We start from the raw sequence: 53,806 nt of genomic DNA, 5'->3' as shown, positions 1-53,806 counted from the left end.
CGTCAGCTCGCTCGACGGCACCGCCAGCCACAATATCGTCGTCGCCATCACCGGCGCCAACGATGCGGCTGCGATCGTCGTCGATGCGACGGTGACCGACGACCGGGCGACGGTCGAGGCGGGGGCAGCCGGCAGCGGCGATCCGAGTGCCTCCGGCAAGCTGACGGTCAGCGATGTCGACGACGGCGAGGCGGTGTTTGCCGCCCCGGCCTCACTCAACGGCATCTATGGCAGCTTCAGCTTCAATGCCGCCACCGGCAGCTGGACCTATACGCTCGACAATAACCGGGCGGCGACGCAGGCGCTCAACCAGGGCGACGCGGTCAGCGATACGCTGAGCGTCAGCTCGCTCGACGGCACCGCCAGCCACAATATCGTCGTCGCCATCACCGGCGCAGATGATGGACCAGTTCGGCAGGCCCCGACCGACATTAAGCTGACGCCTGTCGTTCCGGCGGACAGCGTCAACTTCAATAATTTTGAGTTCAGTGGTCTGCTGTCGGCGACTGATCCCGACGCGGGTGGATTCAGCTTCAACATTGCTTCGCAGTCGAATCCGGGCTTGTTTTCGATAACCGGCAATACGCTTCATTCGGGTGCGCTATCGACGAACGGTACATTTTCAGTGACGGTAACGGCAACGCAGACCGGTGATCCTATAGGGCCGGCCTTCGAAAAGACCGAGACATTCACGATTATCACCGGTGGCAATGGCAATTCAGTGGACAATCCGACCGGTGGAACGGGCGATGATGTGCTCTACGGCGGTGGCGGTAACGATATGATCTTCGGGCTGGGAGGTGACGACACTCTTTTCGGCCAAGACGGCAATGACACCCTAAATGGTGGTGCTGGCAACAACACCCTGACCGGGGGCGTGGGAAATGACACCTTCTTTTTCCAAAAGTTTGCGACGACCACGAACCATATGACTGACTTCAATGCTGGGACGAGTAGCACGGTCGTGGACAGCTTCCAGTTGGACGTTGGAGGCGGCGCGTTCGAGTTCGCCGTCGGCAATAACAATACAAGCGTGGACAATGTGAAGGTAGGAAATAACGGCACGATCAATGTTGCCGGAACGGAGATTGGCATCAAAACGGACGTGAGCGTCACGAACGCAACCGTCCAGAGCACCATTAATGGTTACAGCAACATAACCACAGGGGCATTGTTCGTGTTCCACAATACGGATCTCGGCCATGTGGCGGTCTACTACGATCAGAACCCAAGTTCAGCCGGCGGCGCGGTGCTGGTCGCTGAATTCGACAACATCACGACCCTCGGCGGGCTTGCCAATTTCAACTCGGGCGACTTCTTGTTTGGCTGAGGCGGTCTGTTCTCACGACCTACCCGCCCTTCATTCCGCAAATTTTCGGTGGAACGGGGGCGGAGAGGCGGAAGTTGCAGGGGCTGGGGCGTGGTCGGCCGCGGTCGCTAAGCGTAATCCGCGCTTTGCCTGATCGAGCCGATCGTCTCGCGTGCGGGAAGCAGCGAAGACAGCCAGAGGGAATAGGTCAGGGATATGCCAGTCGACCACAGGACTATCGGCAGTGTCATCACCTCGGAGATCAGTTTAGCGAGTTCCGGCGGATCGAGCTCCCAGGAGAACAACACGGCCGCCGGCTCCGGCTGGCGAGTCTCCAGGCTTGCTTTCTGCATATCTTCGAGCACGGACGCAGTGGCGGCTTGTTCGGTTGCTGACGGGTTCTGAACTGGAAGGATAGCGGTTTTACCATTATTTTCGGCTTCGCCGGACATTTGGAGCTCCTTGTTTGGCTTCGTTGTAGAAAGCCGATCCGGGACAAGAAGTTTCATGACATGTCGATGAAATGATCGGCTCTAAATCCTGATCCCGTGCTTGGCCAGCGCTTGGCGCGCCGCCGTCGCTCCCCAATCCTCGTCAGGGTCGCGGCCTTCGATCTCAGCTTCGGCGACCGGTGTCGCGCGGATCAGCGGCACGGAGCCGAAGGGCAAGCCGTCGATGCGGCTGGGGTCGCAGCTCAGGATGATGCGGGTTAGCGGCGCGTAATCCTCCGTCAGCCGGCAGAAGAGGATGGCGCCGTGCTTTTCAACGTCGCGGGCAACGCGGTGGCCGTCAGCGACGAGATCGCCGAGATTGATCAGGAGATTTGCCCAGTTTGCCGTTCCCGTCGAATCCAGCGTCGCAGGATCGAATTCCATGAAGAGCTCGCATTCGACGCCATTTTCGGGCTCGGAAATGCCCGCCCAGGGAGTGGAGAGGCCGTCGGTAGCGAGGATGAGCTTTTCCGGCGCATCGACGGCAAGGACACGGCGGTGCGGGCCGAACCATTTCGTCTGGTTATGGACGTTGGCCGTTTCGCGCTCGGCAGCGAAGCCCTCCCGCACGCCGCCGCGGGTCTGCCAGAAGGCGCGCCGCGCGGCCGCGGCCGCCTCATAGACCGGGTCCTCGGGCCCGCGTGGAACGATCGATTGATCATAGGTGGTGTCGATGGTGATCTCGCCGCGCATGAAGGGAAGCTTCGCCTTCTTCCAGCGGATCACCACCTTGTTGAAGCGGTGCGATGCGGCCGCATCGAGCTTCTCGATCACCTCCTCGACAATATCAAGCGGCCTGGTCGATTCTTCGCTGACAAGGTTTCCTCCGGCATCCCGATAGCCGCCCGTGCGTGAGGAATGCCCGGCCTGCATGGTGGTGGCGATCCACTCGGCACTGACGGCGCCCGCCGGCGCCGTCTTGCCGAGAACCGGAGTGAGCTCCCGGATCGCTTCGTCAATCGAATAGGATGCCACGTCGCCCCTCCGCTTTAGTCCCGCTATGGTCGGCTAGCCGTCCGCGAAAGTTAGGGCAGGGGCGTTTCCGTTCAAGGTAGCCCGGCAAGGTGCTCTCCGACCCTTCGGGCTGGGCGTCTCCTCATGGTCGTTACGATACGCTGTTGCTTTTGGCGAAGATTAAACAGGGACGGAGGAAGGGGCGAGCCGCGGAGGTGCCCCACAGCGCGCCCTTTCGCAATATCCCATCACCGCAAACGCGATAGGAAAGGCGTCCCGCCTCAATTACGCCCATCGTTTGGCCTTGCCTTGGCGCTGTCGTTGGTGGTGTCAGACGCTGTTTTTCCGTCTGGTTGCTGGCCGAAATAGGTGCCGCCGAGGTGGCCGCCGGCGCTGGTGTTCCTGACCTGCTGTTCGGCGCGTTTTTGAAGTTCACGAACGTTGGTCTTGCTCATATTCGGCTCCTTTTTTAAGGTTCACGACCTTTCACCAACCGATGGGAGCCGACACGGTTCCATATTTTTCGGGAACCCTTCGTCCGGCTGTCGATTCCTCGGACATGAGATTCCTTGCCGTCATCATCACGGGCTGAGCGGTCTTGGCGCCTGCCGCCCACCTTCTCTCGCTCCCAAACAAGATCGGGATGGGAGAGGCGGATTATTTTGTCGCTCAGCGGGCCTTTGCCGGATGGTGGATCGTCGGCCTCATGCTGCCGCTCGCTATTCTCGCGAATATCGGCAACGCCGCGGCCCTCAGAGCCGATGGACCGGCCATGGTGCTATCGATCGCTGGCGCCGTGCTGATCGTGGTCAACCTCCTCATCTTTATGATCTTCACCCGGCCGGCCAATGCGGCGACAAAGAACTGGACCGTGCAGCCGGAACATTGGGAGAGCCTGCGCCGCGAGTGGGAGTATTCGCATGCCGTCAATGCCGCGGTCACCTTCCTCGCGTTCTGTTGCGCCACGCTCGCCTCGATCCGGTAATGCCGGAACCCTTCGCCATCTTTCCGGTTTTCCCTACTCAACAAGGAGAAACGAAGATGGGCATGACGACACCCAAGGACGGCGCCCCCGGCACGACCGACCAGTCCCCCCGCTGGGAAGGACCGAAGGGCAATAGGCCGCGCGGTTATCTCAAAGCCAAGGACGATCCGGACAAAAACCGCGACGCCAATGGCGAAAACAATCGCGATCCCGAAATGAACGACATTTCCGACGCGATGAAGCAGAAAGGCGAATGACATGGCCAATCCCGAAAAAGACGCAGCCGGCCAGTTCGCCAAATCCCGGGCCGACCGCAAAGCCAGCGGTGTGGCGAGCGCCAAGCCGACCGTGATCACCGGCTCCGAGGATGCCACGGTGAATAAGAACCCGCCCGGCAAGAAGAAGCCCGAGAAGGACTGGGACATCAACTACGATCCCGCCGATATGAACGAGGGGCGGATGCGCTGAGGCGTCCGCCTCGACCTTCGAGGCGCGGGGCACCTCAGGGTGAGGCTCTCTTGGGCGGCGCGGCGCCCGCCAATGCCGCCTCATTTGACGTGGTGTGCCAGCGCCTCCTACCGGTGCGGCCTTCTCCACAGCTCCCTATCCTGAGGTGCGGAGGCCGAAGGCCGGAGCCTCGAAGGACGCGCTCCAATATTGCTTCTTGCATCCATCCACCGCCAGCGCACCCGCCCGTCCATCGAGGCCTCTTCGGGTCACTTCAGGATGAAGCTCTCGTGAGCCCCTCAGGCTGAAGCTACCCACCGAAATAGGCCGGGTGGTCGATATCGGCAAGCAGGCCGGGCTCCGTCGGCTGCCAGCCGAGGAGGGCGCGGGTTTGAGCGCTGGAGGTCGGCACGTCGAAGCCGGCAAACATTGCGAACCAGCCGAAATGCTCCGCCGCTTCTTCCCGCGACAGCGAGACGGCCGGCACGCTGAGCCGCCGGCCGATGAGTTCGGCAATCTCCCGGAACGGTACGCCCTCTTCTGCGACCGCCAGAAAGGGGCCGCTCACGGCGCCGCGCTCCAGCGCCAGGCAGTAGACGCGGGCGGCGTCGCGTCGGTGCACGGCCGGCCAGCGGTTGCCCCCGTCGTCGATATAGGCGGAGACGCCTTTCTGCCGCGCCGTCTCGATGAGGATCGGCACGAAACCGTGATCGCCATGACCGTGCACCGAGGGCGGCAGCCGGACGGTGGAGGCGCGCACGCCGCGGGCCACGAGCGACACCGCAGTGATTTCGGAGGCGCGGGGATAGGTCTGTGTCGTCGGCATCGGCGGGTCCTTCTCGGTGCCGATGCGGCCCGGCGCATGGCCGAGTCCCGCAGTGACCAGTAGCGGTCGGTTGGAGCCGCGGAGGGCTTCGCCGAGCGCCTCGATGGCGCGCCGGTCGGCGGCGCAATTCTCGGCGAATCTCGAGAAGTCATGGTTGAACGCGGTGTGTATGACACCGTCGGCCTCGGCCGCGCCGCGCTTCAAACCCTCCAGGTCGTCGAGCGTGCCGCGCTGGGCCTCGGCGCCGGCGGCCGCCAATTCCGCCACTCCCTTGTCCGAGCGAGCGAGGCCGAGAACTTGATGGCCGGCGGCGATCAACTCCTTGACGACGGCCGAGCCGACCCAACCGGTGGCTCCGGTGACGAATACGCGCATGTCGATCTCTCCTGATTTGACGGGACAGATATCGGGCAGGCTGCTATCATGGTAAAGTAGTGACTTTATCATGGTATAATGCCTAACAGGATGAGCGAATTCGTCACCTCCGAGAACCGGCTGGGCGCTTACCTCAAGGACCGTCGCGCCAAGCTCGATCCCGCTGCCCTCGGCTTTGCCGGCGAGCGCCGCCGCACGCCGGGGCTTCGCCGCGAGGAGGTGGCGAGCCGCGCCAATATCAGCCCGACCTGGTACACCTGGCTGGAGCAGGGCCGCGGCGGCGCGCCGTCCGCCGATGTGCTCGACCGGATCTCGCGGGCGCTGATGCTGACCGATATCGAGCGCGAACACCTCTTCCTCATTGGTCTCGGCCGCCCGCCGGAGGTGCGCTATCGCAAGGAAGAGGGCGTCACTCCGCGCCTGCAGGGCGTGCTCGACGCGCTCGATCCGTGCCCGGCGCTGATCCGCACCGCGATCTGGGACGTCGTCGCCTGGAACCGGGCGGCGACCGTGCTGCTCACCGATTACGGCGCGCTGCCGCCCGAAGAGCGCAACGTGCTGCGCTTCATCTTCCTCGATCCGCGCGTGCGCGCCGCCCAATATGACTGGGAAAGTGTGGCCCGCTTCGTCGTCGCCGCCTTCCGGGTGGATGCGGCGCGCGCCGGTGCCGCCGCCGAGGTGGAGCCGCTGGTCGACGAACTCTGCCGCAAGAGCCCGGAATTCCTGGCCATGTGGCGCGACAACGATGTGCGCACCCACGGCGAGGGCGCCAAGCACATCAAACACCCGGTGCTCGGGCTGCTGTCTTTTGAATATTCGGCCTTTCAGGTAGACGGCCGGCCGGATCTCAGCATGGTGGTGTACAATCCGGCGACGGCGGAGGATGCGGGGAAGATCAGGAGTTTGCTGGGGTGACGGGTTTATCCGCGTTATTTACCAGCCAGCTAAACTGGTTCACCGATATCGGGAATATTTCGCCTATTAGCCGCCTTGGTCATGCTCTTCGTCCGATTGCCCTTCACACGCCGAGTACCGACGTTGCCCCGCCCATTCTCTACTGGCGGGGCAACGTTTATCCGGCAGCCCGCCATGAGCGAGCCGTGATAACAGCGACCGTATTACTGCAGCGTGCGCGTCTGAATTGGTTCGGCGGGCGCGTGAGAAGGGGACGCGGATAGAGCGTTTCCGTCCAGTCCGGTCGCCACCACCGATACGCGGAATTTGCCGTCGAGGCTGCGGTCGAAAATCGCGCCGACGACGATATCGGCGTCGTCCTGCACTTCGTCGCGAATGCGGCTTGCCGCTTCGTCCACTTCGAACAGGGTCATATCCGAGCCGCCGGAGATCGAGATCAGCACGCCTTTGGCGCCCTTCATCGAGATATCGTCCAGAAGCGGGTTTGCGATTGCCGCTTCCGCCGCCTTCATCGCCCGGCTTTCGCCGGCGGCTTCACCGGTGCCCATCATGGCGCGGCCCATGCCCTGCATGACCGACTTCACGTCGGCGAAATCAAGGTTGATCAGACCTTCCTTGACGATGAGATCGGTGATGCAGCCGACGCCGGCAAAGAGCACCCGGTCGGCCGTCATGAAGGCATCGGCGAAGGTGGTTTTCGCATCGGCGATGCGGAAGAGATTCTGATTGGGAATGACGATAACGGTGTCGGCGGCCTGACGAAGTGCCTCGATGCCAGCCTCCGCCGTCCGCATGCGGCGATTGCCCTCGAAGGTAAACGGCTTGGTGACGACGCCAACGGTCAGGATGCCGGCCGCACGTGCGGCGCGCGCGATGACCGGAGCTGCGCCCGTGCCCGTTCCTCCGCCCATGCCGGCGGTGACGAAACACATGTGTGATCCTGCCAGGTGATCCATGATCTCGTCGAGCGATTCTTCTGCCGCCGCATGTCCGATTTCCGGCAGGGAACCGGCGCCGAGGCCCTCCGTCACATTCGCGCCGAGCTGGATGCGGCGCGATGCCTTGGAGGTGGCAAGAACCTGGGCATCGGTGTTTGCGGCGACGAATTCGACGCCTGCCAGTTTCTCCGCGATCATATTGTTGATCGCATTGCCACCGCCGCCGCCGACGCCAACCACGGTGATTTGCGGCCGCAGCCCGGTAATGCCGCTCTTGGCGTCCGTCATCGTCTTCTCCTTCGATATCTCGTTTCCGCACGCCCTCGTCCCGGACAGCGAATCGGCGTTAAGCATAGTCGCGCAACAAGGCAGAGGCGAGGCGAAAGAAGCGGTGGCGCCTTGAGCGACGCGAAGTTCTCGTCAGCTCTGCGTCGGCAAATCCGAAGCGGCGGGCAGCGCATGGCGCTTCCTCTCGCAGCACGGCTGCTCGCAGGTGAAACGCCCTAGCCGCGTTGGTGATTTCGATCACAAGCGCCAACGGGGCGTGAACTAAAGCCGCGCCGCGGTGTTTACAGGCATGCGTCTTCTTTGAAAGGAACATCCCCGTGCAAAGACTCTTGCTATCCGGTCTTGCCCTTGCAGCATCGGCCGCCACCGCCTTCGCCCAACAACCGCCCGCCCCACCACCGGCCGGCGAGCCACCCGCAGCGAACGAGCCTGCATCGCCACCACCGCCTGCGCCAGATGATGAGAGGATGATGCGTCACGGGCCGGATGAGCAGTCCCGAGACCGCCCCGACTACCGGTGGCACGGCTCGAGAGGCGACATGGGCTTCCGTGGTTACCGCGATCATCGCCTGCCGCCGCTGTCCAAGGCGGCCCGTTTTCAGATCGAGGATGGAAATACCCGGATCGACCTGAAATGCGCTGAGGACGAACCGACGAAGGTTTGCGCCGATCTGTTGCTCCAGGTGATGGATCGCCTGCAGGGCCAGGACTGATTTCACGCATCCGCGCTTGGCAAACGCGTTATGACCCATCACTGCCCGCGTTCTTTTGAGAGGCGCGGGCTTCGCCAAAGCGCCCGCGCTCTCCAAGATCATTGCGACGGCAGTCCGATTTCGCTCAAGATTTCGACGGGCGGAAATCTCACGCAGTCTGCAGCATCGAGAGTCACCCGGAATTGCATCCGGTTCCGATTTGCCCAGTTGATCGCCGCCTGCGATTTTGCCTTCGGGATTTTGGTGGCGACTGTGCAATGCGGCACCCAATTGCCGGGTCGATAGTGCTCGTGACAGTGAACTGGATCGATTTCCCGGTGAAGCGCCGCATGCAGCTGGAAGAGGCACTCGTCTTGGTTGGGCCGCGCCCATAAGACGAGGAATTCGTTCTCGAAGTAACCGATCCCTAAAAGCTTGACGTTACGGCAGGGTGGATGCGGAAAACACGCTCGGCTGCCTCTGCCAACCGATCGACCGCAATCTCCTGATAAACGGCGAGGGTGATATGAGGCGGATAATTCAAAGCCCGCATCGAAGCCGTCTCTTCGAATGCTGCGGCTTCATCCCAGAGCTTGAAAACCGGCGAGGCGGTGTCGTTCAGACATTTGAGGCTGATCCCGTAAGGCATTTGCGGTATATCCGGTCCGTTCCTGCAGACCATAAACGCACGTCATATTCGATGTCGAGCGGCCAAAAGGACTGACTGCGGCCGGCGCGCATTGCCATCGGGAGATGCGCATGACAGGCTCGAAGGGAGGGCATCAATCATGACAGGAACGGAATGGGAGAGATGAGATGATCGATCACATCACCATCGCTGTGAGTGACCTCGAGAAGAGCAAGGCATTCTACGAAAGCGCTCTTGAACCCCTTGGCTATCGCCGCGCCTTCGGCCAGGAGGGCGTGTTCTGGGCCTTCGACGTCGGCGGCAGCCTGTTCGAGATCCAGCGCACCGACGACCAGCCGCCGCTCACGCGTCTGCACGTGGCCTTCCGGGTGCGAAACAGAGCTGAGGTCGCAGCCTTTTATCAGGCGGCACTTCAGGCCGGAGCACGGGATAACGGCGCGCCCGGCCCGAGGCCGGAATATGCCGGGAACTATTACGCCTGCTTCGTCCTCGATCCCAATGGATACAATATCGAGGCAATGATCAACGAACCACACGCTTAAGACGTCGGCCTCATCAGATATCGCCGTCGGGGAGGTGGATTATGTCGAGTTCAAAAACGCCGTCGTTTCTTTGACTGGCGGGGAGCGGATTGCGAAGACGCCGTTCGGCGCGAGAATCGTCATCCATGCCACGGCCGTCGAGACCGGTGGCGCATTCGACCTGTGGGAAACCTTCACGCCGCCGGGAGGTTACGCGCATGACGATCTGCTCGACGGCGTTGTCATCGTCGGCGCCAGTGCCATCATGCGGAGATCAAGCAAGAGGCGGCGACGTTGTCGTTTTGAAGGCCCGGGCGAGCGCGAGAGCAGGCGCCTCTATTCTTGCGCTCGGCAATATACTTGTGAGATTGTACCGCTATACGTGCGATACTGCGTGATCAGGGCGGCGCGGAGGCTTCGATGATGCCCGTGAGGGTCAATGAGCGGCTATCGGTGGCGGGGCAGCCCGATCCAGCCGATTTTGCCGATTTCGCCAAGGAGGGCTTCGCCGCCGTCATCAACGCCAGGCCCGACGGCGAGGAGGCGGGCCAGCCAGGCAATGCTGCAGAAAAGATTTCCGCTGCCGCCGCCGGACTTTCCTACAGTTTCGTGCCGGTGAACGGCAATGAGATTACCGAGGCCGATATCCGCGCCTTTCAGGCGGCCATGGCTGGGGCGAAGGGACCGGTCTTCGCCCATTGCAAGAGCGGCACGCGGGCATTGACGCTCTATGCGCTGGGCGAGGTGCTCGACGGGCGGATGAAGCCGGCGGACGTCCAGACCTTCGGCGAAAGCCTTGGCTTCGAACTCGCCGGTGCGTGCCGGTGGCTGGAAAGGGTGGCAAAACAGACTCCTCAGGTGAAGGCTTTCTTCGAGCCCCGTACCTGCAGCATACAATATGTCGTTTCCGATCCGGCGACGAGGCGCTGTGCCGTCATCGATCCGGTGCTCGACTTCGACGAGATGTCGGGCGCAACTGGAACGGGGAACGCCGATGCGATCCTGGCTTACATCGAGAGGGAGCGGATGACGGTCGAGTGGATACTCGACACGCATCCGCATGCCGATCACTTCTCCGCCGCCCATTATCTCAACGAAAGGACTGGCGCGCCGACGGCGATCGGCGTCCATGTCACCGATGTGCAGAGGCTTTGGAAAGAGATCTATAACTGGCCGGCACTCGCGACCGACGGCTCGCAGTGGGGCCGGCTGTTTGCCGACGGCGACACGTTTGAAATCGGCGGTCTTTCCGCCCGTGTGATGTTTTCGCCCGGCCATACGCTGGCATCGGTGACCTATGTGGTCGGCGACGCCGCCTTCGTGCACGATACGATGTTCACGCCGGATTCGGGGACTGCGCGCGCGGATTTTCCGGGCGGCAGTGCGGCCGCCCTCTGGCACTCGATCCAGGCGATCCTGTCGCTGCCCGAGGAGACCCGCCTCTTTTCCGGCCATGATTATCAGCCCGGCGGTCGTCACCCGCGCTGGGAAAGCACCGTCGCAGACCAAAAGCGCGCCAATCCGCATATTGCAGGCATGGACGAGGCCGGTTTCGTGGCGTTGCGTCAAGCGCGCGACCGTACGCTGCCCAAGCCGAAGCTGATGCTGCATGCGCTGCAGGTCAACATCCGCGGCGGCCGGCTGCCGGAACCAGAGGAGAACGGCCGCCGGTATCTGAAGATCCCGCTGGATGCCTTATGACAGAGGCGGCGAGGTGGCGACGGCCGTCATGAACTCGTTGGCCTTTTTCCCGGACTGGCCTATGATTTCCCGGATTGTATGCGTCCGGTCGAACGGAGTTTCAAAATGCTCGAACGAAATCAGCTTCCTTTGCGCCCGGCAGCTCCCGGTTTCGCCGCCGCCTGGGTCACGATCATTGCTGGCGCCAGCGTCGCTCTCAGCCTGCTTTTTGCCTGCGTCACGCCTTTCGTTGCCCTGGCGGCAGTCTCGGCGGTCGTTCTTCCCCGGAAAATGGCGATCATGGCGGTGTTGTTCGCCTGGCTTGCCAACCAGACGGTCGGATATCTCATACTCGGCTATCCCCAGACCTTCGACAGCTTTGCCTGGGGGCTGACGATCGGTATCGCCGCATTTGTATCGCTCGCGGCGTCACTCGCCGTGCTCCGCCTTAAGGCCGGCCTTGCCGCGACCATGGCCGGCGCCTTTATTACCGGGTTCGTTGCGTATGAAGCCGTGCTCTTTGCAGCGACGGTAGTGCTTCCGTCCGGCGATGGCGCGTTCTCGGCAGCCGTCGTCGCCGAGGTTCTTTTGATCAATTCTCTCGCCGTGATCGGGCTGATCTGCCTGCATATCGGCGCCGCGGCGGGCCGCGCGCTCGTTGCAGCACAGCCGGGACCGGCGCTGCCTTAGGCCTTTGCCTCCACACATATCGTTTCAAAGCTGCCCGATCGCCTTCCGACACTAGGCAGAATGCGCGAAGGCGGGTTGAGATAGCGGCCGGCAACGGCTATCTCGTTCAGACCCGCAAGCGGATTCTCCGCCAAACCCACAAGGCGCATAGCTTCGATGAGCCCCGATTTCCTCGTTACCCATTCCGGTGGTTTCCATGCCGACGAGTTGCTGTCGAGCGTCATTCTGACGCGGCTTTTCCCGCAGGCGCGTCTGATCCGCAGCCGGGCGCCGGAGTGGATCACACCAGCCCCGGACCGGATCATCTATGATGTCGGAGGAGCCTATGATCCTGCCGCCGGCATATTCGATCATCATCAGCGCGGCGCGCCGCTGCGCGACGATGGCCAGCCCTACAGCTCGTTCGGCCTGATCTGGAAACATTATGGCCGCGAATATCTCGCAGCTGCCGGTCTTCCCGATCATCATGTCGAGGCCCTGCACGCGGCTTTCGACACCGGTTTCGTGCTGCCGATCGACATGACCGACAATGGTGCGCTCAGCCCCTCCGGCCCTTTGGCTGGCCTGGCGCTGCCGGCGCTGCTCGAGACCTTGAAACCGGTATTCGATGCGGAGGAACCCGAGGCTGACGATCGTGCCTTCCATGCGGCGCTGGCCATTGCCCGCAGCTTCATCGATGCCGGGATCGCCCAGAGGGCCGCGAAACTGCGGGCCGAGGCGATCGTGTATCGGGCGATCGAGGCTGCTGGGCAGGGGCGCATTCTGGAATTGCCGCGAGGTATGCCCTTCCGTCCCGCCATCGTCAAGGCCGGCGCCGATCACCTGCTGTTCGTCGTCCACCCGCGCGAAAAGGATTGGTGCGTGACCGGCATTCGCCGTGGCGACGACGGGTTCGAGCTCCGGGCCGATCTGCCGGCAGCCTGGGCCGGCCTTACCAATAGTGAGTTGGAGGCGGTCTGCGGCGTCGAGGGCGCGAGCTTCTGCCATAACGGCCGCTTCATCGCTGCCGCCAAAACCCGCGACGCGGCGCTTGCCATGGCCGAATTGGCGGTGCAAGAGGCGCTTTCGATCGGAGTATAAGTTGGATGGCGCGGCGCCATTCTCCAGCAGATCACCGTATGCCGGCCGGGTTTCGGATCCGGTATTGGCGTCGGGGCCACAGGCTATCGGTTTGCGCCCAGGTGGCAGCAATCGTGGAAGCGATTGACTTGCATCCGCAAAGGACTAACTTTAACACATAGCAACCACCACCATCGCGCGAATGATGGCCGAGGGTGAGAGTGGCTGGCGACCTTGAGGAGGATGGGGTTTGCCGTGGATTACCGTGTTATTCTGCTGATCGCCGCATCCGTCATTGCCCTTTTCCCTTTCGACGCTGGAGCGCAGGAGGGGGATGCGACGGCCGGCGCCATCGTTTTCAAGAAATGTGCCACCTGTCATGTCGCCGAGTCCGATACAAATAAGGTGGGTCCGTCACTGAACAAGCTGTTCGGCCGAAAGGCCGGAACGCATCCTGATTTTGCTTATTCTGCGGCGATGAAGGCAGCCGGCGAGGGTGGTCTCGTCTGGGACGAGGCGGCGTTGCGCGACTATCTGCACAATCCGAAAGCCAAGGTGAAGGGCACCAAGATGGCCTTCGCAGGAGTGAAGGATGACCAGGAGATCACCAATCTCATCGCCTATCTCAAACAATATTCCCAATGACAGGCAATACTCCAAATGACGGGTTGCGGGCGGCGGCGCATGCCTAAATCGCCGTAATTGCCGACATTTTCTATTTGTGCGATAATAATCTTGGCGTTTTTGGAGTGCGGTTTCACGGTCGGTCGGTCCAGGAGGGGCGGAAATGGCTGTTGTGCTGGTTCTCGTCTTGGTTGTCGTTGGCTCCGTGCTGTTCCATGTGCTGAGCCCATGGTGGTGGACGCCGATCGCGTCCAACTGGAGCTATATCGACAACACGCTCGTCATCACCTTCTGGATCACCGGCATCGTCTTCGTGGCGGTGGTTTCCTTCATGGCCTATTGCGTCTTCCGCTTCCGCCACAGACCGGGCAATCGAGCGCATTATGAGCCTGAAAATCGCAGGCTGGAATTGCTTCTAGCCTCGGGAACGGCGGTTGGTGTCGCGGCAATGCTGGCGCCGGGCCTGATCGTCTGGAACCAGTTCATCACAGTACCCGCCGATGCCGCATCGGTCGAAGTGGTCAGTCAGCAGTGGCTGTGGAGCTTCCGCCTGCCGGGTGCGGATGGAAAGCTCGGCCGTGCCGAGACGCGTGACGTCACTTCCGACAATCCGCTGGGCCTCGACAAGAATGATGCAAACGGCCTCGATGACATAATCGTCGAAGGCGGCGAGCTTCATCTGCCGATCGGCAAGCCCGTGCACATATTGCTGCGCTCCGTCGATGTGCTCCATGATTTCTACGTGCCGGAGTTCCGAGCCAAGATGGATATGATCCCAGGCATGGTCACCTATTTCTGGCTGACACCGACGCGCACGGGCACTTTCGAGATTCTCTGTGCTGAACTTTGCGGCGTCGGTCATCCGCAGATGCGCGGCACCGTCATTGTCGACAGCGACGCGGACTATCAGACCTGGCTCGGGCAGCAGCAGACATTCACCCAGCTGACGGCGTCATCGGGAGAGCCGCCGCCGGCGAACTGAACTGGCCGGAAGACGGCCGGAGGCCGCAGAGCCGGTTTAACCAACCGGCGGGCATAGGAGGAGATATCATGGTCGAGATTCCGTCCGGCAGCGCAGGTGTCATCCCGACCGCCGAAGTCGAGGATGTCGAGCTTTATCATCCGCACAGCTGGTGGACCAAATATGTGTTCAGCCAGGACGCCAAGATCATTGCCGTCCAATATTCGCTGACCGCCATCTCGATCGGCCTGGTGGCGCTGGTGCTCTCCTGGCTAATGCGCATTCAGCTCGCCTTTCCCGGCTATTTCGCCTTCATCGATGCCGATCACTATTATCAGTTTATCACCATGCACGGCATGATCATGGTGATCTATCTGCTCACCGCGCTCTTCCTCGGCGGCTTCGGCAATTATCTCATTCCGCTGATGGTCGGCGCCCGCGACATGGTGTTTCCCTATGCGAACATGCTGAGCTACTGGATCTATCTGCTTGCGGTGCTGATCCTCGTCGCCGGCTTTTTCGCGCCTGGCGGCCCGACAGGGGCCGGCTGGACGCTTTATCCGCCGCAATCCGTTTTGTCAGGCACACCAGGCGGCAAGGACTGGGGTATCCTGCTGATGCTCACCTCGCTTATCGTCTTCATCATCGGCTTCACCATGGGCGGCCTGAACTATGTGGTGACAGTGCTGCAGGGCCGCGCCCGCGGCATGACGCTGATGCGGATGCCACTCACCGTCTGGGGCATCTTCACCGCGACCGTCATGGCACTCTTGGCCTTTCCGGCCCTCTTCGTCGCGTGTGTCATGATGCTGTTCGACCGCGTGCTCGGCACCAGCTTTTTCATGCCCGCGATCGTCGAGATGGGCACGCAGCTGCAGCATGGTGGCGGCAGCCCGATCCTGTTCCAGCATCTGTTCTGGTTCTTCGGGCATCCGGAGGTCTATATCGTCGCGCTGCCGGCCTTCGGCATCGTCTCGGATCTGATCAGCACGCACGCGCGTAAGAACATCTTCGGCTACCGGATGATGGTCTGGGCGATCGTCATCATCGGGGGCTTGAGCTTCGTCGTCTGGGCGCACCACATGTATGTCAGCGGCATGCACCCGGCCTTCGGCTTCTTCTTCGCCACCACGACGCTGATCATCGCCATCCCGACGGCGATCAAAGTCTACAACTGGGTGCTGACGCTGTGGCGCGGCGATATCCATCTGACGCTGCCGATGCTCTTTGCGCTCGCCTTCATCGTCACCTTCGTCAATGGCGGCCTGACCGGCCTCTTCCTCGGCAATGTCGTCGTCGACGTGCCGCTGTCGGACACGATGTTCGTCGTCGCGCATTTTCACATGGTCATGGGGGTCGCGCCGATCCTTGTTATCTTCGGGGCGATCTATCACTGGTATCCGAAGGTGACGGGACGCCTGCTGGACGAGACACTCGGCCATATCCACTTCTGGATCACCTTCCTCGGCACCTATGCGATCTTCTTTCCGATGCATTATCTCGGCCTGCTCGGTGTGCCGCGCCGGTACTTCGAGATGGGAGAAACAGCCTTCGTGCCACCGTCGGCCCACACGCTGAATATCTTCATCACCGTCATGGCGCTCGTGGTCGGGGCCGGGCAGATGGTCTTCCTGTTCAATCTGGTCTGGAGCCTTTTCCGGGGCAGGGAGGCAGGCGGCAATCCTTGGCGGGCGACGACGCTCGAATGGCAGACGCCGCAGACGCCGCCACCACACGGTAACTGGGGCAGGGATCTGCCCGTCGTCTACCGCTGGGCCTATGATTACAGCGTGCCCGGGGCGGCCGAAGATTTCATTCCGCAGAATGTGCCGGCAAGCGATGGCGTAACGCGAGAGGTCCCGGCATGAGCGTCGTGCTGATCTTCCTCGCCGCCATCGCCGCCATCATGATCTGGTGGCTGGCCGGGCAGCGGCTGACCTCGAAGCCCTGGTTGGAAAGCGGCTCGGTGCAACTGCCGGACCATCATGGTGTAGACCAGGCGCCTGTGCCTGCGGTGAAAATCGGCCTCTTCGTGTTTCTCGGCGTCGTCGGCGCCGTCTTCAGCCTTGCCGTCAGCGCCTATTTCATGCGCGCGGCATCGGCGGACTGGTGGGGGATGCCGGTTCCGCGGCTGCTCTGGATGAACACCGCGGCGCTGGCCTTGAGCAGCGCCGCGCTGCAATGGGCCAAACGTGAAGCACAGCATGGTCGGATGGAAAGCCTACGGCCGGCGCTTGCGACAGGACTTGCGCTTGCCGTCTTCTTTCTCGCCGGGCAGATCCAGGCATGGCGGGAACTGACGGCGGCCGGCTACGTACTGGCCGACAATCCCGCCAACAGCTTCTTCTATATGCTCACCGGCTTGCACGGGCTGCATATTTTGGGCGGGCTTGCCGTCCTCGCGCATACGACGGTCAAGGTGTTCGCAGCCGATGTCGCGCCGGAGAGACTGCGGCTCAGCGTCGACCTTTCGGCCATCTATTCGCATTTCATGCTCGTCGTCTGGCTTTTGCTCTTCGCGCTCTTTGCCGGCTGGGCGAATGATTTCGTCGATCTCTGCCGCACGTTGATAAGCTAGGGGATTTGCAGATGGCACACTCTGTCCAGACACACGGCGAGGCAGACCTCAGGCCCGCGGGCCTTCGCGGAGTCGCGGCCGATTTCAGCTCGGATCAGCGCGCCTTCAAGACCGCCTCCTGGGGCAAGGCGATGATGTGGATTTTTCTGCTCAGCGATACCTTCGTCTTCGGCTGTTTCCTGATCGCCTATATGACTGCCCGCATGTCGACGCCCGTCGCCTGGCCCAATCCGAGCGAGGTCTTCGCGCTGCATATCGGCGGCCAGGATGTGCCGCTGATCCTGATCGCGATCATGACCTTCGTGCTGATCTCCAGCAGCGGCACTATGGCGATGGCGGTCAATTTCGGCTATCGCCGCGACCGCCGGGTGACCGCGATACTGATGCTGCTGACGGCACTTCTTGGCGCAACCTTCGTCAGCATGCAGGCTTTCGAATGGACGAAGCTGATCACCGAAGGCGTGCGCCCCTGGGAGAACCCGTGGGGGGCAGCCCAGTTCGGATCGACCTTCTTCATGATCACCGGCTTCCACGGCACCCACGTCACGATCGGCGTCATCTTCCTGCTCATCATCGCCCGAAAGGTCTGGCGGGGCGATTTCGACGTGGAACGGCGCGGTTTTTTTACCAGCCGGAAAGGCCGCTACGAAGCGGTAGAGATCATGGGCCTCTACTGGCACTTCGTCGACCTGGTCTGGGTCTTCATCTTCGCGTTTTTCTATCTGTGGTGAGGTCGTCATGAGCGAGACAACGGCGCATGCCCAAACCAAAACGGTGCATGCACAAGCGCACACTGGACAGCAGCATCCGATCCGGCTCTATCTCTTCGTCTGGGGCTTGCTCTTCGTGCTCAGCGCCTTTTCCTACCTTGTCGATTATTTCGGCATTCAGGGTTATCTCAGATGGACGCTGATCCTTCTGTTCATGATGCTGAAGGCCGGGCTGATCGTCGCAGTCTTCATGCATATGGCCTGGGAGCGGCTGGCACTCGTCTACGCCATCCTGATGCCGCCGGTGCTGGTGCTGGTCTTCGTGGCACTGATGGTATCGGAATCGCAATATACGATCGTTACGCGGCTCGCCTTTTTCGGAGCAGCCCCTTAAATATTGTCATCGGTGGGCCGAGCGCGACGCCTGAGATGACTGTCGCAGGCGCCCAGTCTGAACTCCTCTGAACTTTCTTATCGAGCGGGCCAACACCTCGACGGGAGACGCCTTATGACTGAGATATTGCTGTTTCATCACGCACAAGGGTTGACCCCTGGAGTGCGTGCCTTCGCAGACGACATCAGGGCGGCGGGCCACATCGTCCACACGCCCGATCTGTTCGAGGGACGCACGTTCGATCGCATCGAGGAGGGTCTCGCCTATGTCGGCGAGATCGGATTCGACGCCATCAGGGAAGACGGCGTCCGGCTCGCCGACGAACTGCCTCCCGAACTGGTCTATGCCGGCTTCTCATTTGGGGTGCTGCCAGCGCAGAAGCTGGCACAAACGCGGCCTGGAGCCTGCGGGGCTCTGCTTTTCCATTCCTGCCTGCCGATCAGCGGCGAGTGGGCATTCGGACCCTGGCCGGAGGGCGTCCCGGTCCAGATCCACGGCATGGACAACGATCCGATCTTCGTCGGCGAGGGTGACATCGATGCCGCTCGCGAGATTGTAGCGAAAGTCGCGGACGCGGAGCTTTTCCTCTATCCCGGCGACCAGCACTACTTCGCCGACAGCTCGCTTCCGACATATGACGCGGATGCGACCGCGCTGCTCACTGCCCGCGTGCTTGCGTTTCTGGAGCGCGTCTGATCCGGCGTTCATGACTCGCTCGAACCCCGCGGCCGCCAATCCAAAAATTCCCACTTAAAATATGTCCTAAAACATGATGGAGGTCGCGCCGGGCGGTGGACTGCGTGATGATGGCGCCGTTCGTCATTCCGATCTTGGAGTCCCATGATCTTCATTCCGCTTCCCTTCGTCGTTGCTCTCCTGCTGCTCATCCTCTTCGCCACTGTTCTCAGGCGCGATGAGGAGGTGGCACCGAACCTGCCTTTTCTGGCACTGATCCTGGTCTCGGCGCTGCAATCCGCGCTTTCCGGCCTGCGTTGGGGCTATGGCGTGCAGGGGGTGGGGCTGGTTGCGCCCGTGATTGCCGCAGTGGTGCCGCCGCTTGCCTATGCCGGGGTTTCCAGGCTGGTGAGGACGAGCCGGCGGTCGCTTGCTGCGCGGGTCGGGCTGCATGCCGTGCCAGCTATCCTCATCCTGCTGCTGGTAACCTTCTGGCGGGACGCGATCGACGTGGCGCTGGTGCTCGTCTTCGTCGGCTACGCCGTGGCGATCCTGCTTTTGATGCGCCCGGGGGCGGACGCGTTGCGGCTCGCGCCCTTCGAAGGCGCCGTGCCGGCCTATCGGGCAATCATCTTCACGGCAGCCGCGCTTTGTCTCTCGGCCGCTGTCGATACTTTCGTCTTCCTCGATTTCATCTCGGCGCATGGCGAGCGGGCGCTGGCGCTGATCAGCGTGGGAAATCTCGCCGCCCTCGTTATCCTCGGCATTGCTGCGGCAGCCGCCAGCCGCAGCCGGGTGCCGCCGGAAATAACAGAGGTAGCGCCGAGGTCTGATACCAGCGAGGACAAGGAGACGATCGCGATGGTCGACGCGCTGATGGAGGCAAAAAAGCTCTATCGTGACGCCAATCTCAATCTCGACCGGCTCGCCCGCAAGGCCGGGATACCCGCCCGCCAGATCTCGGCGGCGATCAACCGGACGATGGACAAGAACGTCTCGCAATATGTCAACGACTACAGGATCGGCGAGGCCTGCCGCCTGCTTTCCGCCACCGAAAAATCGGTAACCGAGGTGATGTTCGAGGTCGGCTTCCAGACGAAGTCGAACTTCAATCGGGAGTTCAGGCGCGTGACCGATATGACGCCGGTGGCTTGGCGGCAGCGGAGGGGGTGAGGTGCGGGGCTGCGGCCTTGCTCTTCTGTTCGGGGACTCGCCATCGATTGTTGTGGCGGGCGTGCCGTGGGACACCCCCCTCTGACCTACCGGGCATCTCCCCCACAAGGGGGAGATTGGCTGGGCGAGATGGCTTCCTCAAACAACTAGAGCCCCAAAACAACGAAAGCATTTAATTGTCGATGCCGTTCGAGAGGGACCGATGGTCAAGCTCTTGCCGATCTCCACCCTTGTGGGGGAGATGCCCGGCAGGGCAGAGGGGGGTGCCACACGGCAATACAGTTGTTGGGTGAGCGCGCATGCGCAGTCACCGCCGCCAATAGTGCGGCCACCGCGTACACAATCGCGATCGAGGCATGCCTGAAACATGTTCCAGGTCGCGGTTTTGTCGCCGGCGGCCATTCTGTCGGCATGAACACGACATCGGAACATGAACGACACCTTGCCGCCAGGCTCAGATCGCTTTCGATCGAGCCTGCGGTCTTCGAGATTGAGCCGCCGGAGCGGAGAGCCCGGCGGCGGGGAGTATCGGCGATGCTGGCCCTTGCGGGGGTGGTGTCGCTGGCGGTGGCTCTTCTTTATCGGCCGGATGCGCTGGAGCGGATCGCTACCCTTGCAAAGTTTAAGGGCGGTGACGCAGTTCTATCGGCTGGTGGAGCGGCGTTGCCAATCACGGCTTTGCCTGAGAATGCGGCGGTTGACGACGCCACGCCAGCTCCGGGCATCGTCGCACCGAGCCGGGGTACGCCAAGCCGCGAGATCACAGGCTCCGGTTATGTCGTGGCGCCCGACATCGCCACCGTTTTTTCCAAATATGAGGGGCGGATCGTCGCCATCGAGGTGGAGGCGGGCGATCCGGTCGTGGCAGGCCAAGTGCTCGTTCGGCTTGATGATGCCGGTGCACGCTTCGCGCTCCGAGGCGCTTATATAGCGGGGCGGGCGGCGGAGCTGGCGCTGGAGGCTGGGAATATTACGCTCGTCCAGGCGCGGTCTTCGCTGGATCGCGCAGAGCGGTTGGCTGGGCGCGACGCTATGTCGGCCGAGGCGCTGGAGGCAGCGCGCACCGCCTTCGATACGGCCGGCAATGCCGCGGCACAGGCAAGGCAAGATCTCGAAAAAGCGAAGCTCGATATCGACAGGGCGCGCGAGCAGATGGAGGCGCTGGCTGTGCGGGCGCCGATTTCCGGCACCGTGACGCGGCTTGATGCGCATGTCGGCGACACCGTGCTGTCTCGCGCGGATAGCGTGCGGGAGAACGAAAGCCTGCTTGCCATCACCGATATCGCAAGTCTGGTCATCGATGCCGATGTGGCCGAAGCCAATATGGCGCTGCTGCGTCCGGGTCTCAAAGGAGAGGCGGTGCTCGACGGCTTCCCCGATAAACCGTTCGCGGTCGAAGTGGCGAAAATTGCGCCGGTCGTTTCCAAGGAGAAGGGCACCGTCACGTTGCGCCTGTCGCCCTCTTCGCCGCCACCGGGCATGCGGCCCGCAATGGCGGCGCGCATCCGGCTGGTGGTGGGCGAGGAGGCTCATCAACCGGCCTCGTCCTTCGAGGCTCCGGGCGCGGGCCTGCGTATCTCAGGATGAGGGCTGACCGGTGTGCCGCGAGCTGATCGGTTCGCGTGCCGCGAACCTTCGAGCCCATAACCAGTCAATCAGAAAGGAGCAGAACCATGAGCGATGCCGCAGAACCCTATGTCGTCCTTGCCGGCGTCACGAAGTCATTCAGGATCGGAGCGGAGACGATTCCGATCTTTTCCGGGCTCGATCTCGCCATTCCGCGCGGCGATTTCGTTGCTGTCATGGGACCCTCTGGTTCCGGGAAATCGACACTGCTCAACATGCTCGGTGGTATCGACAGCCCGGATGCCGGCGAAATCAGAGTCGGCCGCAGCCATCTCGAGCAGATGGGCGAGGGGGCAAGGGCGGCTTGGCGGGCACATGCCGTCGGCATCGTCTTCCAATTTTACAATCTGCTGCCGATGCTGAATGCGACGGAGAATATCGAGCTGCCGCTATTGTTGAAGCCGTTTGGCCGCAAGGAGCGGCGGGCTCGCGTCGATACGGTCATGGATCTCGTCGGACTTGCGGGCCGCCAGCGGCAGTTTCCATCGAGCATGTCGGGCGGGCAGCAGCAGCGCGTCGGCATTGCCCGCGCCATCGTCACCGATCCCGATCTTATTCTCTGCGACGAGCCGACCGGCGATCTCGATCGCAAATCGGCCGATGATATCCTGGAGATGCTGAGCTTTCTCAATCGCGAGCTTCAGAAGACCATCATCATGGTCACGCATGATCCCGAGGCCGCTTCCTTTGCCCGGCGCACGCTGCGTCTCAACAAAGGTGAATTCGTCAGCGAGGAAAGGGCGGGCCGATGACCTTCCTCCAGCTCATGTGGCGCATTATCTGGCGCAAGCGGCTGCGCGCCATTTTGCTGATCTTTTCAGTCGGCGTCGCCTTCCTGATCTACGGGCTTATGGCGAGCTTCGTCAGCGGCAGCCAAGGAGCGGCCGGCGCCAGCGACAATCTGCTCGGCGTCTTCAACAAATCGAGCCGCGGGCTGCCGCTGCCGCTTGCCTACCTCAACCGGATCGCTGCCGACGGCGATGTCGCCGCGGTCGCCTATACCGCACGCATGCGGGGCTTCGTCGAGGTCGAAAAGAATGTGGTTGCCGTCAGCGCCGTCGATCCACAAGCGATCGCCGCGGCCAACGGCGACGAGCTCAAACTGACGCCGGAGCTGATTGCGGCAATGGAAGAGGCCGGTGATCGGGTGTTGGTCGGCAGGGCACTGGCGGAAGCCGAGGGCTGGTCGATTGGCCAGCGCATCGGCTTTACCGGGCAGCTTGCCAGGGCTGACGGTAGCCGCAATTGGAGCTTCACGATCGCGGGCATTTTTGAAGGCGCGGATGCCAGCACCGATACCTATTTCATGCTCGCCCGCTACGACGCCCTCAATGCCGCTCGTGCGCGCGACAAGGATACGGTTGACGCCTTCGTGGTACGTCCGCGTCCGGGCGTGTCGCCAAGCGTGCTGGCGGCGCGGATCGATGCTCTATTCGCCAACTCCGAGGCGCAGACGAGGACGCAGTCGGAGAAGCAGTTCCTTGAAGCGTTTCTTCGGCAATTCGCTGATATCGGCCTGATCGTGAGCCTCGTCGTGGGAGCGGCCTTCGTCACCATCCTGATGATCGCAGTCAACACTATGCTCTTTACGGTGAGGGAGCGGCGTTTCGAGATCGGCGTCTTGAAGGTGCTCGGCTTTTCCAGTCCGCGGATTTTCGCGCTCATTCTTGGCGAGACATTGTTTATCTTTCTTGTCGGCGGCGCGGGCGGACTTGTTCTCGCCAAGCTTGCGACGCTTTCCATCGGACCGGAGTTCGGCCTCGTCTTCGGCGCGAGCGTGCTTGCGAAATCTCTCGCCATTATAGCGGGGCTCGGCCTGCTGACCGGACTGCTGCCCGCGGTGATCGCCGTGCGCCTGCCCATCATCAACGCCTTCAGAACGAGATAATCCAATGATATCAACGCTCAAGCAGACCTTTCTAATGATCAGAGTCAACCTTGGCAGCCTGCCGCGACGGCTGTGGGTCTCGTTGTCGATGGTACTGTCGGTCGCCCTCGTCGTGGCGGTGCTCTCAGGTTTCCTGGCGATGGCGCGCGGCTTCGAGGCCGCGCTCGCCGGCGCCGGCTCGCCTGCTATTGCCGTTATTCTCGGCGGCGGGACAAACCAGGAGACTGGTTCGGAGGTGCCGGCCGAGGCAATCCGCAGCCTTGCGGCCATGAGCGGCGAGACCGGGATCGCGCGCGATGGCGCGGGCAAGCCCGCATTGTCGCGCGAGACCGTCGTTCCCGTCGATGTCAGACAAGGCGAGCGCGTCGAGCAGACGCTGTCGCTCAGAGGCATGGATCCGGCGGGCCCCGGCTTGCGTCAACGCGCGCGGCTTTCGCGTGGGCGGCTGTTTTCGCAAGGCGCGCGCGAGATCGTCGTCGGCGCCCGCATCGCCGATACTTTTCCGGGTTTCGCGGTTGGCGAGACGATCCGCCTCGGCGCGCTCGACTGGAGGATCGTCGGGCATTTCACTTCGGGCGGCAGCGCCTTTGAATCGGAGATCTGGGCGGATCTGGAGGTGGTGCAATCGGCTTTCGACCGACAGGGGCAAGTGCAGAGCCTGCGTGTGCGGCTCGACGGCGGAGGCAATGCCGCAAGAGCACTGGCGGCATTGCGTGATCGCCTGTCGGGCTTGCCCGGCGCGCCGCTCGTAATCGTTTCCGAGGCTGATCTCTACGCCGGCCAGGCCGAGCGCACCGAAAGCCTGATCCGCCTGTTCGGCTGGCCGATCGCGCTGCTGATGGCGATTGGTGCGGCGGCGGGCGCCTTGAATACGATGATGAGTTCGGTTTCCGACCGCAGCGTCGAAATCGCGACGCTGCGCCTCCTCGGCTTTGCCCGCCCGCCGGCCTTCGCCGCTACCTGGGTGGAGGCGGTGCTCCTGTCGGTGGCCGGCACCGGCCTCGGTGTCTTCGCCTCCAAGCTCGCTTTCGACGGTTGGCAGGCAAGCACGATGGGCGCCAACAATACCAGGATGGCCTTTCAGCTCGACGTCACTCCGGACGTGGTCTTCACCGCCGGCCTGCTGGGCCTTGCCATTGGCATACTCGGCGGCGCCCTGCCGGCAATTGCCGCCGCGCGGCTGCCGCTGACGTCGGCTTTGCAGGCGAGGGGGATATGGCGCTGAGATGATCACCCGCCCCATGATTCGAGACGGCCCCTCGGGTCTTCTCACCATGTGGCTGATCGGCATGCGTGGCCCTGTAGTTTGAGCGCAAGCGAGAGCAGAATCACTGCGGTGCAGCCTGAAGGAGAGAAATATGCCGCCCGTCGTTCTCCGATTTATTCGCCTTCAAGTCGCTGGTTTTTCGATTCTAGTTGCAGCTTTTCAGCGCGTTATCGGACCCGGCGCCATTGACTGTGGAGTAAAGCCCGTAAACCGGTCCGCTGCCGCATTGATAACATCTTCTCGCCTTCTTGCCGTGGACGGTTGCCCCCGCCGCAGGCGATCGGCCGATCCCGGCCGGTCTCAGTGGTGACATAGCGATCCGACGAACAGGGCAACATTGGCGATATGACAATCTACTATGTGAACTCAGCGACTGGCTCCGACCGCAACGATGGGACGAACCAGAACTCGGCTTTTGCGACTTTGTCCAAAGTGGAATCCCTAGCACTGAAACCAGGCGACAGTGTGCTGCTCGCCAAGGGGAGCGTGTTCAACGAACAATTCGATATCAAATATTCCGGCAGCGAGAGCGCGCCGATCAAGATCGGCAGTTACGGGACGGGGGCGGCACCCGTCATCCATAGTGGCGGTGATGGCATTCATAGCCTTTATGCGTCGAACATTGTTATCGAGAACCTCAAGATAACAAATAGCGGTGGTTCTGCCATCTCTGGCGGCAGTGTTTCGAACTGGACGGTTCGCCATGTGGAAGTCGACAAGGCGGGATTGTCGGGTGAAACAGGCGCCATGAATTTCCGCAACAGCAAGAACATCACGATCGAAAGCAGCAAGATTTCGGACGCTAAGGGCGACGGCATCTGGATCGACAAGGTCGAGGGCCTCAAACTTCTCAACAATACGGTGACGAACAGCCACGGCGCCAAGGCCGATGCCGTCCAGGTGAACGACAGCAGCAACATCCTGATCCAAGGCAATCATCTCGACCAGACGCAAGCCGATAGCCCCAAGGGCGTCCTCGTGCTCATCAGGCCGGTGAACGCGGTGGTCGAGGATAATACGCTGAGCGGCGGCGGCTTCGGCATCAGCGCACAAGCGGGCAAGAACATCGCCATCCGCGACAACGATATATCGGGATTTCACGGTTACAACTGGTCCTTCGCCGTCGGTCTCGGTGATGACGGGAATGCGAGAGACTACGATATTGCGGGCAACCACATCCACGATGGCGCCTGGGGCGTCGTCATTACCGCCCCCGCCGACGCTCCGAGCTATACCCGCACGAATATCAAGGTCCACGACAATGTCTTCGACGACCTCTCGCAGTCGGCGCTGAAGGTCGACAGACCGGCCTCCGGCTCCTTCTCCAACAATACAATCGAGAGCGGCACCAACGCCACCAGCATATCGCCTTCGATCGTCGACGCGCACACCTTCACTGTCAGCAACAACCATACGGTCGCCAATGTCGAGACGGCGGCGAGCCCGGTTGTCACGACTGCCGCAGTCACGGAGGCGTCGGCGGATCCGGCGGTTGTCGCCGTCCACGACAATTTGAAGATTCTCACGGATACGGGCGACGCCCACCGCGGCAATCTCCTCGAAAACGACAGCTCCGATAACGGGACCCTGGTGCTGCGCCGCTTCGGTAACGAAAGCGTCGGCAAGGACGGCCTGACGCTGACCGGCGACTACGGCGTCATCCACGTGGACCGGGAGGGCAACTATGCCTACACGCTCGATGAAACGAAGCTCCCCGACCATGACCATGACGGACATGTGAGCGAGACCTTCAGCTACGGGATCGACGATGGAAACTCGTACCACAGCGACGGCGATACGCTGACCGTCTACCTCCATATGGATAGCTTGCTGAGCTGAGATCGGTGGCGGGCTGATCGCCCGTCCTCGTCCTTCGACGCTTCGCGCCCGACCTTAAGGTGCCCAGAAGCCTCGAAGGACAAGGGCGGCGGTTCGAATGAGGGCTGACCGTGCGCGTAACCTCGGCCCGACCCTCCGTGACAGCGTGGCACGTTACCATTCATTCACCTTTTGGTCGCTATTCTCTAGATTATTTTCTTTAAGGTTGTATTCTCGCAGGCGCAGCCTCCGCAAGGCGCCTCTCCTCCGCAAGGCGCCTCTCTGGAGCAAGGCAGGCCAATGCCTGTCGACGCCGTAACGGCAATCGAGGGTCGTGTTGATATGGCCTTCAGTCCCTACCGCATCCGATCCACTCGTTGCAGCCGAGCCAGACGGTTGCGCGACAATGCGAGAACAAGGCGATATGACAATCTATTATGTGAATTCAGCGACGGGCTCCAACGCCAATGCCGGAACCAGCGAGGACACGCCTTTTGCATCATTCTGGGCGGTGGAAAACCTGAAGCTACAGCCGGGCGACAGCGTGCTGCTCGCGGCCGGCACCGTATATAACGACCAGCTCGACCTAAAATATTCCGGCACCGTCGATGCCCCTATCACCATCGGCAGCTACGGGGTCGGCGACGCGCCTGTCATTCACAGCCCCAATGATGCAATTCATAGTCTCTATACGTCGAACATCGTCATCGAAAATATCAACATCTCGGATACCGGCGGCGCAGCCATCTATGGTGGTTATGTCTCGAATTGGACCGTTCGTAATGTCGAGGTCGATCACACCGGATTGTCCAAATCCGGTTCCATCACCTTCCGGACCGGCTCCAACATCACCATTGAAAACAGTACGATCAACGACGTCAACGGCGACGGCATCTGGATTGAGAAGATCAACGGCGTCACGCTCCTCAACAACACCGTCACCAACGCCCACGGCACTGCGGCGGATGCCGTCCAGCTAAACGACAGCAGCAACATCGTCATCACCGGCAATTATCTCGATCAGACGGGTGCGGTGACGCCGAAGGGAGTACTGACGCTTATCCGGCCTGTGGACGCGGTGATCGAGGGAAACACCATCCTCGGCGGCGGCTTCGGGATCAGCGCGCAGGCCGGCACGGACATTGCCATCCATGACAACGAGATATCCGGCTATGGTGGCTACAGCTGGTCTTACGCCATCGGTCTCGGCGACACGGGCGATACACGCAACTATGATATATCAGGCAACTATGTCCATGACGGCGTCTGGGGCGTGTCGGTCAGCTCCGCCGGCACGGCGACCTATGTTCGTGAGGGCATCGATATCTACGGCAACCTCTTCGATGACCTGACCCAGGCGGCATTGAAGGTCGACCGGCCGGCATCAGGATCCTTTCATGACAATTTCATCGCGAGCGATGTCACGCCATACAGCATCTCCCCCTCGATCATCGCTGCAGGCACCTTTCCCGTCAGCGATAACACGATCATCGAAGACGGTCCTACTACGCTTGCAAGCGCCGACAGTCTCGCCGCCGCCGATGCGAGCGTCAGCCTCGTATCGGACACCGGGCTCACATCCCACAACGACCTGAAACTTGCTGCCGACAAGATTGCAGCGGATAAGGTCGGCGCCCGCCACGACAATCCCATCTGGGAAAACGGTGTATCGGATGAAACGCTGCTGCTTCGTCACTTCGGCAAGGCGGCTGCCGAAAAGCACGGGTTGACAGTTGGCAACGGCGATCACGGCGTCACCATCGAAGCCGCTGATCTTGCTGGCCCGGAGAACGGCAGCGAAATTTCACACCATGAGATCACGCCTCAGCCGTTGCATCATTCAGAAGCGGACCCGCTGATCGTCTCTATGCTTCAGCACGGCGTGCTGCACTGAGGTTAGCCGGGCGGCGCATCGCCGCTACGGCGAGAAGCCGTGGCGGCATTGGAGGTCGCCGAGCAGCGTTGGGTGCTCAGGAAGAGAGGCCGATCGTAATCGTGGCGGAAAGCACGCCGCCATCAAGCTTTTCAAAATCGAAGATGTGATCGGTGGCGTCCTGCGGAATGAGGCCGTCGTCGTCGTTGCGCGTATCGCGGCGGGGGCGTCCACGATAGTCGGGATGCTCACCATAGATGATCTCGCTCAGGGCATCATCGAAATAGACCTGGCTGACGAGAAGCTCCTTGCCGTCTACGAGGATGCGGCAATGAACATGCGGCGTGCGGCCACTATACCATCCGGGATAGGCGGTCAGAAAACTTGCCTGCCCGGCCTTGTCAGTCAGCTGGCGGCCGCGAAAGGCGAGCCCGCTTATCGCCTCGGCATCATTGAGCGTACACATCTTCGCAGCCTCTCGGCCGGAATAGATGCCACGGTGATCGGTATGCCAGATTTCGATGTCGGCATTTTCAATCGGCCGGCAATCGGCTGCATGGACGATACGGAGGGCCAGCCGCAACGGCAGTCCGGCTTCTCCTTCCGAGATGTCCTGGCGGGCCGGGACGCCGTTGACATGGCAGGGACCAAGGGTCTGGGCGATGGTCACGACGCAATTCGGGCGAGTGCGGAAGAGCGGCGCGGGCAGCTTTTCCAAGGCGACAGACTTGGTGCCGCCGCTCAGGAAATCAGTGCCCTTCCAGTCGAATGTCCTGGCTGCCGCCACGACATGCCGCCGCGGCCAGATTGCCGCAGCAATGACCGACGATGCGGCAATCGCGGCGCCGCCAAGTACAAGAGTCCGCCTCTTCATATATCCTCCTTTGTCTCTGACCTGGCGTGTAAGGGGGATAGGCCGGGACTGCCAGTTAAATCCCGGCAATGATCGGCGGTGACGAGGCTGTCGGCGCGAAGCAGGGCGAGGCCATCAGACTTTATATGGCAACCTGTTCCCCAAGTTCGACGACACGGTTTGACGGTAGGTTGAAATAGTCGGAGGGATCGATGGCAAAGCCTTCCAGCGCCATGAATATGCGTTCCTGCCAGCCGGGCAGGCCGGTGTTCGGCGTCCTGACGAGGTTGCGGCGACCGAGATAGAAGGACGTTTTCATGATCTCGAACTTGAAGCCTCCCTCCCGGCAGAGAGCCAGCGCCCTGGTGACATCGGGATCGTCCATGAAGCCGAAAGTGATGTCGAGACGCACGAAACGCGGCGAGAGCTGGCTTATCTTGATGCGCCTGTTGTCGGGAACATAGGGTTCGTCCTCGGTCCAGACAGTCAGGATGACGTTCTGTTCGTGGAGCACGTGATTGTGCTTGAGATTGTGGAGCAGAACGTTCGGCGTCCGGTCCGGCACGCTGGTTAGAAAGACCGCCGTTCCCGGAACGGTAACCGGTGAATGGTCCGATTTCCGCTCGATCGACCGAATGAAGGAATCGAGCGGAATCTCGTTGTTGGCCCGCAGTCTCTTGAGGTAGGTCTGCCCGCGGGTCCATGTCCACATCAAAATCATGATCGCCAGCGCCAGGGCGACCGGAACCCAGCCGCCGTCGTGGATTTTCAGCAGGTTGGCCGCGAGGAAGACGACTTCGATGATGAAGAGCGGCAAAAGCACTGCAGATGCAAGCATGAAGGAGTATCCCCAAGCGGCGCGAAGGAACTGGAAGGCCAGCATGGTTGTGATCACCATGGCTCCAGTCACCGAGATGCCGTAGGCCGTTGCCAGTGACTCGGAGTCGCCAAAGGAAAAGATCAGCACCAGCACGCCGGTCAGCAGGAGGAGATTGACACTCGGCACGTAAATCTGGCCGGTATTGGTCTCCGAGGTGAACTTGATCCGTAGCCGTGGCAGAAAGCCGAGGTGAACCGCCTGGCGGGCCAAGGAAAACGCGCCAGTGATCACGGCTTGGCTGGCGATGATGGTTGCGAGCGTCGCCAGAAGAACCACTGGCAGCAAGGCCCAATCGGGATACATCAGAAAGAACGGATCGGCGATCGCTGCGGGTTGGCTGAGAACGAGCGCGCCTTGGCCGAGGTAATTCAGCAGCAATGCCGGAAAAACGAGCACGAACCATGCCGTCTGGATCGGGCGTCGCCCGAAATGGCCGAGATCGGCATAAAGCGCTTCGGCGCCCGTGACTGTCAGAAAGACCGCGCCGAGGACGATGAGCCCAACGGTGCCGGCATGAGCGAGGAACGAGAGCGCGTTGATAGGATTGATTGCGGCCAGAATCCTCCAATCGTCGCCGATATGGATCACGCCACCTGCCGCCATGGCAAGGAACCACAAGACCGTTATCGGCCCGAAAAACATCGAAACAGCGGCGGTCCCCCGCGATTGGGCGGCAAACAGAACGATCATGATCGCCGCCGACAGAGGCGGAACGTATTCGGCGAAAGCTGGGGTAATCAGCTTCAAGCCCTCGAGAGCGGACATCACCGACAGGGCAGGCGTGATCATCGCGTCGCCGATGAAAAGTGCCGATCCGATCAGGCCGGCGAAGAACAGCACGGGCACGTTTCGCCCCATCTTTTTCATCAGGAGAGCGAGAAGCGAGAGTGTACCGCCTTCACCGTCATTGTCCGCCCTGAGAAGGAACAGCACATATTTGAAGGTCACGATGATCGTCAGCGTCCAGATCATCAGCGAAATAAGACCAGTTACCTCGAATTCGTGGACGCCATCGGCCGTGAACGGTCTGAGCGCCTCGCGAAAGGCGTAAAGCGGGCTGGTGCCGATATCACCATAGACGACGCCGACGGCGCCGACGACCAATCCGACAAAGCCGGTCCGGCTGGCGACATCACCGGTCTTATCTGCACGTGCTGAAGTCATGTTTCCCCGCTCACGTCGCTTGCTTACAGACGGAAACATATGCCGCATTGAAGAAGGGCAAGTAAATTTGTACCGGTGCAAACCTTTCGCGACGAAGCGAGCATGGAGGCCGGTCCGGCATGGCTGCCGCAAGACGTTCAGAATGAATCAATTTCGGTCCTGAAAATTATGTAGTAGGCATCCGAAATCAGTATCAGGCCGGGGCCAAGCGAGATGGAACCCACTCAATTGTTCGAGCTGGTCATTGCGATGTTGCTCGCAATCATCGCGCTGCACTACGCTGCCCACAGGCTGGGATTGCCGCCGTCCGTGGCGCTGCTGGCCGGCGGCGCTCTGCTGGCCTTCGTGCCGGGGCTGCCGGCGATTACTGTCGATCCCGGGCTGGTGCTCGTTATCTTCTTGCCGCCGCTCTTGATGGACGGAGCCTGGGCCATTGCTCTCGTGCGGCTGCGGCGCCATATGATCGGCATCGCCTCGCTGGCCGTCGGAGCGGTGTTCTTCACCTGTGCCGTCGTCGCCGTCGTGACCCATCTTCTCTTTCCGTCACTTCCCTGGGCCGCCTGTGCAGCACTTGGCGCGATCGTTTCACCGCCTGATGCGGTGTCGGCTCGTGCCGTGCTGGAGCGCGTCAAGCTGCCGCGACGGTTGCAGATACTGCTGGAAGGCGAGAGTTTGCTGAACGATGCGAGCGGGCTGGTTCTCTTTCGCTTTGCCGTCGCCGCCGCCGCAACGGGAAGTTTCAGCGCGGTGGAGGCGGCTGCCAGCTTCCTTGTGCTGGCGCTCGGCGGCGCGGTCGTCGGCGTCGTTGTCGGAACGGCGTGGGTGAAATTCGTCCGGCGCCTCGGCGACGAATATCTCATCATCGCCGCCACCGTGTTGCTCGCCTGGATTTCCTATCTGCTCGGCGAACTGCTGCACGTTTCCGGCGTCATCGCCACCGTTACTACGGGTCTGATCGCCTCCTGGCACCAGCACACCGTATTCTCGGCCGCAACGCGCATGCGAGGCACGTCGTTCTGGACCGTGATGATCTTCCTGATGGAAGCTTCTGTATTCACATTGATTGGGCTGTCGCTGCGCGATGTCGTTGAGCGCGGCGGCGGTTTCGCGACAGTGATCGCCACCATGGGACTGCCGATGCTGGCAATCCTCGCGACGCTCGTGGTCGCCCGCTTTGCGTGGGTCTTCGCCTCAGATGTCGTCATCCGGCTCTGCGCGCCGCTGGGGTTCAATCGCGCCAAGCCGCTGGGCGCCGGCGGCGCCACCGTCCTCAGCTGGGCCGGCGTGCGCGGTGTGGTGACGCTCGCCCTGGCGCTCAGCTTGCCGGAAGAATTCCCCGGCCGCGACTTCATCCTCGCAACATCATTTTCCGTTATTGTCGGAACCGTGCTCGTCCAGGGAACGAGTTTGGGGCGGATTATTGCCTGGGCACGGCTGGTGGAGCCGGAGACGGAGAGAGCGCGTCTCACAATGAGTCAGGCCGAAGCCGCCATGGCGCAGGCGCAGCTTGGAACCATTCAAAACCTGGCATACGACCTCGAGGGAAATCTTATCCACCCACAATTGCTCGAACGGTACCAGCGCCGTGCCACGGCGATCGTGGATTACGCCGCCAGAACGGAACATTATATCCCGGTGCTCCATGCTCATTTCGATGTCGTTCTCGAGGCGGTTGCAACCGGACGTCGGGAACTCATTCGGCTCCATCGCGCCGGTGATATAGATGACGAAACGCTGCAGGAGCTGGAACGGGATCTCGATCTCGAGGAACTGAGCGCGATCTCAGCCAAAGCCTGAGTTTCGCGGTCCTGCTAGACCGTGCACAACCGGTCAATACTTTCTGCGTTTGCCGAAGTATTCCGTGCGATTCATGAATATAAAATGCGTCGCAAATAATACCCTTACCTCTGCGCTGTTATAGGCTGTCGGCGGGTGGCCAGCCGTGAGTATCCTTGTGGCACAGGCATCCCGTCGCTTCCGGGACCAAACTCTCCATTTTCCAGCTCCCCACCCGAGCGCTTGGAGACTGCCACGTCGTCTGCTTCAAGCCAGTGTTGCAGGTCGCGTAAAGTTTCGTCTCTGTACATTTTGAAAAAATACGCGGTTAAATTGCTTCTAATTGCCGCCATGATTCAAATATACGTTCCGACCGCGATTTTTTCTTCGCCACATTTCGGATCTTCCAAATTATTCAAACAATGGTGAGAAACAATGAAAATTATTCTCGTCATAGCCCTCACGGTTTTTGCCGTGCCGTGTGAGGCCGACATGCTCGTCACGGCTTCGAAATATAATCGCATGCACGAACGCTCCATTTCGTTTCTCGGCATCAATCCCCGCAGAACGTCGTGGTGCGGAGCCTTCCTCGCCTTCGTCGCCAAACGATCGTCCCGCCAGCCGCCGCCCAATCCCAATATGGCAGTTTCCTGGAAAAGCTTTGGCAAGCCCGTCTTCTTCCGCTCGGCAAGGCGGGGAGATGTCGTTGTCATTCGAAGCGGCAGGCGCTTCCACGTCAGCCTGTTCGACCACTTCGACCAACAACGCCAGTACGTTTATCTCTTCGGCGGCAACCAATCCAACCGCGTCCAGCTGTCACGTTACCGCACCAGCTCGGTCGTTGCCGTTCGACGATGAAGCGGGAAATCTCACCTTTCCGCTGATTTCAGTAAATCCAATAGCTCATGGTGGCGATCGAGGCCCCTGCGGGGCGCCCCAGGGATGACGCCGGAGAGAGGACGACGACGGTCAATCAACCCCGTCCAACGCACATATCACGCCGTCGACGGGAATGCCTGCCAGCCTTTCGCGCCTGATGTCGAACCGCCAGGCCTTGACCACATTCTCGGATCGATAGGAGCCATCCGGTTGCTCCACCATCCTGCCGAGCGCAAAGATGGCGACGTCGGGAAACCGGCTGGACGAGCAATAGGCCGGCTGCAGAAGCTCGTGGCGGGGCGACGGTTTTGAGATCGTTACCTGGTCGAGCACGGTCCAGACGGGGAGGTTTCCGTTCATGCCGGTCTGGCGCCGAAGCACCAGCGACAGCTTTGCACCGCATTTGATCTCCGCTGCCGCATAAGCCGGGCCTTCGGCTATTGCCGACAGAGCAGTCCCGCTGACCTCCACGCAGCCCTTCGCCGGAAGAGGCGTGGATTCGCCACGTGCCTCGCTGGCATGGGAGGCGGCCGGGATCAGAGCGAGAAGAGCGGCAATCGCGGGGAGATGTCGAGACATGGGAGACCGTTGAGAACAGCAAGTGAGGGGGTGCTGGTTTCATATCCGCAATCCAGAAGAGAGGACGGTAGCTTTGCTCGGAGATGAGTCAATAGCCGATCCGCTACCGCGTGTGGAACTTCGCCGGCGCCGGCGGTGGCCGACCTCGTCCTTCGAGGCCCCTCAGGCCAGAGGCCGGAACCTCGAAGGACCGGGGCGGGGGCGGGTGGCTGGGCACCTGGCAGCATCGCGCCATACACGATGAATTGGCCGGCCCGACACAATGCCAGTCAGCGCAGGCGTCAGCCGCGGCTGACACTCCGGAAGGCAGCGATGATGCTGTCAGCGGCCAGCCGGGCTTCGTCTGCGGTCGTCTGGAAATTGGTGACGGAGAGGCGCAGGACGTCGCGGCCGCGCCATTTGGCGCCGCCGGCGAAGAGGGTGGCGTCGTCGCGGATTTTTGCGATGGTCTTGCGGGTGATCGCGTCGCTTTCATCTTCCGGGCGGTCGGCGGCGAAGCGGAGGATGAGCTGGTTCAGCGTGATCTCGTTTAAGATAGTGATACCTCGTTCGCGCTGGAGATGCTCGCCCAGCAGGCGGGCCGACGCGCAACATTGGTCGATGAGGGCGGCGATGCCATCGCGGCCGAGATGTTTCAGCATTGCCCAGGTGGCGAAGCCGCGGGCGCGCCGGGAAAGCTCCGGCACGTAATGGGAAGGATCGCGCTCGCCCTCGGCTGCGAGCGGCAGGTAGCTTGCGGCGATCGTCATGGCGCGGCGGTGGGCAAGCTCGTTGCGCACGATTGCATAGCCGCAGTCATAGGGCGTCTGCAGCCATTTATGACCATCCGTCGCCCAGCTGTCGGCCGCCTCGACACCGCGGCTGAGATGGCTGAATTTCTTTGATGCCTGTGCCCAGAGGCCGAAGGCGCCGTCGACATGCACCCAGGCGCCTTTTTCCCGAAGGGCCGGGATCAAGCGGATGAATCGTCGAAGCCGCCGGTATTGATCTGCCCGGCCTGGAGGATGGCGATGCAGGGACCGCTGACCGGGGCAAGCGCGTCGCCGAGTGCGGCCGGATCGATCCGGCCCATTGGATCGGTTGGCAGGCGCAGCACGCGGTCATGGCCGAGGCCGAGGAATTGCAGTGCGGAGAAGACCGTCGTGTGGGCGTCGTCGCCGATCAGCACGGTGATCTCGGGCGCGCCGAACAGGCCTTTGGCATCCGCATCCCAGCCTGCCTTGCGCAGCACCTCGCCGCGGGCGGCGGCAAGGCAGGTGAAATTGGCGACTGTGGCTCCCGTGACGAAGCCCACAGAGCTTTCGGCTGGCAGTTGCAGGATGTCAAGAAGCCATCTGGCCGCGATGGTTTCGACGGCAGCCGCGGCCGGGGCGGCGACGTGGTTTCCGGCATTCTGGCCCCAGGCGCTGGTCAGGAAATCGGCCGCGACGCCGACCGGATGAGAGCCGCCGATGACCCAGCCGAAGAAGCGCGGGCCCGTGGTGAAATGCAGACCGGGCTCGGCGTCCGCGGCAAGCTGCCTGATGACATCGGCCATATCGGCGCCGGCCGCCGGCAACGGCTCATCGAAGGTGGCGAGCGAGGCGGCGTAGTCGTGCCGGGGGACATGGCGGGCCGGCGCGCTCTCGCGAAATCCGGCCGCAAGCCGGGCGGCTTCCTGAAACAAAGATGCGATTGCCGACATGCGGGGTCCCCCTGCGCCGAGCGCCCGCCGGTCACCGGGGACCGCCTCCAGGCAAGCTTGCCGGCCCGGCAAGTCTAGCCGATATCGCCGTCGCTGTCTTGGTTCGCGAAAAATCGATCCCAGGCGGGTATAGCTTCGGCTGAAGCATTGCGGCGCGGAGCCAAAGCCCTACAGCATATCCCCCAGGCTCCAGTGGTTGTTCCAGCGGGCGTCGATTTCGTCGGCGACGTTCTGGAAGCGGATGTCGGTGGAGAGGCGCAGGCGCCCGGCGCGGTCCTCGTTGTTGGTGGCGGCGTGGATCATGTAGGGGGAGTGCAGCACGACGTCGCCGGCCTCGTAATCGGCGGCGAGCCAGCGGGCGTCGAAGCGCTCGGCCATATCGGGAAGATCCTTGGAGATCCAGCCGCCTTCGGCCATGTGATTGTTATAGGCGCTGATCCGGTCTTCCGGCGAGAGAGTGCCGCTGTTCGCCTGGAATTCCGCCTCCATCCTGCGGCCGAGCGCATGCGAGCCTTCGAGATAGACGAGGCCGCCCATTTCGGCCGGGATGTCGCCGATCGGGATCCAGGCGGTGACGAGGCGACTGGTGCCGCCGCGAAGATAGACGAGATCGTAATGGGCGGGCGTGGCCACCGCCGTGCCGGGTTGGACATAACGCATCAGCTTGCGTTTATGGAGATAGGAGATGCCCTGGACAAAGACGTCCATGAAGCGGACGAGTCGCGGTTGGGCGCAGAAGCCTTCATAGGCGGCGGAGCGGACGATCGACATTAGGCGGCGGTTGGCGAGATCCCAGTCGAAGCCTTCGGCGGCCGCGATGCCGAGTGCGAAATCATGGCCGAGCGCCAGCAGGCCGGTTTCGGCGAGGTGGGTGAAGACCCAACGGCGGAAGTCGATCACTTCGGCGCGCGGCAGGAGGCCTTTCAGCCAGACATAACCATCCTCCTCATAGCGGCGGCGAATGGCCTCGATACCGATACCGGGATCGGTCGGCGCGAGCGGGCCGAGCCTTTCAGCGGGGATTGTTTTGCCATGGGCGGCGAGGGGCGTTTGCGTCACTCCCATCCCGGCGGCATTCACGGCAATTGACATTTCATTCATTCCTGCTTTGACTTTTCCTGCCTCCAGCTTGCTTGTTACGTGAGCCAATCGCCATGGAGGAAAGTTGCAGCTGGATTTTTCGCTCATGAGAGAAGCTGACGCCATCTATCGATCTCCCCTCGCTGCGGCAGGCGGGCTTGCCGTGATCGGCAGCGGCAGGCAGCATGCGCGCCATGCGGTGAAGGACAGGAAGCTGCCGAGTTTTGCGGCCGTGCTGGTGGAGCGCGGGCAGGGCTTTCTCGAAACAACCGTCGGCGGGCGCCAGCGCGTGGAAGGGCCGGCGCTCTTCTGGCTGTTTCCGAACCGTCTCCATTCCTATGGGCCCGACGACGCCGGATGGGACGAGCGCTGGGCGCTGTTCGAAGGCTCGTTCACACGGGATTTCCTGCGGATGCGGCTGATTGGCGAGCGCCATCCACTCGTGAGGTTACGCCAGATCGAGGAGGTGGTGCGGCTCTTCGCGCGGCTGCATGCCGATCTCGTCGACGACAGCCATCTCGGGCAGGCCTCGGCGGCATTGGCGCTCCATGGCATTGTCATCGCCACCGCGCGGCAGGCGAGCGCTGCTGCAGGTCGCGAAGGCGAGGACGCGACCGGCGATCTCGTCGAGACGCTGCGGGGCAGGGCGCTGCAGCCGCTCGACCTTGCCTCGTTTGCCGCGGAGCACGGCATATCGCCGGCGACGCTGCGGCGGAAATTCATCGCTGAAACGGGCATGCCGCCCAAGGACTTCCAGCTTCGGGCGCGTATAGACCATGCCAAGCAGCTGCTCGTCACGTCAGACGAGAAGATCGAAACCGTCGCAGCCATGGTCGGCATCGAAGACCCGTTCTATTTTTCTCGCGTCTTTCGTGAGCGCGAGGGCTGCAGCCCCCGTGAATTCCGGATGCGATATAAGCGAGGTTGAGCTGTTGGTTTATCGCTCGCCGTCTTTGTCGCGATATTGAATAAATCAAGCACTGCGGGAAGAATTAAGCGATTTTCTCCAGTAGATGTTGATTTTATCAGCCTGCTCTCGAAATTGTTCAAAGATCGTCTAAAATCTATTGCCTTCTTTTGAAGTATCTATCAATAATGTCGGCAATATCATTCGCGCTGCTATCAAGGCAGCTCTGTCGATCAGCGAGGGATATGCACTGAAATATTTCATTCTCTATGCGCTCGTGTGCTCGGTAGTCGGGATAATTCTTCTCGTCGTCTTCTATCAGATTGCACCGGTTCAGATGGAGAGGCCTGGCGATCAGACGGCCTTCGAACCGGATGATCTGATTGTGCGGTCGACCCGCGAACCGAGGACAGATCAGCCCGCTATGCGTCCTCCCAGCCAATGGGATCTGCGGCTTGGCAATCAGCCGGAGGCGCAGCCCGATCAATCAGGCGTGCGCAAAGGCGGCCGGGTGGGAACGCCGGCGCAGTAGGTGGAGTTGGCACTGCCCTTTGTTTGACAGCGTACCGCGCGCCTCTTCCTTTGAGGCGGCTGCGGGTACTACTTCTGCTCCCTCACCAATTCCTATGTCTTCAGGGCTGAGGGAGTTTGGAGCAGTGTTCGGGCCCAGGCCTCCCACTTGTCGGGCGCGATATCCTCCAACGCCTGCCACTCCAAGGGAGCGGCATCCTCCAACCTCCCTCATGCTGAGGCGCACAGCACACGGAGGGCGGAGCCTCGAAGCACGCGGCCCAACGCCGCTTCTTGCATTCATCACCCGCCGACAGACCCGCCTCGTCCTTCGAGGCGATCCTGCGGATCGCACCTCATAATGAGGCTCTCTTGAGTCTTGGCGGGGCCGCGGTAGGGCCAGGCGGCAATCGAACTCGCGCTTCCGGGTTGCATCCACTGCAGCCGGCTGCGATGACATATCTCCGATAGTCCGGGAGGTGGAGATGGATGCAGACGGCGTGACGATCAAGCTCATAGGCGCAGACGAGGTGGAGGCTTTCCGGCATATCCGTCTGGAAGCGCTTCGTGCCGAGCCGTCCTCCTTTGCAAGCCGCTACGAAGACTGGGAAATTCTGTCTCTGCAGGAGTGGCGCGATCGGCTGAACGAGCCGGTTTTCATCGCCTTTCAGAAGGGCGAACCCGTCGGCATCATGGGCCTGTTTCGGCAGCGATCGAGCAAGATGGCCCACCGGGCCACGGTCGTCATGGTCTATATCAGAGCCAAGCTGCGCGGAACCGGCCTTGCCGTCAAACTGCTGGAGGCGATTTCCGATCACGCGCGCCATATCGGCATCCGTCAATTGGAACTCTTCGTCAGCGCCGAAAATTCGGCGGCGATACGGTTCTACCAGCGGCAAGGTTTTGCCGAGATCGGCCGTATCCCCGGCGGCGTGCTGGAGGATGGCCGGGAGATCGACGATGTCATGATGGCGCGGCGGCTGGTGGGTTAGGCCGTCGCGGCGCGGCGGGCCATCCGGCCTCTTGACCTCAAGCGGGATTGGGGTTGCAGGATGCCGCCTGAATCGGAGGTTGCCGTGATGAAAATCCTGATGGACAAGCATCTTGATGATAGCGGGTTGATGGCGGTCGCGATCGATGCGCTGGAGACCGCCTTCCATGCCAGGGCCGCCAACCGGTTGATCTCGCCGCCGAGGCATCATGTGTCGTTTGCTGACCGAGGCGATCTCGTTTTTACCGTTGGCGGTATCCTGGTCGAGAAACCGCTTGCGGGCTTTCGCGTCTACGACACATTCGATGGGCCCGAGCATGCGCAGATCGTCGCCGTATGGTCGGCCGACGACGCCAAGCTCAAAGGCATCGTTCTCGGATCGCGCCTCGGGAGCCTCAGGACCGGTGCGATCGGAGGTCTCGCGATCCGGCATCTCGGTGCGCCAGACGCCAAGATCGTCGGCATCGTCGGCAGCGGCGCGCAGGCGCGAACCCAGCTCGCCGCGGCTGCCGCCGTTCGCAACCTCGATCGCGCTCGCGTTTACAGCCGTGACGAGAAAAATCGTGTTGCCTTTGCAAGCGAGATGCAACTCACACTGGGACTTGAGGTGGAGCCCGTCGACAGCGTCTCGAAAGCCGTTGAAGACGCCGACATCGTCATCTGCGCAACGACAAGCCAAACGCCCGTCCTCCACGCCGGCGATTTAAAGGCCGGCGCGCACGTCAACACTGTCGGTCCGAAAACGCTTCACGGGTACGAACTCGGCCTGGATGTCGCCGACGCCGCGGCCGTGATCGCGACGGATTCTCTCGAACAGGCGCGCGCATACCCATCGCCCTTTTTCTTGGCGGGCTCCGGCAGCGACGGCCGTCTGGTTGACCTCGCCGAGATCATTGCCGGGAAAGCGGCGGGGCGAGGATCGCCCGAAGAGATAACACTGTTCTGTTCCGTGGGCCTCGCCGGAACCGAAGTTGCAGTCGCGGCGGCGATCCTCGATAGGCTGGATGCGTCGGTGTAGACCTTGATTCAAGGAGGTGGTTCAAGCCTCCTTTCATTCTCTATTCGCGCTTTCAGCCGTCAGGCCCAGCACATCCCGCATGCTGTATTCGCCGGGTGCGCGCCCTGCGATCCAGCGGGCGGCGGCAAGCGCGCCGCGGGCGAACATGCCGCGATCGAGAGCCGAATGCGACAGCGTCACGACTTCGTCGGCGGCGGCGAACAGGACGCTGTGTTCTCCGACGAGCCCGCCGGCGCGCAGGACGGCGAAGCCGATCTCGCCGGTCGGCCGCTCGCCGGTGACGCCGTCACGCCCGCGCCGCTCGACAGATGCCAGGGAAACGCCGCGCCCCTCGGCGGCCGCTTCGCCGAGCATCAGCGCCGTACCGGACGGGGCGTCGATCTTCCTGTTGTGGTGGGCTTCGAGGATTTCGATATCCCAGCCATGCGCGGGAAGAGCGCGCGCCGCCTGGGTGACGAGGCCGACCAGGATGTTGACGCCAATGGAGAAGTTGCCGGAGCGCAGGATCGGAATCGTTCGGGCGGCGGCGGCGATCCTTTGGATCTCTTCCGGCTCGAAACCGGTCGCTCCGATCACCAGGGCCGGCCCGCCTGCAGAGGCGCAGAGGCCGGCGAGTTCGGCAGCGGCATTTCCCGTCGTGAAATCCAGGATCACGTCGGCGGCTGCGATTGCGGCTGCACGGTCGATCAGCCCGTCACCGGCGGAGCCGGGACGGCCGATGCCGCCGATGACCGCAAAAGCCGGATCGGCCGCGAGCAGCGGCAGTATGGTGCGACCCATGCGGCCGTTCGCGCCGGCGACGGCTATTTTGACAGGTGAGGTCACGTGTTTTCCTTGGCTGGCATATTTTAGAGCGGCCGCTTGCATCCGGGGCTCGCGCCGGAACGGCATTCTGCACCTACCGCACTTGCGCTCCCGGCGTAAAGCAGGGGATTTGTTGCGACCGTCCCTGTGAACGCCTGGCCTTACCAGTTGCCGGGATCGGCGGTGTGATCGATGCTGGCGAATTCATCAGCTTTGTTCCGGTCGAGGTTTATCTCCGTGGTCACCTTCGTCTCGTCGGTGACCGAGTAGCGGTCAGGGACGGGTCCCTTCGAAAGTTCCTGGTACAGGAGCAAGGCTGCCTCCTCGGCGGTATCGGCCTCGATTTCGCGGGTGAGGGTAACGGTGAACTTGTGCATGGCTTCGGCCCTTTTAATCGGCGCGCGGACGCGCAGCTTGCACAGTCTGACACGCTTTTTGCGATGCGAAAACCGCAAGCGTGCCGGGTGTGCATGGATCAAACCGAGGAGCCTTTGCCGAAATAACCTACATGGGCTGGAGAAAGGCGATTTCCCTCTTATTTGAGTGGGAATTGCAAACCAAGAGGACCGCGCAATGGCAAAAAACACGATCTGCCTATGGTACAACAAAGACGCTGAGGATGCCGCCCGCTTTTATGCCGCGACCTTTCCCGACAGCGCTGTGGGTGCTGTCACGCGTGCGCCGGGAGATTATCCTGAAGGTAAACAGGGAGACGTTCTGGTTGTTGAATTCACCGTCGCGGGTATCCCTTGCATCGGTCTGAACGGCGGCCCTGCAATCAAACACAGTGAAGCCTTCTCGTTTCAGATCGCCACGCAGGATCAGGAAGAAACCGATCGCTACTGGAACGCCATCGTCGGTAATGGCGGCCAGGAAAGCGAGTGTGGCTGGTGCAAGGACAAATGGGGTTTGTCTTGGCAGATCACTCCGCGCGTCCTCTCAGAGGCGCTCTCGGCGGGTGGTGATCAGGCAAAGCGTGCTTTTGACGCGATGATGACGATGAAAAAGATCGATGTCGCGGCGATCGAGGCGGCTCGGCGCGGTTGAGGCCCCATTGCCCGCCCGCGGCCGACAGGTGTCAGCCTGTCAGAACCAGAGATCCCGTACGCAGCGCCCGTCGGAGGGAAGGTCTTTGAATGTGTCCAGCCCGTCGAAGTGATCGATGGGGAGATCGGCGACGAGTTCCGGAGGTGCAAGCCGCATATTGACCGCCATGCGGCGGCGGCCATCCTTTTGCAGGCGCAGACCGCGCCAGCTCAAGACGCAAGCGCAGGATGGGCAGAACAAAATTTCGAGGGATGACGTCTCCCTGCCGGAGCGGGTGTAGGAGGCGGTCTGGCCGGTGAGCGCAATACGCTCTCCTTCGTAATCATAGGCCCAGAGCGTGCCGTAACGTCGGCAGAGGGTACAGTTGCACGCGGTGATCGATCCAGGATCGCCTTGGAGCGTCCAGCTCGCCTTGCCGCAATGACATGAGCCTGTCAGCATGAGCGTGAGTTCACTTGCTGCTCTCCTTCAAGCACCGCATCGTGCCTTAATCGCGCGGTGACCGCAATTGCCGCTTGCCTATTGGTCCGGTCGGCCGGTGACGATGTCAGGTGCAATCCTTTCGATATCCGGATCATGCTGCCTCCAGGCCGCCGCCGTCCAACGGGCCCGTGCCATGCTTCTTCATTTCAAAGGCCGTGTGACGGGATCGCGGAGCGCGATGAACGCGGAATGCCTCGTGTCCTATTCCACAAGCCCGAAGATCGGGCCATAGCCGCCGTGCCAGGAGCGGTCGTTGCGGCCCATTGCCGGATAGAAGAGTCCGACACCGCGTCCACCATCGAGAAACAACGCGTCGGGACATTTCAGCTGATCGCGGAAAAGTCGTGCGAAATCGTGGAAATTGACGCTGTCTTCGCTGATCGCGAAGCGAACTGCGCCGCTTGTGCAGATGCCGACACCGCTCCGGCGGGTTCGGTCTGTCGAGCCGAAGATGAAGATCGGGTTCAGCTTTCCAGCGACGACGAGCATCGGGCCGGACTGCGTGGCGAACCGCACCTTAGGGGCGCGCTTCAGAAATTCGTCGGTCGGAAGTATGCCGGCGCCTGCTTCATCAAGAAAGAACACGCCGTTCGGCCTCTTATAAAAATTCGGGAGCTGACCGGCAGAGCCTCCGGCCCCTGCCGTATTGAGAGGTTTCAATTCTCCGCCGTTCTCGACATACAGTCCCATCGGCGAAAAGTCGGCCCGGTACATTCCGGCGTTGACGGCAAAGGCCAGCGTTTTCCCCTCGGAGCGAAGGGATTCGGCGAGGCTTGAAAAAGCGCGGTATGGTTCGCCATCGGCATCTTTCCAGAACAGGCGCAGATCAGCTTTTCCTGCTTCCAGCGTGCAAACGACGTATGTCGCCCGTTCGAAAGTTTCAAGTTCGCATGGCTCTGCATGCGCCTGAGGCAGGAATGTCATCATTGCCGCCAGCATCATGGCCGCAGCGAGCACGCCTTGTTTGAGATAGGTCAGTGGTGTCAGAATAGTCATGACGAGATCCAATCCTATCGTGCGGCCGCAGCGCCGGTTTTTCATCGCCATCGGCGGCGCCAAGAATAGGAATTTTTACCGGCACAGCAATGACTGTCAGCCGCGATTGGTATTCCAAGATTTTTCGTGAGACGCCGACGCCTGCCTCCTTCTTCTACAGGAACCAAACGATAGCGTCTGGCTCCGCTTCTTCCGCTGGCAGAAGAGGTGGATCAGGCAGATGAGGGGGAAGGAGCCTCAGCGGCAAACGCCGCCGTCATCAGAACCCAGATACCCCGGCAAAGCTTGGAACATTCAACCTACCAGGCGGTACGGGCGGTGCCGAGTGCCGTTGTATGAGAGGATGAGACGTGGGCGACATGTGCCTTGAGCGATACGACGCAGTTTCCCGGACAGCTAAGTTTGTGCACCGTCAAGTGCTTCAGCAACGCCTCGGCGTCGCGCTTCTCGGTCAGGGGAAATGTCACAGTCATGCGGGTTCCTCCAACGAACATACTGAGCATCTGCGGAAATTAATGGTTAAATTCTCTCGCGCCGCAACAAGAAAATTTGAATGATAAGATTAAAATCGATTAGCTTTTTCGTGGCTTTTTTAAAATCGTTTGAATTAGCTTCCTCGGTTTTTCCCCAGGGATTGGGCAGTGGTTCGGCCGCGAGCGAGATCCGCATAGTGCGCTACCACAAGCGCTCTAAGCGTTGGGAGCAATGCCCTCGATGAAGGCATTGGCAGATGCTGAGAGATGGCGCTGCTGTGTTAAGATCAGCCGCTCACCGTATATTGCGGACCGCCCAACTTTTGAGCCGCAATCCATTGAGCTTGATGAAGCCTTCGGCATCATGATGATCATAGGCGATGGAGCTTTCCTCGAAGCTGACGAGGTCTGAGGAATAGAGTGAGGAGGGCGACGTGCGAGAGATGACCGAGGCGCTTCCCTTATAGAGCCTCATCGCCACTTCACCGCTGACGCAGACCTGGCTTCGGTCGATCAGGGCCTGCAGCATCTCCCGCTCGGGGGCGAACCAGAAGCCGTTGTAGATCATCTCGGCGTAGCGTGGCATGATCTCGTCCTTCAGGTGCGAGGCGGCGCGATCGAGCGTGATCGATTCAATTCCGCGATGCGCGGCAAGCAGGATCGCTCCTCCCGGTGTCTCGTATACGCCCCTCGACTTCATGCCGATAAACCGGTTTTCAACCAGATCGAGCCGCCCGATGCCATGCCGGCCGCCCAATTCATTGAGTTCGGTCAGCAAGGCTGCCGGTGTCATTGCCTTGCCGTTGACGGCAACAGGGTCACCGCTCTCGAAGCCGATGGTGACGATCTCAGGGGCTTCGGGAGCGTCGACAGGATCGATCGTGCGCCGATAGATATGATCGGGCGCGACCTCCGCTGGATTTTCAAGAATTTTGCCTTCCGTCGAAGTGTGCAGCAGGTTGGCGTCGATCGAGAACGGTGCCTCGCCACGCTTGTCGCTCGGGACAGGGATCCGATGCTTCTCGGCATATTCCAGCAGCTGCGTGCGGGAGCGAATGTTCCATTGACGCCACGGAGCAATGATCTTGATTGACGGATCGAGCGCATTGACGGCCAGTTCGAAGCGGACTTGGTCATTGCCTTTGCCTGTCGCGCCGTGGGCAACGACGTCCGCGCCGATCTCCTTGGCTATGGCGACCAGATGCTTGGCAATCAGCGGCCGGGCGATGGAGCTGCCGAGGAGATACTGACCCTCGTAGAGTGTGTTAGCCCGCAGCATCGGAAAGATAAAGTCGCGGACGAATTCCTCACGTAGATCAACGATGCGGACATCCTTGACCCCGAACATTGCCGCCTTCACCCGCGCCGGCTCGAGTTCTTCGCCCTGACCGAGATCGGCGGTGAAGGTCACGACCTCGCATTCGTAAGTCTCCTCCAACCATTTGAGGATGATTGAGGTATCCAGCCCGCCCGAATAAGCGAGCACGATTTTTTCTATTTTTCTTGCCATCAGCCTTCTCCATATCGCTTGGGTGGAACGGTAGGCCAAGTTGTGCGCAATGAGCTTGCGAAACATCGCGGAAACTGTGAAAGATTGGCATATTGTGGCGCGGTGGAGCGTAAGATGGGATATAAAATGCCAGTTCTTCTGGACGCGATCGACCGCCATATTCTCCGTGTCCTTCAGCGCGACGGGCGCATTTCGAATGTCGAGCTGGCACGGGAGGTGGGGCTTTCGCCCTCGCCCTGCCTGCGCCGTGTTCGGTTGCTGGAAGAGGCAGGGATCATCGATCGCTACGTCGCTGTGCTGGATCCGGCAAAGGTCGGGGCGGGGCTGACGGTTTTTGCCCGTGTGTGGTTCAAGACCCAGGATGCCGAGGTCACGCTGCGGTTTGCCGAAGCCGTGAGGCGGTTTCCGGAGGTGATGGAATGCTACCTGACGGCGGGGGAGTGCGATGCCGTGCTTCGGATCGTCACTGCCGATCTGCACAGCTACTGGCGTTTTCAGGCCGACCACCTGACGCGCATTCCGAGCGTCCTCAACGTCAAGACCGATGTGCCGATGGAAACGCTGAAACGGAGCTTCGAGCTGCCGTTGCGATAAGTGTCGCTGTCGCTGGCGGCTGATGTCGAGCACCTGAGTTGCTGAGGTGGTAATGCTCTGGTCCGGCGATGACATGATCGGAGCTGCGTCTGCCGCTTTCCATCCCGATAGAAGAAGGGCCGCGGCCCCACTCTCGATGCTATCCTCGGCCTGCGTGGAGGATCTGCTGCACCGGTTGCAGATGCTCGGCACAAGGCCAGGCACAAGGCCGAGCATGACGACTACAGGGTGGCGATTACGCCTTCAGCGCCGCGGCGTAATCAGCGGCGTAGGTCTTCAGAGAGCGCGGGGCCTTGCCGGTCAGCGTCTCGACGTCGCCGGTCACGACGGCTGTCCAGTTCTGGCGGACGGGATAGAAGATTGAAGCGAGAAATCTCGCATAGCCGGCCGGCACGCCGACCCCCGTCAGCATTTCGATGAAGGCCTCGTCGGAGACGGCGTTATAGGTGACGGGCTTGCCGATCGCTTCGGAGAGGATGGCGGCGGCTTCGGCATAGGAGAGCGCTTCCGGGCCGGTCAGGTTGAAGGCCTTGCCGTCGAAAGACGAGGAGGTGAGCACCGCCACGCCGCTTGCCGCAATGTCTCGGGCGTCGATGAAGCTCGATTTGCCTTCGGCGGCGGGAAGCGCAATCTGGCCGTGGTCGATGCCTGGTTTCCAGAAGGTGTGGAAGTTGTCGGAAAACCAGTTCGGGCGAAGGATGACATAGGGCGTGCCGGATTTTTCCAGCGCAATCTCGACCTGGCGATAGGGAATGGAGTCGTCGGCATCGACGCCGATGACACTTTGGAGCACGACCTTCACCTTCCGGGCTGCGGCCGCTTCGATCACCGGCAGCAGCAGGCCCTTGGAGTCGACATAGCCGGAGGCGAGCAACACATAGGCACGGTCGACGCCCTCAAGGGCCGGGCCGAAAGTTTCAGGCCTGGCATAGTCGAAGGCGACGCCCTCGGCGGCGGCTACCGGCTTGCCGGCGCGAGAGGCGGCCTTGACGGCTTCGCCCTTCGCCAAAAGCCCATCGACCACATGTCGGCCGACGGTGCCCGTCGCGCCGAGAACCAGAATTTTGCTGCTCATATCACTCTCCGTGGTTTCTGTTGGAAACTATCTTTCCATAGGATACATACAGAGAAAACGGGATCGGAAAAGAGAGCACTTTTTTCTCACCTGGTTTCCTGCGGGAAACCCGGGGCGGGAAGGGGAGGATGGAATGACGACGACAGAGCAGAGCTACAATGTTTATGAGGATCGCTGCCCGACGCGGCTGGTGCTGGACTGCCTGGCGGACAAATGGGCGCTGCTGATCCTCGACCTGCTGCAAGGCGGGCCGGCGCGTTTCAATCACATCCGGCGCGATATCAAGAGCATATCGCAGAAGGTTCTGTCGCAGACACTGAGAAGGCTTGAGCGTAACGGCCTGATCTCACGCACGATCTTTCCGACCGTGCCGGTAACCGTCGAATATGCGCTGACGCCGCTCGGGCGCACGCTGACGGATACGGTTTCGGCACTCACTCATTGGGCAGAGCAGAACATGGACGCAATTTTTGCGGCGCAGCGTGCGTATGATGAAAGGGACGCCGGTTGATGATGCCGGCGCTTCGACGTATGCTGTCCCGCGCTTACGCAGTCCTCATCCTGCGCAGGCGTGCTGCGCACCACCGCCATGCGGGCGCAACGGCGTAGCCGACGGCCGGGATGGCCGCAAGCCCGAGAAGGATGCCGACGAGACCTGAGCCGGCAGCTTGAACCAGCCAGGAAACCACGCCGCCGACGGCCGGCATTGCATGCGCGGCGCCTTCTCCGGTATCGTGGAGCAGATGGCTCAGCCAGGCAAAGCCAAAGCTTTCGGCGCCGTGCACAATGATGGCGCCGCCGACCCAGATCATCGCCGCCGTCCCGATCAGACCCAGCACCTTGAGAAGATAGGGCATGCCCTGCACAAGGCCGCGTCCGAGCATGCGCGGGAACGCGCCTGTCGGCGAGCGGGAAGAGCGCTGGGCAAGCCAGAGGCCGAAGTCGTCCGCCTTCACGATCAAGGCGACGACGCCGTAAACGGCGGCGGTGATCATCGTGCCGACCAGGGCGAGAACCAGCGCCTGCATCGCCAGGCCCGACTCCGACAGGGAGCCCAGCGTGATCGCCATGATCTCGGCCGAGAGGATGAAATCGGTTCTGACGGCGCTCGCAACCTTTTCGTCCTCAAAGGTTTTGGGATCGATGCTGATCGTCTCGAGCTCCGCCTCGTGGGCATGGGCGGCATGCGGCACGACCAACTCGTAGACCTTTTCGGCACCTTCGTAACAGAGGTAGAGCCCGCCGAGCATCAGCAGCGGCGTCACAGCCTGCGGCAGGAGAAGGCTGAGGGCGAGTGCTGCCGGCAGGAGGAACAGAAGTTTGTTCTTGAGGGAGCCGACGGCGATCTTCGCGATGATCGGCAGTTCGCGCGCCGCCGACAGGCCGGTCACATAACGCGGCGTGACGGCAGCGTCGTCGATCACGACGCCGGCGGCTTTGGCGCCGGCTCTGCCCGCCTGAGCGACGACATCGTCCAGGGAAGCAGCGGCCGCCTTTGCAAGCGCGGCAACATCATCAAGAAGGGCAATCAGGCCGACACTCACAAGCAAACCTCTCATTCAGGGATATGGACAGCGAAAATAGTCAATCGGCCGGCAGCTGGAAAGAGGCGCTGCCACGGATGGTTGCGGCGCCCGATCCGGGCTGGCGCTCGAATGCGCTCACTCGATCTGAATATGGATGTGGTCGTCGTGGCGGGCAGCCCGGCAGCCCTGGAAGCGGACATGGGCGTCGGTGATGCCGAGTGCGTTCTTCAGATGCGGTTCGATGAAGATCTTCTGCAGGCCAAAGCGCGCGATCCCTTCTGTCGTCAGCCAGGCGACCGCCGCCGCCGTGCGCTGCTCCTCGATCCGGTAGGCCGGGAATAACAGCTGCAGCGCATCGAAATTCCAGCGGGTGGTGAGCCAGTCATGGCGACCCGCGCAGGGCAGTTCGTCACCCGGGCCAGGCTGCTCGAAAGCGAAATAACCGATCGGTGAGCGGGTGGCGCCGTTCAGGAAGGCACCGCCGGCATGCTTATAATAATAAGCGAAATCAAGCTTCTTGCCGTCGGCATGCGAGAGATGCGGCAGCAGCGGGAAACCGTTAACGAAGGGGAAGTTCGCATCCAGCGCGACGGTGAGGGTACCGGGGAATTGCGCGTCCATATGGGCGGCGAGCGCCTCTGCGAGATCGCGAAGCTTGGGCGTGACGTAGTTGCGGTTCAGCGCGCAGTAGATCGGCGAGCGGACCACGAGCCTGTCTTCGGCGCTTGATAGGCAGGAGAGCGGAACGCGGCCGAATGCCGGTGCGGCAAATTGTGTGGCGACGGTGGCGGCGGCGTAGCACAAAAGGAAGAGCGCGAACTTGGCGGGAAATCGCCTGAGGCCGAAGGCGTGCGCAGCGGCGAGGGCGATGAGATAGACGATGCCACCGATCTGGGTGAGTAGCGTCAGGATGAGAACGGCGAGGGCGTGGAGGATGAAGCGGATCACCGGGCGGCCTTGCGGAAGGGAGGTTGCATTGCCTTAGGTGAGCGAGTGGGGATGTGCAAGATGGGTTGTGCGTGAGGGCGGTGGGTTGTTCGATGTCTGCCCTTCGCTTTGTGTAGCAAGGCCAAGGCAGTGAAGGATGTGCCGTGTGGCCCCCTCATCTGCCTGCCGGCATCTTCTCCCCGCTGGGGAGAAGAGAGGCAAGCCGCACGGCGTCGTTCCCACAGTTGAGGTAGCAATGGGAGGGCGAGCGACGGTAGGATCGAGTGCCTGAGCGCACGTGAAGTGCAGACTTCGCTGTGAAGCGCCTGCTCAGGCTCCCGATATCAAACCCGCATCGACAGCTCGATATCGTCGGCGAACGGCGTCGAAAGGTAGCCGGCGGCGGGGGTGCGGACGCGGGCGAGATAGTCCGGGCTGACATCGGCGTTGTCGGCGACGATGAGGGCGCCCGGTCTCAGGTGGTCTTCCACCAGTTCCAGTATATCGCGATAGAGCGCCTTGGCGCCGTCGAGGAACAGCAGGTCGATTGTTTCGGGCAGGTCGACACTCAGCGTTTGCAGGGCGTCGCCCTCCCTGATGTCGACGAGGTCGATCAGGCCGCCGGCCGTGAGGTTTTCGCGCGCCCGCCTGACTTTCGACGGTTCGAACTCACTGGTGATCAGCCGGCCGCCGCCATTGTCGCGCAGTGCTGCAGCAAGGTGGAGGGTCGAGATGCCGAAGGATGTGCCGAACTCGATAATCGTTTGAGCACGGCAGCTGCGCGCCAGCATGTAGAGCAGCGTGCCGGCCTCGCGCGAGACAGGAAGCCAGAGATCCTTCAGTCGCCCGTAAAGGTCGAGATATTCCGTCTTGCTGCTGATCAGGCGCATTCTCTCGTCGCTGGAAAGCTCGGATATGGCGGGGCTCGTCGCCGCGGCGGCTTCTTCGAACAGGCGGAGGAGGAGAGGCGCGAGCGGCGCGGTGGTCAGTGTCGTCATTGGAGGGCTCCTTGGAATGATGAGGTTCTTGCGCTTGGTGAAAAATACGAATAATCCCTCGCATTTTCTAATCGCATTGCGGAGCACTGCTATGAGCGACCGGCCAAGTACACGGATTTCTTCACGAAAGCAGCCGAAGCAGGCCCGCTCGACGGAGCTCGTGGCGGCGATCCTCGATGCTGCTGTTCAAGTTTTGGCACGGGAGGGAGCCCATCGCTTCACCACGGCGAGGGTAGCGGAGAAGGCGGGCGTCAGTATCGGTTCGCTCTACCAATATTTCCCCAACAAGGCGGCAATCCTCTTCCGGCTGCAGAGCGACGAATGGCGGCAGACGAACGACATGCTCGCCGACATTCTTGCCGATGCACAAAGACCGCCTTTCGAACGGCTGCGTAGCCTCGTTCACGCCTTTCTTCGCTCCGAGTGTGAGGAAGCGGCGATGCGAGTGGCGCTTCACGACGCCGCGCCGCTCTATCGCGATGCGCCGGAGGCGCAGGCGGCGAGAGCGTCGGGAGACCGCATCATCGGGCCGTTCATGGAGGAGGTGCTGCCATCGGTCCCGGAGGCAAGCCGGGCGCTTGCCGGTGACCTGATCGTCACGACGCTCGCCACAGTGGGGAAGCAGTTCTCGGAGGCCCCCCGAAGCTTGAGCGAGATCGAAACCTACGCCGAAGCCATGGCCGAGATGTTCGCAGCCTACCTTGAAAAGCTCGAATCCGGCCGGTGAATTCCTAACAAAGGACCTCAACACGGCAAATGAGAGGCTTTTTGCGAGTCGGCCACGGATAATCACAACCCCTGTCACGGCGCAGGGGGCAGCCCTGATGGACCGATTCGGATTCCTATTGGTGATCCAACTGCTTCGAAAGTTCGGCAAAAAGCCAGTCGTGGGCGGTGTTCATCTGAACGAGATCGACGGCAACGGTGACGGCGCGGCGTCCTTCGACGCTGTCGATGTCTAGCTTTTTCTCGCAGCACCATTGCCGAACGGCATCGGTGACGATGGTTATTTGGCTGTCGTCGAGCGAAATAAGCGACAAGAGCATCTTCGTACCTCTATGAAGCGGCAAGAGCATGATGGTCTCTCAAACGGTCGTGCCGGTATCCTATGGGCCGATGATGCGTACTCTACGCTCATTCTGCAGCAATGCCACAGCTACGTGGACACGCTTCATTGACGACAGGTCGAGAACAAGACTGCTGAGCGTCATGGTCCGCTGACACAGTCCGGATGTCGCAGATAGCGAATGCCGAGATAAGCGATGTCGAGCGGGAAAAGCTTCTGAAAACCCCAGCGTCGCCTTTCCGGGCTAATCCGTAAGACTTCTGCTCGGCCAGGCTCCGATTGATCCGCACGGACGAGCGTCTGCTATAATTGCGGCGATCCCCGGTCGCAGGGCCCGGGTGAACTTTGCGAGGCGTCAGAAAGACTGACGTTCAGGAACGGCTCCTTGAGAGCAAGATGACCGAGATCCGGCAGGCCCGGTCCTGGAGCCCACGGGGAATCGCCAAATTCGAAAACCTGATCCGCAGCGGTGACGATCTGTCCCTCTACCGCATCAACCCGCTGGCTTTCGCGCACGACGGCGCCATTTCGGAGGCGGAAAGCATCGATCTCTTTCTCCATGCGACGCGCAGCGGTTTGTTCGAGATGCGCTGGGACGTCGTGTGTCCCCAATCCGGAATGGTGCTCGACAGTTTCGGCGCCTTGAGGACGCTGAAGACTCACTATGTCTGCGGCCTATGCGACGTCTCCGGCGAAACCGATCTCGACGATTTCATCGAGGTCACCTTCACAGTGTCGCCGCAGCTGCGCCGGCTGTCTTTTCATGATCCCGGCTCGCTCTCGATCGAGGATTTTCACTGGAAGGCACGGTTTCTCAGCGATGCGCGACTGCCCGGTCAGCAGGTCCGCTTTCTCGACGTCCTGAAAGGGCTGGTGCGCGGCCTTTCCTTCCTGGCACCAGGTTCGGTCACGACGATCAGGGCTGAACTCGGCCCAGGTGCGCTCGCCGGCATCAATGTCGAGACCCAGGCGAGCTTTGCGCTGCCGGTGGCAGGCGAGCCCGCCACGACGCCGGCACTGCTCAGGATCGGGTATGACGGTCGGCATTTTTGCCCTTCGTCCTCAGCGGTTCGGCCCGGCTCGGTCATCGTCGAAGTCGAGAACTCGGCTGCCGCGCGCGGCTCACTGCTCCTCATCAACTGGCCGCCCGAGATCCTGGCGCAAACCACTAAGCCTGTTCTCGATTTCGATCCTTACATGTCGGGCGGAATGCTGCTTGCGCGCCAGACATTTCGGCGGCTGTTTCGCTCCGAATGCGTTGATGAAAGGGAGGGCCTCGGCATTCGCCAGGTGACGCTTCTGTTCACCGATCTCAAGGGGTCGACCGCGATGTACCAGCGGCTCGGCGATCTCAATGCCTATGCACTGGTGCGTGAACACTTCGCCTTGCTCGGCGCCACTGTACAGGAGCATTCGGGCGCAATCGTCAAGACGATCGGCGACGCGGTGATGGCTGCCTTCTCCCGCCCGAGCGACGCCATCTCGGCTGCTCTGCACATGCTCGAGGAAATCGAACGCTTCAACGGGGAGCATGGCGACCCCAGCATTATTCTGAAGATCGGCGCCCATTGCGGCCCGTC

General features: G+C 61.5%; 55 protein-coding genes and 2 pseudogenes (1 of these 57 cut by a window edge). 35 read left to right on the top strand and 22 right to left on the bottom strand.

The genetic code is table 11. The features are described 5' to 3' along the window. Positions 1-1,330, top strand: a 1,330-nt coding sequence (locus tag B5E41_RS19310) for a VCBS domain-containing protein (RefSeq protein WP_245303117.1), incomplete at its 5' end; no start/stop codon positions are given. Between the two features lie 107 nt (positions 1,331-1,437). Here B5E41_RS19310 and B5E41_RS19305 read toward each other — a convergent pair. From B5E41_RS19305 to B5E41_RS31795, 3 genes are all read right to left on the bottom strand, one after another. Further along, a complete protein-coding gene (locus B5E41_RS19305) occupies positions 1,438-1,761 on the bottom strand; it encodes a hypothetical protein (RefSeq protein ID WP_088395676.1) in 324 nt (107 codons plus the stop codon). An 81-nt stretch (positions 1,762-1,842) separates the two neighbouring features. Further along, entirely contained in the window at positions 1,843-2,775 is a 933-nt protein-coding gene (locus tag B5E41_RS19300) for a hypothetical protein (RefSeq protein ID WP_088395675.1), read from the bottom strand. 260 nt (positions 2,776-3,035) lie between these two features. Continuing rightward, on the bottom strand, positions 3,036-3,209 hold the full coding sequence (locus B5E41_RS31795) for a hypothetical protein (protein ID WP_088395674.1): 174 nt from the start codon (positions 3,207-3,209) through the stop codon (positions 3,036-3,038). A gap of 188 nt (positions 3,210-3,397) precedes the next feature. Here B5E41_RS31795 and B5E41_RS19290 point away from each other — a divergent pair, with 188 nt between their 5' ends. From B5E41_RS19290 to B5E41_RS19280, 3 genes are read left to right on the top strand one after another with little or no spacing between them, the layout of a single operon-like run. Next, complete coding sequence (locus B5E41_RS19290; RefSeq protein ID WP_245303116.1) at positions 3,398-3,739, top strand: DUF1772 domain-containing protein; 342 nt, start codon at positions 3,398-3,400, stop codon at positions 3,737-3,739. Between the two features lie 56 nt (positions 3,740-3,795). After that, complete coding sequence (locus tag B5E41_RS19285) at positions 3,796-3,996, top strand: hypothetical protein (protein WP_064803441.1); 201 nt, start codon at positions 3,796-3,798, stop codon at positions 3,994-3,996. Between the two features lies 1 nt (position 3,997). Further along, on the top strand, positions 3,998-4,207 hold the full coding sequence (locus tag B5E41_RS19280) for a hypothetical protein (RefSeq protein WP_088395673.1): 210 nt from the start codon (positions 3,998-4,000) through the stop codon (positions 4,205-4,207). A 289-nt stretch (positions 4,208-4,496) separates the two neighbouring features. Here the strand turns inward: B5E41_RS19280 and B5E41_RS19275 are convergent, their stop codons facing one another. Beyond that, positions 4,497-5,387 carry an SDR family oxidoreductase gene (locus tag B5E41_RS19275; protein WP_088395672.1) on the bottom strand — a complete coding sequence of 297 codons (891 nt, stop codon included), beginning with the start codon at positions 5,385-5,387 and terminating at the stop codon, positions 4,497-4,499. 90 nt (positions 5,388-5,477) lie between these two features. Here B5E41_RS19275 and B5E41_RS19270 point away from each other — a divergent pair, with 90 nt between their 5' ends. Beyond that, positions 5,478-6,302: a helix-turn-helix transcriptional regulator gene (locus B5E41_RS19270; protein ID WP_088395671.1), complete on the top strand. Its 825-nt coding sequence runs from the start codon at positions 5,478-5,480 to the stop codon at positions 6,300-6,302. Positions 6,303-6,505: 203 nt separating this feature from the next. On the opposite strand, the gene ftsZ is transcribed toward B5E41_RS19270, so the two are convergent. Then, positions 6,506-7,528, bottom strand: coding sequence for a cell division protein FtsZ (gene ftsZ / locus B5E41_RS19265; protein WP_088395670.1), 1,023 nt, complete (start codon positions 7,526-7,528; stop codon positions 6,506-6,508). 317 nt (positions 7,529-7,845) lie between these two features. Between ftsZ and B5E41_RS19260 the strand changes: the two genes are divergently transcribed. After that, a complete protein-coding gene (locus B5E41_RS19260) occupies positions 7,846-8,241 on the top strand; it encodes a hypothetical protein (protein ID WP_088395669.1) in 396 nt (131 codons plus the stop codon). Between the two features lie 98 nt (positions 8,242-8,339). On the opposite strand, the gene B5E41_RS32320 is transcribed toward B5E41_RS19260, so the two are convergent. Continuing rightward, positions 8,340-8,645, bottom strand: coding sequence for a 2'-5' RNA ligase family protein (locus B5E41_RS32320; protein WP_245303120.1), 306 nt, complete (start codon positions 8,643-8,645; stop codon positions 8,340-8,342). 2 nt (positions 8,646-8,647) lie between these two features. Beyond that, on the bottom strand, positions 8,648-8,869 hold the full coding sequence (locus B5E41_RS32315) for a hypothetical protein (protein ID WP_245303115.1): 222 nt from the start codon (positions 8,867-8,869) through the stop codon (positions 8,648-8,650). 167 nt (positions 8,870-9,036) lie between these two features. Here B5E41_RS32315 and B5E41_RS19250 point away from each other — a divergent pair, with 167 nt between their 5' ends. The 19 genes and pseudogenes from B5E41_RS19250 (at position 9,037) to B5E41_RS19155 (ending at position 28,427) form a co-directional block, all read left to right on the top strand. Then, the gene (locus B5E41_RS19250; RefSeq protein WP_088395668.1) at positions 9,037-9,411 is read left to right on the top strand and encodes a VOC family protein; all 375 of its coding nucleotides are present in this window, start codon (positions 9,037-9,039) and stop codon (positions 9,409-9,411) included. Positions 9,412-9,445: 34 nt separating this feature from the next. Beyond that, positions 9,446-9,598, top strand: a pseudogene (locus B5E41_RS19245) (cupin domain-containing protein); the annotation flags it as partial. Positions 9,599-9,810: 212 nt separating this feature from the next. Continuing rightward, complete coding sequence (gene blh, locus B5E41_RS19240; RefSeq protein ID WP_088395667.1) at positions 9,811-11,091, top strand: bifunctional sulfur transferase/dioxygenase Blh; 1,281 nt, start codon at positions 9,811-9,813, stop codon at positions 11,089-11,091. Positions 11,092-11,196: 105 nt separating this feature from the next. Continuing rightward, a complete protein-coding gene (locus tag B5E41_RS19235) occupies positions 11,197-11,760 on the top strand; it encodes a hypothetical protein (protein WP_088395666.1) in 564 nt (187 codons plus the stop codon). Between the two features lie 156 nt (positions 11,761-11,916). Continuing rightward, on the top strand, positions 11,917-12,840 hold the full coding sequence (locus tag B5E41_RS19230) for an MYG1 family protein (RefSeq protein WP_088395665.1): 924 nt from the start codon (positions 11,917-11,919) through the stop codon (positions 12,838-12,840). A gap of 234 nt (positions 12,841-13,074) precedes the next feature. Continuing rightward, on the top strand, positions 13,075-13,464 hold the full coding sequence (locus tag B5E41_RS19225) for a c-type cytochrome (protein ID WP_176439438.1): 390 nt from the start codon (positions 13,075-13,077) through the stop codon (positions 13,462-13,464). 142 nt (positions 13,465-13,606) lie between these two features. Beyond that, a complete protein-coding gene (locus tag B5E41_RS19220; RefSeq protein WP_064803420.1) occupies positions 13,607-14,425 on the top strand; it encodes a cytochrome c oxidase subunit II in 819 nt (272 codons plus the stop codon). A 68-nt stretch (positions 14,426-14,493) separates the two neighbouring features. Next, positions 14,494-16,272 carry a cytochrome c oxidase subunit I gene (gene ctaD, locus B5E41_RS19215; RefSeq protein ID WP_064803418.1) on the top strand — a complete coding sequence of 593 codons (1,779 nt, stop codon included), beginning with the start codon at positions 14,494-14,496 and terminating at the stop codon, positions 16,270-16,272. Beyond that, the gene (locus B5E41_RS19210) at positions 16,269-16,982 is read left to right on the top strand and encodes a cytochrome c oxidase subunit 3 (RefSeq protein WP_088395663.1); all 714 of its coding nucleotides are present in this window, start codon (positions 16,269-16,271) and stop codon (positions 16,980-16,982) included. Before ctaD ends, B5E41_RS19210 begins: the two co-directional genes overlap by 4 nt. Positions 16,983-16,993: 11 nt before the next feature. Further along, the gene (locus tag B5E41_RS19205; protein ID WP_064810664.1) at positions 16,994-17,713 is read left to right on the top strand and encodes a heme-copper oxidase subunit III family protein; all 720 of its coding nucleotides are present in this window, start codon (positions 16,994-16,996) and stop codon (positions 17,711-17,713) included. Positions 17,714-17,720: 7 nt separating this feature from the next. Next, complete coding sequence (locus B5E41_RS19200) at positions 17,721-18,086, top strand: cytochrome C oxidase subunit IV family protein (RefSeq protein WP_088395662.1); 366 nt, start codon at positions 17,721-17,723, stop codon at positions 18,084-18,086. Positions 18,087-18,200: 114 nt separating this feature from the next. Next, on the top strand, positions 18,201-18,782 hold the full coding sequence (locus B5E41_RS19195; RefSeq protein WP_088395661.1) for a dienelactone hydrolase family protein: 582 nt from the start codon (positions 18,201-18,203) through the stop codon (positions 18,780-18,782). Positions 18,783-18,926: 144 nt separating this feature from the next. Beyond that, the gene (locus B5E41_RS19190) at positions 18,927-19,934 is read left to right on the top strand and encodes a helix-turn-helix domain-containing protein (protein ID WP_088395660.1); all 1,008 of its coding nucleotides are present in this window, start codon (positions 18,927-18,929) and stop codon (positions 19,932-19,934) included. A 411-nt stretch (positions 19,935-20,345) separates the two neighbouring features. Beyond that, positions 20,346-21,521 (top strand): efflux RND transporter periplasmic adaptor subunit, encoded by a 1,176-nt coding sequence (locus B5E41_RS19180; RefSeq protein WP_088395689.1) that lies wholly within the window; start codon positions 20,346-20,348, stop codon positions 21,519-21,521. 86 nt (positions 21,522-21,607) lie between these two features. Then, positions 21,608-22,312: an ABC transporter ATP-binding protein gene (locus tag B5E41_RS19175; RefSeq protein ID WP_088395659.1), complete on the top strand. Its 705-nt coding sequence runs from the start codon at positions 21,608-21,610 to the stop codon at positions 22,310-22,312. Continuing rightward, positions 22,309-23,448: an ABC transporter permease gene (locus B5E41_RS19170; RefSeq protein WP_088395658.1), complete on the top strand. Its 1,140-nt coding sequence runs from the start codon at positions 22,309-22,311 to the stop codon at positions 23,446-23,448. Before B5E41_RS19175 ends, B5E41_RS19170 begins: the two co-directional genes overlap by 4 nt. Positions 23,449-23,452: 4 nt before the next feature. Beyond that, a complete protein-coding gene (locus tag B5E41_RS19165) occupies positions 23,453-24,673 on the top strand; it encodes an ABC transporter permease (protein WP_088395657.1) in 1,221 nt (406 codons plus the stop codon). A gap of 387 nt (positions 24,674-25,060) precedes the next feature. After that, a complete protein-coding gene (locus tag B5E41_RS19160; protein ID WP_088395656.1) occupies positions 25,061-26,554 on the top strand; it encodes a right-handed parallel beta-helix repeat-containing protein in 1,494 nt (497 codons plus the stop codon). A 403-nt stretch (positions 26,555-26,957) separates the two neighbouring features. Then, the gene (locus B5E41_RS19155) at positions 26,958-28,427 is read left to right on the top strand and encodes a right-handed parallel beta-helix repeat-containing protein (RefSeq protein WP_176439437.1); all 1,470 of its coding nucleotides are present in this window, start codon (positions 26,958-26,960) and stop codon (positions 28,425-28,427) included. Positions 28,428-28,503: 76 nt separating this feature from the next. On the opposite strand, the gene B5E41_RS19150 is transcribed toward B5E41_RS19155, so the two are convergent. Beyond that, on the bottom strand, positions 28,504-29,280 hold the full coding sequence (locus B5E41_RS19150) for a dioxygenase family protein (protein ID WP_088395654.1): 777 nt from the start codon (positions 29,278-29,280) through the stop codon (positions 28,504-28,506). Positions 29,281-29,401: 121 nt separating this feature from the next. Continuing rightward, on the bottom strand, positions 29,402-31,303 hold the full coding sequence (locus B5E41_RS19145) for a potassium transporter Kup (RefSeq protein ID WP_088395653.1): 1,902 nt from the start codon (positions 31,301-31,303) through the stop codon (positions 29,402-29,404). Between the two features lie 213 nt (positions 31,304-31,516). On the opposite strand from B5E41_RS19145, the gene B5E41_RS19140 reads away from it, so the two are divergent. Then, on the top strand, positions 31,517-33,100 hold the full coding sequence (locus B5E41_RS19140) for a Na+/H+ antiporter (RefSeq protein ID WP_088395652.1): 1,584 nt from the start codon (positions 31,517-31,519) through the stop codon (positions 33,098-33,100). A 414-nt stretch (positions 33,101-33,514) separates the two neighbouring features. Then, positions 33,515-33,937, top strand: coding sequence for a TIGR02594 family protein (locus tag B5E41_RS19135; RefSeq protein ID WP_088395651.1), 423 nt, complete (start codon positions 33,515-33,517; stop codon positions 33,935-33,937). Positions 33,938-34,048: 111 nt separating this feature from the next. Here the strand turns inward: B5E41_RS19135 and B5E41_RS19130 are convergent, their stop codons facing one another. The 3 genes and pseudogenes from B5E41_RS19130 to B5E41_RS19120 form a co-directional block, all read right to left on the bottom strand. Continuing rightward, entirely contained in the window at positions 34,049-34,537 is a 489-nt protein-coding gene (locus B5E41_RS19130; protein WP_245303114.1) for a hypothetical protein, read from the bottom strand. Positions 34,538-34,818: 281 nt separating this feature from the next. Next, positions 34,819-36,221: pseudogene (locus tag B5E41_RS19125) on the bottom strand (pyridoxal phosphate-dependent decarboxylase family protein). Positions 36,222-36,389: 168 nt separating this feature from the next. Continuing rightward, positions 36,390-37,313: a phytanoyl-CoA dioxygenase family protein gene (locus tag B5E41_RS19120; RefSeq protein WP_088395687.1), complete on the bottom strand. Its 924-nt coding sequence runs from the start codon at positions 37,311-37,313 to the stop codon at positions 36,390-36,392. A 94-nt stretch (positions 37,314-37,407) separates the two neighbouring features. On the opposite strand from B5E41_RS19120, the gene B5E41_RS19115 reads away from it, so the two are divergent. The 3 genes from B5E41_RS19115 (at position 37,408) to B5E41_RS19100 (ending at position 40,727) form a co-directional block, all read left to right on the top strand. Next, the gene (locus B5E41_RS19115) at positions 37,408-38,229 is read left to right on the top strand and encodes a helix-turn-helix transcriptional regulator (RefSeq protein WP_088395686.1); all 822 of its coding nucleotides are present in this window, start codon (positions 37,408-37,410) and stop codon (positions 38,227-38,229) included. 974 nt (positions 38,230-39,203) lie between these two features. Then, positions 39,204-39,710: a GNAT family N-acetyltransferase gene (locus B5E41_RS19105; protein WP_088395650.1), complete on the top strand. Its 507-nt coding sequence runs from the start codon at positions 39,204-39,206 to the stop codon at positions 39,708-39,710. An 84-nt stretch (positions 39,711-39,794) separates the two neighbouring features. Next, positions 39,795-40,727 carry an ornithine cyclodeaminase family protein gene (locus B5E41_RS19100; RefSeq protein ID WP_088395685.1) on the top strand — a complete coding sequence of 311 codons (933 nt, stop codon included), beginning with the start codon at positions 39,795-39,797 and terminating at the stop codon, positions 40,725-40,727. 33 nt (positions 40,728-40,760) lie between these two features. Here the strand turns inward: B5E41_RS19100 and dapB are convergent, their stop codons facing one another. Next, complete coding sequence (gene dapB, locus B5E41_RS19095) at positions 40,761-41,552, bottom strand: 4-hydroxy-tetrahydrodipicolinate reductase (RefSeq protein WP_088395649.1); 792 nt, start codon at positions 41,550-41,552, stop codon at positions 40,761-40,763. Positions 41,553-41,692: 140 nt separating this feature from the next. Then, a complete protein-coding gene (locus B5E41_RS19090) occupies positions 41,693-41,908 on the bottom strand; it encodes a hypothetical protein (protein WP_011425842.1) in 216 nt (71 codons plus the stop codon). A 196-nt stretch (positions 41,909-42,104) separates the two neighbouring features. On the opposite strand from B5E41_RS19090, the gene B5E41_RS19085 reads away from it, so the two are divergent. Then, complete coding sequence (locus B5E41_RS19085; RefSeq protein WP_088395648.1) at positions 42,105-42,578, top strand: VOC family protein; 474 nt, start codon at positions 42,105-42,107, stop codon at positions 42,576-42,578. A gap of 39 nt (positions 42,579-42,617) precedes the next feature. Here B5E41_RS19085 and B5E41_RS19080 read toward each other — a convergent pair whose 3' ends face one another. The 3 genes from B5E41_RS19080 to B5E41_RS19070 all read right to left on the bottom strand — a co-directional run bounded on the left by B5E41_RS19080 (position 42,618) and on the right by B5E41_RS19070 (position 46,040). Next, a complete protein-coding gene (locus tag B5E41_RS19080) occupies positions 42,618-43,019 on the bottom strand; it encodes a GFA family protein (RefSeq protein WP_064803373.1) in 402 nt (133 codons plus the stop codon). 243 nt (positions 43,020-43,262) lie between these two features. Continuing rightward, positions 43,263-44,039 carry a phosphodiester glycosidase family protein gene (locus tag B5E41_RS19075; protein WP_088395684.1) on the bottom strand — a complete coding sequence of 259 codons (777 nt, stop codon included), beginning with the start codon at positions 44,037-44,039 and terminating at the stop codon, positions 43,263-43,265. A gap of 786 nt (positions 44,040-44,825) precedes the next feature. After that, the gene (locus B5E41_RS19070; protein ID WP_088395647.1) at positions 44,826-46,040 is read right to left on the bottom strand and encodes an argininosuccinate synthase; all 1,215 of its coding nucleotides are present in this window, start codon (positions 46,038-46,040) and stop codon (positions 44,826-44,828) included. 126 nt (positions 46,041-46,166) lie between these two features. Here B5E41_RS19070 and B5E41_RS19065 point away from each other — a divergent pair, with 126 nt between their 5' ends. Beyond that, on the top strand, positions 46,167-46,634 hold the full coding sequence (locus B5E41_RS19065; protein ID WP_020921621.1) for an Lrp/AsnC family transcriptional regulator: 468 nt from the start codon (positions 46,167-46,169) through the stop codon (positions 46,632-46,634). A gap of 235 nt (positions 46,635-46,869) precedes the next feature. On the opposite strand, the gene B5E41_RS19060 is transcribed toward B5E41_RS19065, so the two are convergent. Next, positions 46,870-47,709, bottom strand: coding sequence for an SDR family oxidoreductase (locus B5E41_RS19060; RefSeq protein ID WP_088395646.1), 840 nt, complete (start codon positions 47,707-47,709; stop codon positions 46,870-46,872). A gap of 133 nt (positions 47,710-47,842) precedes the next feature. On the opposite strand from B5E41_RS19060, the gene B5E41_RS19055 reads away from it, so the two are divergent. Next, a complete protein-coding gene (locus B5E41_RS19055) occupies positions 47,843-48,220 on the top strand; it encodes a winged helix-turn-helix transcriptional regulator (RefSeq protein ID WP_088395645.1) in 378 nt (125 codons plus the stop codon). Between the two features lie 34 nt (positions 48,221-48,254). On the opposite strand, the gene B5E41_RS19050 is transcribed toward B5E41_RS19055, so the two are convergent. From B5E41_RS19050 to B5E41_RS19040, 3 genes are all read right to left on the bottom strand, one after another. Beyond that, positions 48,255-49,253 (bottom strand): DUF808 domain-containing protein, encoded by a 999-nt coding sequence (locus B5E41_RS19050; RefSeq protein ID WP_088395644.1) that lies wholly within the window; start codon positions 49,251-49,253, stop codon positions 48,255-48,257. Positions 49,254-49,370: 117 nt separating this feature from the next. After that, positions 49,371-50,183, bottom strand: coding sequence for a hypothetical protein (locus B5E41_RS19045; RefSeq protein WP_088395643.1), 813 nt, complete (start codon positions 50,181-50,183; stop codon positions 49,371-49,373). A 323-nt stretch (positions 50,184-50,506) separates the two neighbouring features. Further along, positions 50,507-51,160 (bottom strand): O-methyltransferase, encoded by a 654-nt coding sequence (locus B5E41_RS19040; RefSeq protein ID WP_088395642.1) that lies wholly within the window; start codon positions 51,158-51,160, stop codon positions 50,507-50,509. Between the two features lie 91 nt (positions 51,161-51,251). Between B5E41_RS19040 and B5E41_RS19035 the strand changes: the two genes are divergently transcribed. Continuing rightward, positions 51,252-51,887, top strand: coding sequence for a TetR/AcrR family transcriptional regulator (locus B5E41_RS19035; protein WP_088395641.1), 636 nt, complete (start codon positions 51,252-51,254; stop codon positions 51,885-51,887). Between the two features lie 115 nt (positions 51,888-52,002). Here the strand turns inward: B5E41_RS19035 and B5E41_RS19030 are convergent, their stop codons facing one another. Continuing rightward, a complete protein-coding gene (locus tag B5E41_RS19030; protein WP_088395683.1) occupies positions 52,003-52,206 on the bottom strand; it encodes a hypothetical protein in 204 nt (67 codons plus the stop codon). A gap of 416 nt (positions 52,207-52,622) precedes the next feature. Between B5E41_RS19030 and B5E41_RS19025 the strand changes: the two genes are divergently transcribed. After that, positions 52,623-53,806, top strand: the 5' portion of a protein-coding gene (locus B5E41_RS19025) for an adenylate/guanylate cyclase domain-containing protein (RefSeq protein WP_088395640.1). The gene runs 226 nt beyond the window's last position; the window shows 1,184 of its 1,410 coding nt (coding positions 1-1,184); it begins with the start codon at positions 52,623-52,625; its stop codon lies beyond the right edge, outside the window.

Origin of the sequence: Rhizobium esperanzae, from assembly GCF_002204185.1 — a bacterium.
Lineage (GTDB): Bacteria > Pseudomonadota > Alphaproteobacteria > Rhizobiales > Rhizobiaceae > Rhizobium > Rhizobium esperanzae.
This window is presented reverse-complemented; position numbering and strand designations above follow the sequence as displayed.

Excerpts from the sequence above, each read along its gene's own strand:
- B5E41_RS19270 (WP_088395671.1), top strand. The coding sequence starts at position 5,478 with ATGAGCGAATTCGTCACCTCCGAGAACCGGCTGGGCGCTTACCTCAAG.
- B5E41_RS19070 (WP_088395647.1), bottom strand. The coding sequence starts at position 46,040 with ATGGCAAGAAAAATAGAAAAAATCGTGCTCGCTTATTCGGGCGGGCTG.
- B5E41_RS19065 (WP_020921621.1), top strand. The coding sequence starts at position 46,167 with ATGCCAGTTCTTCTGGACGCGATCGACCGCCATATTCTCCGTGTCCTT.
- B5E41_RS19030 (WP_088395683.1), bottom strand. The coding sequence starts at position 52,206 with ATGCTCTTGTCGCTTATTTCGCTCGACGACAGCCAAATAACCATCGTC.
- B5E41_RS19195 (WP_088395661.1), top strand. The coding sequence starts at position 18,201 with ATGACTGAGATATTGCTGTTTCATCACGCACAAGGGTTGACCCCTGGA.
- B5E41_RS19235 (WP_088395666.1), top strand. The coding sequence starts at position 11,197 with ATGCTCGAACGAAATCAGCTTCCTTTGCGCCCGGCAGCTCCCGGTTTC.
- B5E41_RS19220 (WP_064803420.1), top strand. The coding sequence starts at position 13,607 with ATGGCTGTTGTGCTGGTTCTCGTCTTGGTTGTCGTTGGCTCCGTGCTG.
- B5E41_RS19120 (WP_088395687.1), bottom strand. The coding sequence starts at position 37,313 with ATGTCAATTGCCGTGAATGCCGCCGGGATGGGAGTGACGCAAACGCCC.
- B5E41_RS19080 (WP_064803373.1), bottom strand. The coding sequence starts at position 43,019 with ATGCTGACAGGCTCATGTCATTGCGGCAAGGCGAGCTGGACGCTCCAA.
- B5E41_RS19210 (WP_088395663.1), top strand. The coding sequence starts at position 16,269 with ATGAGCGTCGTGCTGATCTTCCTCGCCGCCATCGCCGCCATCATGATC.
- B5E41_RS32315 (WP_245303115.1), bottom strand. The coding sequence starts at position 8,869 with ATGCCTTACGGGATCAGCCTCAAATGTCTGAACGACACCGCCTCGCCG.
- B5E41_RS19090 (WP_011425842.1), bottom strand. The coding sequence starts at position 41,908 with ATGCACAAGTTCACCGTTACCCTCACCCGCGAAATCGAGGCCGATACC.
- B5E41_RS19135 (WP_088395651.1), top strand. The coding sequence starts at position 33,515 with ATGAAAATTATTCTCGTCATAGCCCTCACGGTTTTTGCCGTGCCGTGT.
- B5E41_RS31795 (WP_088395674.1), bottom strand. The coding sequence starts at position 3,209 with ATGAGCAAGACCAACGTTCGTGAACTTCAAAAACGCGCCGAACAGCAG.
- B5E41_RS19140 (WP_088395652.1), top strand. The coding sequence starts at position 31,517 with ATGGAACCCACTCAATTGTTCGAGCTGGTCATTGCGATGTTGCTCGCA.
- B5E41_RS19290 (WP_245303116.1), top strand. The coding sequence starts at position 3,398 with ATGGGAGAGGCGGATTATTTTGTCGCTCAGCGGGCCTTTGCCGGATGG.
- B5E41_RS19035 (WP_088395641.1), top strand. The coding sequence starts at position 51,252 with ATGAGCGACCGGCCAAGTACACGGATTTCTTCACGAAAGCAGCCGAAG.
- B5E41_RS19165 (WP_088395657.1), top strand. The coding sequence starts at position 23,453 with ATGATATCAACGCTCAAGCAGACCTTTCTAATGATCAGAGTCAACCTT.
- B5E41_RS19155 (WP_176439437.1), top strand. The coding sequence starts at position 26,958 with ATGACAATCTATTATGTGAATTCAGCGACGGGCTCCAACGCCAATGCC.
- B5E41_RS19170 (WP_088395658.1), top strand. The coding sequence starts at position 22,309 with ATGACCTTCCTCCAGCTCATGTGGCGCATTATCTGGCGCAAGCGGCTG.
- B5E41_RS19230 (WP_088395665.1), top strand. The coding sequence starts at position 11,917 with ATGAGCCCCGATTTCCTCGTTACCCATTCCGGTGGTTTCCATGCCGAC.
- ftsZ (WP_088395670.1), bottom strand. The coding sequence starts at position 7,528 with ATGACGGACGCCAAGAGCGGCATTACCGGGCTGCGGCCGCAAATCACC.
- B5E41_RS19040 (WP_088395642.1), bottom strand. The coding sequence starts at position 51,160 with ATGACGACACTGACCACCGCGCCGCTCGCGCCTCTCCTCCTCCGCCTG.
- B5E41_RS19060 (WP_088395646.1), bottom strand. The coding sequence starts at position 47,709 with ATGAGCAGCAAAATTCTGGTTCTCGGCGCGACGGGCACCGTCGGCCGA.
- B5E41_RS19130 (WP_245303114.1), bottom strand. The coding sequence starts at position 34,537 with ATGTCTCGACATCTCCCCGCGATTGCCGCTCTTCTCGCTCTGATCCCG.
- B5E41_RS19285 (WP_064803441.1), top strand. The coding sequence starts at position 3,796 with ATGGGCATGACGACACCCAAGGACGGCGCCCCCGGCACGACCGACCAG.
- B5E41_RS19115 (WP_088395686.1), top strand. The coding sequence starts at position 37,408 with ATGAGAGAAGCTGACGCCATCTATCGATCTCCCCTCGCTGCGGCAGGC.
- B5E41_RS19205 (WP_064810664.1), top strand. The coding sequence starts at position 16,994 with ATGGCACACTCTGTCCAGACACACGGCGAGGCAGACCTCAGGCCCGCG.
- B5E41_RS19145 (WP_088395653.1), bottom strand. The coding sequence starts at position 31,303 with ATGACTTCAGCACGTGCAGATAAGACCGGTGATGTCGCCAGCCGGACC.
- B5E41_RS19150 (WP_088395654.1), bottom strand. The coding sequence starts at position 29,280 with ATGAAGAGGCGGACTCTTGTACTTGGCGGCGCCGCGATTGCCGCATCG.
- B5E41_RS19280 (WP_088395673.1), top strand. The coding sequence starts at position 3,998 with ATGGCCAATCCCGAAAAAGACGCAGCCGGCCAGTTCGCCAAATCCCGG.
- B5E41_RS19175 (WP_088395659.1), top strand. The coding sequence starts at position 21,608 with ATGAGCGATGCCGCAGAACCCTATGTCGTCCTTGCCGGCGTCACGAAG.
- B5E41_RS19105 (WP_088395650.1), top strand. The coding sequence starts at position 39,204 with ATGGATGCAGACGGCGTGACGATCAAGCTCATAGGCGCAGACGAGGTG.
- blh (WP_088395667.1), top strand. The coding sequence starts at position 9,811 with ATGATGCCCGTGAGGGTCAATGAGCGGCTATCGGTGGCGGGGCAGCCC.
- B5E41_RS19190 (WP_088395660.1), top strand. The coding sequence starts at position 18,927 with ATGATCTTCATTCCGCTTCCCTTCGTCGTTGCTCTCCTGCTGCTCATC.
- B5E41_RS19275 (WP_088395672.1), bottom strand. The coding sequence starts at position 5,387 with ATGCGCGTATTCGTCACCGGAGCCACCGGTTGGGTCGGCTCGGCCGTC.
- B5E41_RS19305 (WP_088395676.1), bottom strand. The coding sequence starts at position 1,761 with ATGTCCGGCGAAGCCGAAAATAATGGTAAAACCGCTATCCTTCCAGTT.
- B5E41_RS19250 (WP_088395668.1), top strand. The coding sequence starts at position 9,037 with ATGATCGATCACATCACCATCGCTGTGAGTGACCTCGAGAAGAGCAAG.
- B5E41_RS19200 (WP_088395662.1), top strand. The coding sequence starts at position 17,721 with ATGAGCGAGACAACGGCGCATGCCCAAACCAAAACGGTGCATGCACAA.
- B5E41_RS19160 (WP_088395656.1), top strand. The coding sequence starts at position 25,061 with ATGACAATCTACTATGTGAACTCAGCGACTGGCTCCGACCGCAACGAT.
- B5E41_RS19180 (WP_088395689.1), top strand. The coding sequence starts at position 20,346 with ATGAACACGACATCGGAACATGAACGACACCTTGCCGCCAGGCTCAGA.
- ctaD (WP_064803418.1), top strand. The coding sequence starts at position 14,494 with ATGGTCGAGATTCCGTCCGGCAGCGCAGGTGTCATCCCGACCGCCGAA.
- B5E41_RS19085 (WP_088395648.1), top strand. The coding sequence starts at position 42,105 with ATGGCAAAAAACACGATCTGCCTATGGTACAACAAAGACGCTGAGGAT.
- B5E41_RS19055 (WP_088395645.1), top strand. The coding sequence starts at position 47,843 with ATGACGACGACAGAGCAGAGCTACAATGTTTATGAGGATCGCTGCCCG.